Annotated in this window: 60 protein-coding genes and 1 other RNA gene (2 of these 61 cut by a window edge); 52 read left to right on the top strand and 9 right to left on the bottom strand. The window is 42.8% G+C overall.

Translation table 11 applies throughout. The features are described from left to right. The 15 genes from epsE to AC20OE_RS01465 all read left to right on the top strand — a co-directional run. Positions 1-830: the 3' portion of a glycosyltransferase EpsE gene (gene epsE / locus AC20OE_RS01535; RefSeq protein ID WP_099663673.1), read on the top strand. The gene continues 10 nt to the left of window position 1, outside the view; the window shows 830 of its 840 coding nt (coding positions 11-840); its start codon lies beyond the left edge, outside the window; the stop codon is at positions 828-830. Beyond that, a complete protein-coding gene (locus AC20OE_RS01530) occupies positions 823-1953 on the top strand; it encodes a glycosyltransferase family 1 protein (RefSeq protein ID WP_487268139.1) in 1131 nt (376 codons plus the stop codon). Before epsE ends, AC20OE_RS01530 begins: the two co-directional genes overlap by 8 nt. Before the next feature lie 14 nt (positions 1954-1967). Continuing rightward, positions 1968-3071 (top strand): EpsG family protein, encoded by a 1104-nt coding sequence (locus AC20OE_RS01525; protein WP_487268137.1) that lies wholly within the window; start codon positions 1968-1970, stop codon positions 3069-3071. A gap of 27 nt (positions 3072-3098) precedes the next feature. Beyond that, positions 3099-4121 (top strand): glycosyltransferase family 2 protein, encoded by a 1023-nt coding sequence (locus AC20OE_RS01520; RefSeq protein WP_404527558.1) that lies wholly within the window; start codon positions 3099-3101, stop codon positions 4119-4121. Positions 4122-4132: 11 nt separating this feature from the next. After that, the gene (locus AC20OE_RS01515; RefSeq protein ID WP_404527796.1) at positions 4133-5155 is read left to right on the top strand and encodes a polysaccharide pyruvyl transferase family protein; all 1023 of its coding nucleotides are present in this window, start codon (positions 4133-4135) and stop codon (positions 5153-5155) included. A 28-nt stretch (positions 5156-5183) separates the two neighbouring features. Next, positions 5184-6698: an MATE family efflux transporter gene (locus AC20OE_RS01510; protein WP_404527556.1), complete on the top strand. Its 1515-nt coding sequence runs from the start codon at positions 5184-5186 to the stop codon at positions 6696-6698. Positions 6699-6718: 20 nt separating this feature from the next. Next, a complete protein-coding gene (locus AC20OE_RS01505; protein ID WP_039181552.1) occupies positions 6719-7312 on the top strand; it encodes a sugar transferase in 594 nt (197 codons plus the stop codon). Beyond that, entirely contained in the window at positions 7275-7964 is a 690-nt protein-coding gene (locus AC20OE_RS01500) for an acetyltransferase (RefSeq protein WP_064498019.1), read from the top strand. The genes AC20OE_RS01505 and AC20OE_RS01500 overlap by 38 nt, the downstream gene beginning before the upstream one ends. Further along, positions 7961-9139, top strand: coding sequence for a DegT/DnrJ/EryC1/StrS family aminotransferase (locus AC20OE_RS01495; RefSeq protein WP_106025603.1), 1179 nt, complete (start codon positions 7961-7963; stop codon positions 9137-9139). Before AC20OE_RS01500 ends, AC20OE_RS01495 begins: the two co-directional genes overlap by 4 nt. Before the next feature lie 149 nt (positions 9140-9288). After that, entirely contained in the window at positions 9289-10911 is a 1623-nt protein-coding gene (gene nikA / locus AC20OE_RS01490) for a nickel ABC transporter substrate-binding protein (RefSeq protein ID WP_126682324.1), read from the top strand. A gap of 18 nt (positions 10912-10929) precedes the next feature. Beyond that, positions 10930-11874 carry a nickel ABC transporter permease subunit NikB gene (nikB, locus tag AC20OE_RS01485; protein ID WP_151284831.1) on the top strand — a complete coding sequence of 315 codons (945 nt, stop codon included), beginning with the start codon at positions 10930-10932 and terminating at the stop codon, positions 11872-11874. Then, positions 11871-12704, top strand: a complete 834-nt coding sequence (gene nikC, locus AC20OE_RS01480; RefSeq protein ID WP_039181542.1) for a nickel ABC transporter permease subunit NikC — start codon at positions 11871-11873, stop codon at positions 12702-12704. The genes nikB and nikC overlap by 4 nt, the downstream gene beginning before the upstream one ends. A 4-nt stretch (positions 12705-12708) precedes the next feature. Beyond that, positions 12709-13524, top strand: coding sequence for a nickel import ATP-binding protein NikD (gene nikD, locus AC20OE_RS01475; protein ID WP_487268132.1), 816 nt, complete (start codon positions 12709-12711; stop codon positions 13522-13524). Positions 13525-13537: 13 nt separating this feature from the next. Further along, positions 13538-14353 (top strand): nickel import ATP-binding protein NikE, encoded by an 816-nt coding sequence (nikE, locus tag AC20OE_RS01470; protein ID WP_487268130.1) that lies wholly within the window; start codon positions 13538-13540, stop codon positions 14351-14353. A gap of 60 nt (positions 14354-14413) precedes the next feature. Then, the gene (locus AC20OE_RS01465) at positions 14414-15739 is read left to right on the top strand and encodes an MATE family efflux transporter (protein WP_487268128.1); all 1326 of its coding nucleotides are present in this window, start codon (positions 14414-14416) and stop codon (positions 15737-15739) included. Positions 15740-15760: 21 nt separating this feature from the next. On the opposite strand, the gene yvfG is transcribed toward AC20OE_RS01465, so the two are convergent. Further along, positions 15761-15976, bottom strand: a complete 216-nt coding sequence (gene yvfG / locus AC20OE_RS01460; RefSeq protein ID WP_024423509.1) for a protein YvfG — start codon at positions 15974-15976, stop codon at positions 15761-15763. Positions 15977-16046: 70 nt separating this feature from the next. Between yvfG and rpoN the strand changes: the two genes are divergently transcribed. Next, the gene (gene rpoN, locus AC20OE_RS01455; protein WP_487268125.1) at positions 16047-17345 is read left to right on the top strand and encodes an RNA polymerase factor sigma-54; all 1299 of its coding nucleotides are present in this window, start codon (positions 16047-16049) and stop codon (positions 17343-17345) included. Positions 17346-17517: 172 nt separating this feature from the next. Beyond that, positions 17518-18255: a FadR/GntR family transcriptional regulator gene (locus tag AC20OE_RS01450; RefSeq protein ID WP_058837601.1), complete on the top strand. Its 738-nt coding sequence runs from the start codon at positions 17518-17520 to the stop codon at positions 18253-18255. Positions 18256-18282: 27 nt separating this feature from the next. Here AC20OE_RS01450 and AC20OE_RS01445 read toward each other — a convergent pair whose 3' ends face one another. Next, positions 18283-19725, bottom strand: a complete 1443-nt coding sequence (locus AC20OE_RS01445; protein ID WP_487268123.1) for a sigma-54 interaction domain-containing protein — start codon at positions 19723-19725, stop codon at positions 18283-18285. 209 nt (positions 19726-19934) lie between these two features. On the opposite strand from AC20OE_RS01445, the gene AC20OE_RS01440 reads away from it, so the two are divergent. The 13 genes from AC20OE_RS01440 (at position 19935) to AC20OE_RS01380 (ending at position 33417) form a co-directional block, all read left to right on the top strand. Continuing rightward, positions 19935-21128, top strand: a complete 1194-nt coding sequence (locus AC20OE_RS01440; protein WP_039181526.1) for an ornithine--oxo-acid transaminase — start codon at positions 19935-19937, stop codon at positions 21126-21128. A gap of 138 nt (positions 21129-21266) precedes the next feature. Continuing rightward, positions 21267-22640 (top strand): amino acid permease, encoded by a 1374-nt coding sequence (locus tag AC20OE_RS01435; protein WP_487268559.1) that lies wholly within the window; start codon positions 21267-21269, stop codon positions 22638-22640. A 309-nt stretch (positions 22641-22949) separates the two neighbouring features. Next, on the top strand, positions 22950-23987 hold the full coding sequence (locus tag AC20OE_RS01430) for a sugar-binding transcriptional regulator (RefSeq protein WP_039181517.1): 1038 nt from the start codon (positions 22950-22952) through the stop codon (positions 23985-23987). A 31-nt stretch (positions 23988-24018) separates the two neighbouring features. After that, the gene (gap, locus tag AC20OE_RS01425; RefSeq protein ID WP_007500174.1) at positions 24019-25026 is read left to right on the top strand and encodes a type I glyceraldehyde-3-phosphate dehydrogenase; all 1008 of its coding nucleotides are present in this window, start codon (positions 24019-24021) and stop codon (positions 25024-25026) included. 213 nt (positions 25027-25239) lie between these two features. Next, complete coding sequence (locus tag AC20OE_RS01420; protein ID WP_024426073.1) at positions 25240-26424, top strand: phosphoglycerate kinase; 1185 nt, start codon at positions 25240-25242, stop codon at positions 26422-26424. Positions 26425-26454: 30 nt separating this feature from the next. Beyond that, positions 26455-27216, top strand: coding sequence for a triose-phosphate isomerase (tpiA, locus tag AC20OE_RS01415; RefSeq protein ID WP_017359213.1), 762 nt, complete (start codon positions 26455-26457; stop codon positions 27214-27216). Continuing rightward, entirely contained in the window at positions 27209-28744 is a 1536-nt protein-coding gene (gpmI, locus tag AC20OE_RS01410) for a 2,3-bisphosphoglycerate-independent phosphoglycerate mutase (protein WP_059377572.1), read from the top strand. The genes tpiA and gpmI overlap by 8 nt, the downstream gene beginning before the upstream one ends. A 30-nt stretch (positions 28745-28774) precedes the next feature. Beyond that, positions 28775-30067, top strand: coding sequence for a phosphopyruvate hydratase (gene eno / locus AC20OE_RS01405; protein ID WP_003212752.1), 1293 nt, complete (start codon positions 28775-28777; stop codon positions 30065-30067). Between the two features lie 242 nt (positions 30068-30309). Continuing rightward, entirely contained in the window at positions 30310-30579 is a 270-nt protein-coding gene (locus AC20OE_RS01400) for a hypothetical protein (RefSeq protein ID WP_058837604.1), read from the top strand. A 58-nt stretch (positions 30580-30637) separates the two neighbouring features. Next, entirely contained in the window at positions 30638-31405 is a 768-nt protein-coding gene (locus tag AC20OE_RS01395; RefSeq protein ID WP_047202985.1) for an ATP-binding cassette domain-containing protein, read from the top strand. Beyond that, positions 31377-32774, top strand: a complete 1398-nt coding sequence (locus AC20OE_RS01390; protein WP_487268117.1) for a hypothetical protein — start codon at positions 31377-31379, stop codon at positions 32772-32774. Before AC20OE_RS01395 ends, AC20OE_RS01390 begins: the two co-directional genes overlap by 29 nt. Further along, a complete protein-coding gene (locus tag AC20OE_RS01385) occupies positions 32771-33139 on the top strand; it encodes a hypothetical protein (RefSeq protein WP_058837606.1) in 369 nt (122 codons plus the stop codon). The genes AC20OE_RS01390 and AC20OE_RS01385 overlap by 4 nt, the downstream gene beginning before the upstream one ends. Next, positions 33136-33417: a hypothetical protein gene (locus AC20OE_RS01380; protein ID WP_039181498.1), complete on the top strand. Its 282-nt coding sequence runs from the start codon at positions 33136-33138 to the stop codon at positions 33415-33417. Before AC20OE_RS01385 ends, AC20OE_RS01380 begins: the two co-directional genes overlap by 4 nt. Positions 33418-33439: 22 nt before the next feature. Here AC20OE_RS01380 and AC20OE_RS01375 read toward each other — a convergent pair whose 3' ends face one another. Next, the gene (locus AC20OE_RS01375) at positions 33440-33904 is read right to left on the bottom strand and encodes a GNAT family N-acetyltransferase (protein ID WP_058837607.1); all 465 of its coding nucleotides are present in this window, start codon (positions 33902-33904) and stop codon (positions 33440-33442) included. A gap of 14 nt (positions 33905-33918) precedes the next feature. Then, complete coding sequence (locus AC20OE_RS01370) at positions 33919-34383, bottom strand: hypothetical protein (RefSeq protein ID WP_487268114.1); 465 nt, start codon at positions 34381-34383, stop codon at positions 33919-33921. Positions 34384-34501: 118 nt separating this feature from the next. Here AC20OE_RS01370 and AC20OE_RS01365 point away from each other — a divergent pair, with 118 nt between their 5' ends. Continuing rightward, positions 34502-35134 carry a MarC family protein gene (locus AC20OE_RS01365; protein WP_058837609.1) on the top strand — a complete coding sequence of 211 codons (633 nt, stop codon included), beginning with the start codon at positions 34502-34504 and terminating at the stop codon, positions 35132-35134. Between the two features lie 55 nt (positions 35135-35189). Here AC20OE_RS01365 and AC20OE_RS01360 read toward each other — a convergent pair whose 3' ends face one another. Further along, on the bottom strand, positions 35190-35726 hold the full coding sequence (locus AC20OE_RS01360) for a GbsR/MarR family transcriptional regulator (protein ID WP_034280936.1): 537 nt from the start codon (positions 35724-35726) through the stop codon (positions 35190-35192). 268 nt (positions 35727-35994) lie between these two features. Between AC20OE_RS01360 and AC20OE_RS01355 the strand changes: the two genes are divergently transcribed. Genes AC20OE_RS01355 through AC20OE_RS01340 form a run of 4 tightly spaced genes read left to right on the top strand, consistent with a single transcriptional unit; the run spans position 35995 to position 39452 of the window. After that, on the top strand, positions 35995-37143 hold the full coding sequence (locus AC20OE_RS01355) for a betaine/proline/choline family ABC transporter ATP-binding protein (RefSeq protein WP_039181485.1): 1149 nt from the start codon (positions 35995-35997) through the stop codon (positions 37141-37143). Positions 37144-37156: 13 nt separating this feature from the next. Beyond that, on the top strand, positions 37157-37810 hold the full coding sequence (locus tag AC20OE_RS01350) for an ABC transporter permease (RefSeq protein WP_034280933.1): 654 nt from the start codon (positions 37157-37159) through the stop codon (positions 37808-37810). Between the two features lie 13 nt (positions 37811-37823). Beyond that, positions 37824-38741 carry an osmoprotectant ABC transporter substrate-binding protein gene (locus AC20OE_RS01345; protein WP_047202978.1) on the top strand — a complete coding sequence of 306 codons (918 nt, stop codon included), beginning with the start codon at positions 37824-37826 and terminating at the stop codon, positions 38739-38741. A gap of 21 nt (positions 38742-38762) precedes the next feature. Then, positions 38763-39452 carry an ABC transporter permease gene (locus AC20OE_RS01340; protein ID WP_487268110.1) on the top strand — a complete coding sequence of 230 codons (690 nt, stop codon included), beginning with the start codon at positions 38763-38765 and terminating at the stop codon, positions 39450-39452. Between the two features lie 80 nt (positions 39453-39532). Here AC20OE_RS01340 and catR read toward each other — a convergent pair whose 3' ends face one another. The 3 genes from catR to AC20OE_RS01325 all read right to left on the bottom strand — a co-directional run bounded on the left by catR (position 39533) and on the right by AC20OE_RS01325 (position 40871). Next, a complete protein-coding gene (catR, locus tag AC20OE_RS01335) occupies positions 39533-39853 on the bottom strand; it encodes a catDE operon transcriptional regulator CatR (RefSeq protein ID WP_024423485.1) in 321 nt (106 codons plus the stop codon). A gap of 81 nt (positions 39854-39934) precedes the next feature. Then, positions 39935-40336 carry a helix-turn-helix domain-containing protein gene (locus AC20OE_RS01330; RefSeq protein ID WP_039181476.1) on the bottom strand — a complete coding sequence of 134 codons (402 nt, stop codon included), beginning with the start codon at positions 40334-40336 and terminating at the stop codon, positions 39935-39937. Between the two features lie 130 nt (positions 40337-40466). Continuing rightward, positions 40467-40871 (bottom strand): helix-turn-helix domain-containing protein, encoded by a 405-nt coding sequence (locus AC20OE_RS01325; protein WP_034660010.1) that lies wholly within the window; start codon positions 40869-40871, stop codon positions 40467-40469. A 154-nt stretch (positions 40872-41025) separates the two neighbouring features. On the opposite strand from AC20OE_RS01325, the gene AC20OE_RS01320 reads away from it, so the two are divergent. From AC20OE_RS01320 to ssrA, 7 genes are all read left to right on the top strand, one after another. Next, the gene (locus AC20OE_RS01320; protein ID WP_111291378.1) at positions 41026-41259 is read left to right on the top strand and encodes a helix-turn-helix domain-containing protein; all 234 of its coding nucleotides are present in this window, start codon (positions 41026-41028) and stop codon (positions 41257-41259) included. Positions 41260-41288: 29 nt separating this feature from the next. Next, positions 41289-41579 carry an AbrB/MazE/SpoVT family DNA-binding domain-containing protein gene (locus tag AC20OE_RS01315; protein ID WP_039181465.1) on the top strand — a complete coding sequence of 97 codons (291 nt, stop codon included), beginning with the start codon at positions 41289-41291 and terminating at the stop codon, positions 41577-41579. Positions 41580-41765: 186 nt separating this feature from the next. After that, on the top strand, positions 41766-41999 hold the full coding sequence (gene secG, locus AC20OE_RS01310) for a preprotein translocase subunit SecG (RefSeq protein ID WP_003212746.1): 234 nt from the start codon (positions 41766-41768) through the stop codon (positions 41997-41999). A gap of 124 nt (positions 42000-42123) precedes the next feature. Beyond that, positions 42124-42870, top strand: coding sequence for an alpha/beta hydrolase (locus tag AC20OE_RS01305; protein WP_039181462.1), 747 nt, complete (start codon positions 42124-42126; stop codon positions 42868-42870). Positions 42871-42889: 19 nt separating this feature from the next. Beyond that, complete coding sequence (gene rnr, locus AC20OE_RS01300) at positions 42890-45232, top strand: ribonuclease R (RefSeq protein ID WP_487268104.1); 2343 nt, start codon at positions 42890-42892, stop codon at positions 45230-45232. Positions 45233-45371: 139 nt separating this feature from the next. Next, entirely contained in the window at positions 45372-45842 is a 471-nt protein-coding gene (gene smpB / locus AC20OE_RS01295; protein WP_012011279.1) for an SsrA-binding protein SmpB, read from the top strand. A 173-nt stretch (positions 45843-46015) separates the two neighbouring features. Further along, positions 46016-46378: a transfer-messenger RNA gene (gene ssrA / locus AC20OE_RS01290) on the top strand. A 303-nt stretch (positions 46379-46681) separates the two neighbouring features. Here the strand turns inward: ssrA and AC20OE_RS01285 are convergent. After that, positions 46682-46927, bottom strand: coding sequence for a hypothetical protein (locus AC20OE_RS01285; RefSeq protein WP_487268101.1), 246 nt, complete (start codon positions 46925-46927; stop codon positions 46682-46684). Positions 46928-47160: 233 nt separating this feature from the next. Between AC20OE_RS01285 and AC20OE_RS01280 the strand changes: the two genes are divergently transcribed. From AC20OE_RS01280 to AC20OE_RS01235, 10 genes are all read left to right on the top strand, one after another. Beyond that, complete coding sequence (locus tag AC20OE_RS01280) at positions 47161-48762, top strand: histidine kinase N-terminal 7TM domain-containing diguanylate cyclase (protein WP_039181438.1); 1602 nt, start codon at positions 47161-47163, stop codon at positions 48760-48762. Between the two features lie 260 nt (positions 48763-49022). Further along, positions 49023-49478: a DUF6376 family protein gene (locus AC20OE_RS01275; RefSeq protein ID WP_487268098.1), complete on the top strand. Its 456-nt coding sequence runs from the start codon at positions 49023-49025 to the stop codon at positions 49476-49478. Between the two features lie 101 nt (positions 49479-49579). Next, positions 49580-49885 carry a metal-sensing transcriptional repressor gene (locus AC20OE_RS01270; protein WP_012011272.1) on the top strand — a complete coding sequence of 102 codons (306 nt, stop codon included), beginning with the start codon at positions 49580-49582 and terminating at the stop codon, positions 49883-49885. 72 nt (positions 49886-49957) lie between these two features. Beyond that, positions 49958-50164 carry a copper chaperone CopZ gene (gene copZ / locus AC20OE_RS01265; RefSeq protein WP_024423475.1) on the top strand — a complete coding sequence of 69 codons (207 nt, stop codon included), beginning with the start codon at positions 49958-49960 and terminating at the stop codon, positions 50162-50164. An 80-nt stretch (positions 50165-50244) separates the two neighbouring features. Beyond that, positions 50245-52680: a heavy metal translocating P-type ATPase gene (locus tag AC20OE_RS01260; RefSeq protein ID WP_330545544.1), complete on the top strand. Its 2436-nt coding sequence runs from the start codon at positions 50245-50247 to the stop codon at positions 52678-52680. After that, a complete protein-coding gene (locus tag AC20OE_RS01255) occupies positions 52677-52811 on the top strand; it encodes a hypothetical protein (protein ID WP_257218418.1) in 135 nt (44 codons plus the stop codon). Before AC20OE_RS01260 ends, AC20OE_RS01255 begins: the two co-directional genes overlap by 4 nt. A gap of 175 nt (positions 52812-52986) precedes the next feature. Next, a complete protein-coding gene (locus tag AC20OE_RS01250; protein WP_039181428.1) occupies positions 52987-54264 on the top strand; it encodes a cation:dicarboxylate symporter family transporter in 1278 nt (425 codons plus the stop codon). An 18-nt stretch (positions 54265-54282) separates the two neighbouring features. Continuing rightward, positions 54283-55728, top strand: coding sequence for an aspartate ammonia-lyase (aspA, locus tag AC20OE_RS01245; RefSeq protein WP_039181426.1), 1446 nt, complete (start codon positions 54283-54285; stop codon positions 55726-55728). Positions 55729-55844: 116 nt separating this feature from the next. Further along, positions 55845-57161, top strand: a complete 1317-nt coding sequence (locus tag AC20OE_RS01240; protein ID WP_039181423.1) for an ATP-binding protein — start codon at positions 55845-55847, stop codon at positions 57159-57161. Continuing rightward, positions 57158-57671, top strand: partial view of a response regulator gene (locus AC20OE_RS01235; protein ID WP_268473790.1) — the 5' portion only. 419 nt of this gene lie beyond the right edge of the window; 514 of the gene's 933 nt are visible here — the first part of the coding sequence; it begins with the start codon at positions 57158-57160; the stop codon falls past the right edge of the window. The genes AC20OE_RS01240 and AC20OE_RS01235 overlap by 4 nt, the downstream gene beginning before the upstream one ends.

The raw sequence follows: 57671 nt of genomic DNA, 5'->3' as shown, positions 1-57671 counted from the left end.
CAAAGGTGTCTATTATCATGGGTGTCTACAATTGCCAAGAGACAGTAGAAGAAAGTATTGAATCCATTCTTCATCAAACATATGAAAACTGGGAGCTCATCATATGTGATGACGCATCAACAGATGGCACTTATGAGAAGGTGCTGTCTTATACAAAACGAGATCCTGAAAGAATTCGCCTGATCCGTAATCAAGAAAATCAAAGGCTCGCTGCCAGTCTCAATCGCTGTCTGGCTGAAGCGAGGGGAGAGTTGATTGCAAGGCAGGATGGCGATGATCTATCGGTGCCTATTCGTTTAGAAAAACAGGTTCATTTCCTCGATACATATCCTGAATACGATGTGGTCGGTACGGCGATGACGGTTTTTGATGAAACGGGAACAAGGGGTGTGCGGGCACTTGTTTCAGAGCCTGATCGGAAGGTGATGGCAAGAGGAACTCCTTTTTGTCATGGGACCATTATGATGAGGGCTTCTGCTTACAAAGCTTTAAATGGATATCGCTCTGTGAAAACAACAAGGCGGATGGAAGATATCGATCTTTGGATCCGCTTTTTTGCTGCTGGGAGGAAAGGCTTTAATTTACAAGAGCCGTTATATCTTGTGAGAGAGGATGAAGCAGCCTTTCAGCGGCGAAAGTTTCGATATTCGATGGATAATGCCTGGCTCGTTTTGAAAGCATGCTGGCTATTAAAGCTATCGCCGCTTGACTATTTATTTGCTCTAAAACCGGTGGTCCGTGCCTGCTTGTCACCGAAGGTCATGAAGCTTTATCATCGCCGGAAGCTGGCGTCGTCTATGCTGAAGAGGAGGGCTGTTCGGGATGAGTGAGCCAAAGCGCGTGCTTCATATTGTGGGCGGGATGAACCGCGGCGGAGCTGAAACGATGATTATGAACATCTATCGTGCACTCGACAGGAATGTCCTTCAATTTGATTTCATTACCCACCGGCAGGACGTCTGTGATTATGATGAGGAAATTCGCGAGCTTGGGGGACGCATCTTTTATGTCCCGAGTATTGGGGCGTCCTCTCCGGTTGCTTTTGTGAAAACATTGACAAAGACAATTAGGCAAACAGGACCCTATCAGGCCGTGCATGCACATACGGATTTTCAGACAGGCTTCTCCGCACTTGCTGCAAAACTAGCGGGTGTGAAGGTGCGCATTTGCCATTCGCATAATACAGCGTGGAAGCAGTCGCCAAACTGGCTGGATCATATGATGCTCAAAGGGTTTCGCCAGCTGATCTTTGCATTCTCTACACAGCTTGTTGCATGCGGCGAGGATGCCGGAGTCTTTTTATTTGGACAGAAAAAAATGCAGAACGGGCAAGTTGAGGTGCTGCCAAATGGGATTGATTTATCCCTTTTTTTTCAGCCTGATCCAGACGAAAAGGCGGAGATCAAAAAGCAGCTCTATCTTCGCGAAAAAAACATGATCATCGGTCATATTGGGCGGTTCCATGAGCAAAAAAATCATGTTTTTTTTATGGAGCTGGCCCAGACCTTAAAGAAGCAAGGCGTTTCATTTCAGCTTGTCCTCGTAGGAGATGGACCGCTGAAGCAAGTAGTCGAATCATATGCGGAGAAGGCAGGCTTGATGGAGGACATTGTCTTTACAGGCGTCGTATCAGACGTTCCACAGTATATGAAAGCATTTGATGTTTTTGTGATGCCTTCCTTGTTTGAAGGTCTTCCGCTTGTATTAGTGGAAGCACAAGCATCTGGGCTGCCTTGTGTGATTTCAGATCATATTACAGAGGAAGTAGATTTAGGCTGCGGCCTTGTGAAAAGGATGTCGCTGCGAGATTCCGCGCATGAATGGATGAAGGCGGTGCTTGAAGTATATCATGCAGAACCTCCTCTTCAAGAGACCATTACCTCACAGCTTGAACAAAGAGGATTTGATGTGAAACAGAATATTACACGTGTGATGAATCTATATGGACTGTAAGGAAGGAATGGCAGATGGCGGTTTATTTGGTGAACATGATCATGGTCTATTTATGGTCGAGCTTTGCCGCATTTTACGGCAGACGTGATGATACCATTCAAAGCGGATGGCGGCCTAACAAGCTTCTTGTGTTCTTTCCGTTTTTGTTTCTTTGTATCGTGTCTGGTATTCGGTATAAAGTAGGAACCGATTTTGTCACATATGGACAGATGTATGAGTTCTCCATTAACTATGAAAAGCCTTGGCATATATTTGGATTCGGTGTGGATAAAGCCGCAACGGATCCAGGGTTTACGTTTATTTTATGGATGCTTAATCAACTGACTCATGATCCGCAAATCATGTATATCTCAGTCGGAGCCATTACTTATTTTTTTATTATCAAGACGCTTATTCAATATGGCCGTCCATTTGAGCTCAGTATGCTGCTTTTTCTTGGGACCTTTCATTATTATGCGTCATTTAATGGCATGCGTCAGTATATGGTGGCAGCGATTCTTTTTTATGCCATCCGGTTGGTGATCAATGGTCAGTGGAAATTGTATTTTTCGCTCGTCCTTGTATGTTCATTGTTTCATTCATCGGCTCTCATCATGATTCCTGTGTATTTTATTGTGAGGACAAAGGCTTGGTCTTGGATGATGCTGTTCTTATGCCTGATTTTCTTAGGCTTAACCGCGCTTTATGACCGTTTTGTCTCAGTGTTTGTCGTGATGCTGCAAGGAAGTTCATATGGTCATTACGAGGAATGGCTCACAACGAATACGAATGGAATGAATGTGACAAAAATCGGTGTCTTGATTTTGCCGCTTCTGCTCGCTTTCTTTTATCGAAAACGACTTCGTGAGCTGACACCTGAGAGTGATTACATTGTGAATTTTTGTTTGCTTGGTTTCTTGTTTGGCATCCTTGCAACGAAGGATGTCATTTATGCAAGATTTCATATTTATTTTGGCTTGTATCAGCTCATTTTACTGCCATATTTCACACGTATTTTTGATCAGCGGTCTAATGTGTTTATGTATGTAGGGATTGCTGTTTGCTATATTCTGTACAGCATCATGCTGATGCCGTTCGATTCTTCGGTTTTGCCGTATAGAACGATATTTACAAAGTAGATTTGAAGAAAGGTGGGGCATGCTGTAATGCCAGCTATCAGTCTATTGGTCGCAGTTTACAATACAAGTCAATATGTGGAGCAATGTCTTCAATCAATTGCAGATCAAAGCTTTTCCGATATAGAAGTCATTCTTATCAATGATGGATCGACCGACCGCAGCGGTGAATGGCTTGAAGCGTTTGCTAAGCGTGATGAGCGTTTCCGGGTGATTCATCAATCCAATCAAGGGTTAGGCGCTGTGAGAAACAGGGGCATCGAGGAAGCGAAAGGGACGTACCTCGCCTTTGTGGATTCAGATGATATTCTCGCTCCTCATTACTGTGAAGCCATGTACGAAAAAGCCGAAATGACCGGGGCAGATCTTGTTGTGAGTGAGTATTGGATTCAATTTGAACAGTCAAAGCGAACGATACCAACGACGCTGTTAGACAAGCGCTCAGCTGAAAAAACGGATTTAATCAAAGCGTTATTACACGGAGACTTGACTGGATTCTCATGGAATAAGCTGTATCGGCGTGCCTTTATGGAAGAACATCACATTCGATTTCCGCTGCGGGGGGAGCTTGAGAACATTGAAGATCAATATGTGACGCTGCGCTGTTTTTCTTTATCACGCAGCATCGCTTTTGTTCATGAGCCCCTTTATTACTACAGGGTTCATTTGTCATCTATTGTGCAGCGATATCAGAAGCAGTATTTTCATCATGGACTGACCTATTATCATGCACAGCGCTCGTTTTTAAAAGAGCATGATGACATCTCTCTGTATGAGAAAGCATTAGACTTTTTTATCGTCAATCATACGCTTCATTGTATGCTAAACGAATGGAAGAGCCAAAATGACCTCTCCATTCGGGAAAAGCTTGATCACATGCGGGAAATGGTGACACACGATGTTTTCCAGCATGCCGTCAAACAAGTGGAACCATCGAAGCTCACAGTTCGAAAGCGTATGATTTTATTTCTTGCTAAGTGCCGATTGATTTATCCGCTTTCTGCTGCGGCTTCTAGCTATCAAAAATGGATCGAATATCAGACAAGGAAATAGGGGTGATGGGATTGACATTGCAGCAATTGAAGGCAAACGCCGCAGAGTGGCTGCTCTTAAAGGTCAAATATCCGCTTGAGTATAGACTGAGCCGCAAAAGACTGACAGAGCTGAGTCATCAGAAGAAAATCATTCTCACGCTGCTGCCGGGACATGATAATTTAGGGGATCATGCGATTGCCTATGCGAGTTATTGTTTTTTAAAGAAACACTTTCCAGCCTATGACATCATAGAAGTGGACATGAAAGAGATCTATCGCCTCGCTCGTCCGCTAAAGCGCAGCCGGCACCCAGAAGACATCGTTTGTATGATCGGTGGGGGCAATATGGGTGATTTATACCGATACGAAGAATGGACGAGACAATTTATCATCAAGACCTTCAAGTCCTATCCTATGATCCAGCTGCCTGCTACTGTTCATTTTACAGAAACAAAGAAAGGGAAACGGGAGGAGCGACGCGCCATACACACATATAAGCAGCACCCAAGACTGCTCCTCATGGCAAGAGATCAAACAACCTATGAATGGATGAAGCAGCATTTTCCTGATCAAGATGTGTGGAAACAGCCTGATATGGTGCTGTCATTAGACGAATCATCAAAGGATGAAACACGTGAAGGGGTTTTGCTTTGTCTGCGTGAGGATCAAGAAGCATATCTCACAAAGGAGGAGCGCCAACAGCTACAGCAGTATATTCAAGAGACATATGATCAAGTCGGTTTAATCACAACGACAATTGGCAGACGGGTCGATCGAACAACTCGCTTAGATGAATTAACGGCTTTATGGACGGAGTTAAAACAAGCACAGGTCGTCGTGACAGATCGTCTGCATGGCATGATCTTTTGTGCGATCACTCATACACCGTGTGTTGTCCTGAGATCGTTTGATCATAAGGTAATGGAAGGATTTGAATGGGTGGCTCACCTTCCGTTTATGACCCTTTTAAAAGAACCAGATGAGACCGCTGTGAAAGAGGCCATTCATCAGCTGATGAAAACAAGTGGTCAAAAGGGAGAGGAAGCTGGATGAGGGCTCTTAAACGCTGCGTGAAAGCACAATGAATCGAGCGTTTCTTTATAATGCCAGTGCGAACTTAATCACATTTGTCCTGATGATGCTCATGTCTGTCTGTTTAACACCTTATATTGTTCATACACTTGGAGTGGAAGCATTCGGCTTAATCCATCTGACGCAAAATATGATCAACTATTTATCGGTCATTACCGCTTCGTTAAGTGCGGTTGTTGTGCGTTTTTTTTCTGTGGCGGCTCATAAAGGAGAGATGGAGAGGGCGCAGCGCTATCTCGCTTCCTATTTCGTCAGTTCGTTTTTACTATCTATTAGTCTCTTTTTGCTTTGTCTTTTCATATCTCATCAGCTGGTTGAGTGGCTTCATGTGCCCGATCATCTCGCAAAAGACACACAGACCGCCTTTATTTTAGGGGGTCTTTTATTTATGCTCAATTTCGTCATGTCTGGCATTGGGGCTGCACCGTTTTATGCGAATAAGCTCTATGTATCAAGTGTTGGACAGGCAATTCAAATGTTTCTGAGAGCACTGATGATTGTCATCCTGTTTACATGGACGACACCAGCCATTTGGCATATTCCACTTGCGGCCGTCATTGGAAGCTTAGCGGCTATGGGAATCGGTATCTATTATTTTAAAAAACTCATCCCTTGGTTTTCGTTTAAGTGGCGGCATGTCTCATTATCGTCTAGTCTCACTCTTGTTCGATCAGGGGTCTGGCATTCATTTGAGCAAATGGGGATTTTGTTGTTTTTACAAATTGATTTATTGATGACCAACTTGCTCATTGGAGCTGAAGCGACAGGCAAATATGCGGCGATTTTACAGTTTCCATTATTATTACGCACACTGGCAGGGACACTGGCCGTTGTGTTTGCACCAACAATCACGAAATTTTATTCGAATCACGACAAAGAGGGGCTCATTCAATATGCTGCAAACGCTATTAAGTGGAGCGGCTTATTTGTTGCGTTCCCAGCCGCGCTTTTAGGAGGTCTCGCTGGTCCGCTCATGCTTCTATGGCTTGGCCCTGCTTTTGAGGAGCTGAAATGGCTTCTCATGATTCATGCGGCTTATTTATGTTTGACCTTGATGTTTTTACCGCTCACATATGTGCCAACCGTGTTTAATCGTTTTAAAGTTCCTGCGGTTGTCACCCTTATATTAGGTGTGTCTAATGTGCTTTTTGCCTATGGATTGACTCATTTGCTGCAGCTCGGTTTATATGGCATTGCATCAGCGGGGGCAATGGTTTTATTGATCAAAAATATTGTGTTTCTGCCATTTTATACGGCTAGCATCACGAATCAGAAACGCACCATCTTTTACAAGCATACGCTGGTTCCGCTTGCAGGAGCGCTATTTATTTGGGGCGTCTGCGCAGGAATTCAAGCGGTATATAACGTGACTTCATGGTGGGAGCTGTTTTGTATTGGCGGGCTTTGTTTCATTCTCTATATAGGCTACTTGTATGTGTTTGCAGGAACGAAACGAGAGCGGATGCAGCTGATGCGTAAGGTAAAACATGCGGTCTCCCGCTAATATGAAAAGGAGATGCAATGATGAAAAGAATGATCGATGTGATGGTGGCATTGACGCTGCTCATCGCAGGCAGTCTTCTTTTTCTTCTCATCTATGGACTGATTAGATGGAAAATTGGAACGCCTGTGGTGTTTCGGCAGAAGCGGCCTGGTCTGTATGGCAGGCCTTTTATGCTCTATAAATTTCGGACAATGACCGATGAACGCGACGAACATGGGGAGCTGCTGCCAGATCATCTGCGTTTAACAAAAACCGGCGCCTTGATTCGAAAGCTTAGTCTTGATGAATTGCCGCAGCTTGTCAATGTACTCAAAGGAGAGCTCAGTCTCGTCGGGCCAAGACCGCTTTTGATGGAGTATTTGCCTATGTATACAGAGGAACAAGCAAGGCGTCATCTTGTGAAGCCCGGCATAACAGGATGGGCACAGGTGAACGGCCGAAACACGCTTTCTTGGGAGGAGAAATTCACCTATGACCTTTGGTATGTCGAGCATCAATCGTTTTGGCTCGATATGAAAATTCTATGGATGACCTTGCTGAAAGTCATGAAAACAGAGGGGGTGCAGCAGCCGGATCATGCCACAGCTGAAAAATTCAAAGGAACCGATATGTAAAAAGCAAACCATTGGTTTAATTGGGGCTGGAGGACATAGCAAAGTCATCCAAGATCTCATTTTTGCACATTCCGATTACTCATTATGTGCGGTGTTAGATGATCAATTTGAAGAGGTGGTCACTCAAAGCGGGATTTTGTATGGACCGATCTCCATGAGTGAGCAGCTGAGAAAGACCATGCCACATATGAAATGGCTGATTGCAATCGGGCAAAATGAGATCAGACTGCTCATGAAGGAACGCCTCTCATTTGAAAATACAGCGTACGCCACACTCATTCATCCAGAGGCGGTCATAAGTCCGTCAGCTGTCATTGGAAGGGGGACTGTCGTGATGGCAAGGGCAGTGGTACAAGCAGATGCAGCCATCGGTGAGCATGCGATTATGAATACAGGATCTATCGTGGAGCATGACTGCATACTCGAATCGTTTGTGCACCTGTCACCAGGCGCGGTTCTGACTGGCGGTGTTTCCGTGCGGGAGGGTGCACATATTGGGGCAGGTGCCGTCGTGACACCGGGTACAACGATTGGAAGCTGGACGGTCATTGGGGCTGGAGCGGCAGTGACAAGAGATATACATGATCAGAAGGTCGCGGTAGGAATTCCTGCAATGGAAATCAAAGATCGGAAAGAAGGTGGGAAGTCATGAAAGAAAGGAAGCGAATTTACTTATCTCCTCCGCATATGAGCGGAAAAGAGGATCTCAAAATAGAGGAAGCCTTCAAGAGCAACTGGATTGCGCCGCTTGGACCGCTTGTGAATGAATTTGAGCAGACAGTAGCGGACTATGCAGGAGTGAAGTCAGGAGCGGCTTTATCCTCAGGAACAGCGGCGATTCACCTTGCTTTAAAGCTGATAGGTGTACAAAAAGGAGACATTGTCTTTTGTTCCACCCTCACGTTTGTTGCAACGGCAAATCCGATTTTATATGAACAAGCGTCGCCCGTTTTTATTGATTCTGAAAGGGAGACGTGGAATATGTGCCCGCTCGCTTTAGAGAAAGCCTTTGTTGAATCAAAACGTCTTGGTAAAAAACCTCGCGCGGTCATTGTCGTCCATTTATATGGGCAAAGTGCAAAAATGGACGAGATCATGGCTCTGTGTGAAGCATATGATGTACCCGTCATTGAGGATGCGGCTGAATCGTTAGGTGCGCTGTATAAAGGAAGAAAAAGCGGCTCAATGGGCAGGTTCGGTATCTATTCTTTTAATGGAAATAAAATCATTACAACATCAGGGGGCGGAATGCTTGTGAGTGATGATGAAGCTGCGATTGAACGATGCCGCTTTCTTGCGTCACAGGCCAGAGAACAAGCCATGCACTATGAGCATCAAGAGATGGGCTACAACTATCGCATGAGCAACCTCTTAGCAGGGGTCGGGATTGCTCAAATGGAAGTGCTGGACGAGCGTGTTGATCAAAAGCGCCGCATTTTCCAGCGTTATCAGGACGCTTTATCAGAAGCGGAGGGTCTTCATTTGATGCCAGAATATCAAGAAACGAAATCCAACCGCTGGCTGACGGCATTGACCATTGATCGTGATACAAAATTGTCTCCAGCAGATATCATTCTTGCTTTAGAAAAAGAACAAATCGAAGCAAGGCATGTATGGAAGCCGCTGCACCAGCAGCCGCTCTTTCGCCATTGCCCTTTTTATACTGCGGAAAAAGGGACGCCTGTATCCGAGCTGTTATTTGAGAGGGGGCTTTGTCTCCCGTCTGGAACGAGCATGACAGATGCAGATCAGGAGCGTATCATCCATATACTTCATGACATGCTGCGAGAAAAAACATTTACCTCTTCACAGGCTGCTCATTCGTAAGCAGCCTGCCTCTCTTTCTATCAAATTCCTCAATTTGTGGAATAATTAGGAATAAGTATTGTCATGTCGTTTCAAATATGATATTGACAAGGGCTCCCTTCCTCCTTAAAATGAAAATGATTATCAGCATCAATTAGGAGGAGCAACTTATGACTATTTGGAATAATTTTCCGAAAATTAAAATAAATACTGTGTTACCCTTCCTGCTTATTCTCTTTTTATTAGTAGGATGCTCTCAAACAAACAATGGAGCGGATGGAAACAAGGATCACCCTGACATGATCACTATGGCGTGGCCAAGAGATATTGGTGAAATGAATCCACACGTATACAACCCATCACAATTGTTTGCACAATCAATGATTTATGAGCCGTTGGTGAGCTATCAAAAGAATGGAAAGCTGAAACCAGAATTAGCGAAATCATGGGATGTTTCAAAGGATGGCAAGGTGTATACGTTCCATTTAAGAGACGGAGTAACATTCTCAGATGGCTCTGAATTTAATGCGGATATTGTTAAAAAGAACTTTGATACGATTTTAAAAAATAAAGATTTACATAGCTGGTTAGGTGTCATTAAGAAAATCAAAAAGACAGAAGCCGTTGATAAAAAGACATTTAAACTCACATTAACAGCACCATATTATCCAACTGTGCAAGAATTAGCCGTTGTTCGTCCAGTTCGTTTCTTAGGTGAAGCAGGCTTCCCTAAAAACGGAGATACGTCAAAAGGAATTGAAAAACCAGTGGGGACAGGCCCTTGGATTTTAAAAACATATAAGAAAGATGATTATGCTATTTTCGAACGAAACGATCATTATTGGGGAGAAAAACCAAAGGTAAAAGAAATCAAGGTAAAGGTTATCCCAGATGCGGAAACGAGAGTCATGGCATTTGAAAAAGGTGATGTGGATCTACTTTACGGAGAAGGAACCATTAGCCTTGATTCCTACAAACAGCTAGAGGCAAGCGGCAAGTATGAAACGAAAATGTCAGAGCCTGTTGCAACGAGACAGCTTGTCATGAACACAAAAGTGGATCAGCTGTCAGATGAGAAAGTGCGTCATGCCCTTCAATATGCCTTCAATAAAAAATCAATGGTAGAAGGGGTCACTTCTGGTTTAGAGGATGAAGCAGATCACATCTTGCCGACAAACATGCCGTATACGTCAAACATTCAGGTGAAGTCTTTCAAATATGATGTGGATAAAGCCAAAGCATTGCTGGATGAAGCGGGCTGGACACTTCCAAAAGGAAAATCCGTTCGTGAAAAAGATGGGAAAAAGCTTGAGTTCAGCATGATGTATGACTCGGCAGAATCGATTCAAAAAGCGATGGCAGAAACGCTGCAAGCCGAATGGGCAGCCGTTGGTGTCGGCGTCAAGCTTGAGGGTGTGGATTTGGCCACACAGGTTCAGCGCTTTAAAGCCAATAAGTTTGATATGAACTTCTTTAGCAACTACGGAGCGCCGTATGATCCGCATACGTTTATGAACGTTCTCTCATCAGATGGATTTGGATTCAAAGAAGCCATTTCAGCCTACCCAAATAAGGAAAAGCTGATCAAAGAAATGACGGAAATTCCATCAACAACAAATGAAAAGAAACGTAAAGCACTGTATTCGTCTGTCTTATCCTCTTTACAGGATCAAGGGGCAATTGTGCCAATCTCTTATTTTAAAAAGACAGCCGTTTATCAAAAAGCTGTGAAAGACTTTGAATTCCCTGCGAATCGTGATGAACAACCTTTCACAGGCATTAAGCTGAAGTAACAGAAGGAAGGTAAGGAAATGGGCCGCTATATCTTCAAACGATTGCTATCAATTATTCCTGTATTTTTATTAGCCACACTGCTCACAACTGGTATGATTCACCTTTCGCCAGTTGACCCGGCTGAGGCATATTTAGCAGCGGCTCATATCCAACCTACGGATGAAATATTAGCGCAAAAACGAAGTGAATTCGGCTTAGATGAGCCATTTTATATGCAGTATCTTCATACCATTGAAAAAGTCATTCATCTTGATTTCGGCCGGTCGTATATGTCCAATCAGCCTGTCGTTGATGAGGTGATGTATCGAATACCGGCAACGATTCAATTGGCACTGACCAGTCTGCTGATCGCTATTTGTGTCAGCATTCCGCTCGGCTTTTTCAGCGGCATGAGGAAAAATGGTGCCGTTGATCATGTGAGCCGGCTGATTTCTTTCTTAGGAGCATCTATCCCAACGTTTGTTTTGGGGTATTTGCTCATCTTCTTTTTTTCAGTGAAGCTAGACCTTTTACCAGTTGAAGGGGTCGGAACATGGGCGCATCTCATCCTGCCGTCGATCACACTGGCAGTCCCTTTAATTGCTACGTATACAAGGCTGTTACGTTCAAGTGTGAGTGAGGCGCTTCAAGAACCTTTCGTTCAATATGCGAGAATGAGAGGATTGAAGGAACAATCGATCATGTTCAAGCATGTGTTCAGAATTGCGATATCGCCGATGTTGACCGGACTTGGGGTGAACCTCGGCAAGCTGTTAACTGGAACCATTATTGTAGAGGCTGTTTTCTCATGGCCAGGGTTTGGCCGCTTTTTTATTGAAGCGATCTTTAACCGGGATCTGCCAGTCATTCAATTTTATGTCCTCATGTCAGCCTGTATTTTTATCTTGAGCAGCTTGATGGTTGACTTGATTCAGCTGATCATTGACCCTCGTATTTCTAGAAAGGAAGGCCGCCAGCAATGATGACAAAAGTAAAACATCTCTTCTCTCATCAAAAGATGATCTCGATCTGCGCCCTGCTGCTCGGTCTCCTGCTGATTGTCACAATATGTGCGCCATGGATCGCTCCACATGATCCGGCAGCTGTCAATCTAGCGATGAAGCTAAAGGGATCTTCATGGGAGTATCCGCTTGGAACAGATCAATTAGGGCGGTGCAATTTATCTCGTATTTTATATGGTGCGCGTGTTTCGCTCGGCTGTGCGTTATTAATCTTTCTTTCTTCGTTATTCATTGGTTTAATTGTCGGCCTGTTTTCAGGATACAAAGGCGGCTGGATTGATCATGTTTTGATGAGAATCTGTGACGGTGTCATGGCATTTCCAAACCTGGTGCTGATCCTTGGATTAGTCGGTATCTTCGGTCCGGGACTTTCTCAAGTCGTACTAGCCTTGATGCTTGTGCAATGGGTGTATTATGCCCGCGTCTTCCGTGGAATGGTGCTCAGTTTAAAAGAACAGAACTTTATTGCAGCTGCAAAAATCAGTGGGACCTCGCACTGGAATATCATGAGAAAGCACATGATCCCCAATGTCCTGCCGCCTTTAGCAGTCATTGGAACACTCGAAATGGGCTGGGCAATTATGGACATTTCTGCGATGTCTTTCCTCGGATTAGGGGTTCAGCCTCCTATGCCTGAATGGGGAGCAATGATTCATGAAGGGAAGTCGTATATTCAAACGAATCCTCAGTTGATGCTGTACCCAGGTCTTGTGATCATGACTGTGGTGATTCTGTTTAATTTACTAGGAGAAGCCCTTTCAGAGAAATATGGTATCAAACGCCGTGTGTAAAGGAATGATCAATGTGCAAGAGCCCATTTTACAAATAGAGAACCTGCATGTGCATACGAAAACACCTCAAGGGACAACCCCTCTTATTCAAGAAGTATCGTTTGAAGTAGAGCGCGGTCAAATCCTTGGATTAATTGGTGAGAGCGGCTGCGGGAAAACAGTGACAAGTATGTCGATCTTACGTATGCTTGATCGAAAAACAACTGAAGTCACTGGCAGTATCACATTACAGGGACGAGAATTGATCGGTATAAGTGAAAAGAATATGCGGTCCATTCGAGGCAAAGACATCTCATATATTATGCAAAATCCAATGAACAGTTTTACGCCGGTATGGACAATCGGCCATCAGCTGGTTGAAACCATCCGCCGGCATTCTGCTGTTAGTAAAAAGAAGGCACGAGCACAGGCAATGGATGCTTTAGCGCAAATGAATCTGCCGCAGCCAGACGAACTGTTCAACAAATACCCCTTTGAATTAAGCGGAGGGATGCTGCAGCGTGTCATGATCGCCATGGCTGCCTGTATGCACCCGCCCCTCATCATTGCAGATGAGCCGACAACTGCTTTAGATGTACACAATCAGAAACGGGTTCTTCAGCATCTGAACCAAGTTCGTCATGACTATGGAACGGCCATTTTACTCATTACCCACGATCTTGGTGTCATTGCTGAAATGGCAGATCAAGTTGTCGTCATGAAACAAGGAGAAATTGTGGAAAAGGCAGGAGTTCTTGAACTTTTTGAACAACCAAAGCATGATTATACAAAAAAACTATTAGCAGCTCGTCCATCCATCCCAGCTGTTTGCCCGATTTGAGGTGAGAAGGCCCTTGCATTTATTAGAAGTAAAAGCAGTCAGTCATGCATACAACAGCCGGTCGTTTCTAATGAGAAATAAAGGCGCAGCCCCTGTCTTGAAAAGCGTCGATTTGAACATTGAAGAAGGCACATGCCTTGGGCTGCTGGGACAAAGCGGCGCAGGGAAAAGTACACTTGGCCGCATCATACTTGGTTTAGAGAAACCAAGAGCTGGACAGGTTCTTTTTGAAGGTCAGGATGTCTATCGTGCAGATCAGCAAACACGTAAGCATTTTCGCAGGCATGTGCAAGCGGTATTTCAGGATTCCTATTCGGCGGTAAATCCAAGATGGACAGTTGAACAAATTTTATCTGAACCGCTTGAAAACTATGAAACCATGAGCCGAAAGGAACGTAAAAACGTGCTGATTCACTGGCTTGAAAGAGTCGGGCTCGGTGAAAAGGATTTGTCTAAATATCCGCACCAATTCAGCGGCGGCCAGCTGCAAAGGATCAACATTGCTAGAGCTTTATTGCTCCAGCCAAAGCTCATTGTACTTGATGAATCTGTCAGCAGCTTAGACATGGTCACACAGGCTGTCATTTTAGATTTATTAGTAGAATTAAAAAAGGAGCTGGGTGTGGCTTACTTATTTATTACACATGATATGACAGCAGCCTATCACTTAAGTGATCAATTGGCGATTCTTGATCAAGGCGAGCTTGTGGCCCAATTTCAATCAAAGGATGAATTCTTTTCATCAGAAGAGGAAGCGGTGCGGAAAATGAGAGATGCAATGCTTGCAGACCATCCTTTGTCAAGAACGATTGGCAGACCGGTTCGGTAAAGCTTTATTATCAACGCCTCTTTTAGAAGAGGCTATTTTTCATGAAAGGCAGGTGGCGTCGTGAACCATCGAGCGTATTTAGCTTTGGCCATTCCTTTAACGATTTCAACGATGACCACTCCTTTACTTGGAGCTGTTGATACAGCGGTTGTCGGTCAGCTCGCAAATCCTGCTTATATTGGAGGCGTTGCGGTCGGCAGTCTCATTTTCAGTACATTATATTGGCTGTTTGGTTTTTTGCGGGTAAGTACATCTGCTTTTGCTGCTCAGGCAAACGGGGCGCAGAATGAGGAGCAGGGTGTTCTTGCTTTTCTAAGACCTTTTTTCGTCGCCATCATCGTCGGACTTTGTTTTATTGCCCTGCAATGGCCAATTATTCAATCTGCTTTTCTAGTGATCTCTCCTGATGCTGATGTCCGTCAATTTGCCGCAGACTATTTTCATATTCGCATTTGGGGAGCGCCTTTTACTTTAATGAATTATGTCATATTGGGCTGGCTGATGGGGATGGCAAAAATGAAAGAAGCCCTTTCTTTACAAATCTTGATCAATGTCATGAATATGGCGCTTGCATTTCTGCTTGTTCATGTGTTTTCGTTTGCGGTCAAAGGAGTTGCGGCTGCGACATTGATGTCTGAATTAACCGCTTTTGTGTTAGGGGCATGGATCATCATGAAGCATTCGTCAAACGGATTCCAGATGCCTTCCATTAAGAAAATCATGGATACACAGGCAGTGCAGAAAATGTTTCATGTGAATAAAGATTTGTTTATTCGCACGATCTGTCTGCTAGTGGTCATCAACATGTTTACAGCAAAAGGCGCTTCTTTTGGTACAGAGCTGCTGGCAGCGAACGCTATCTTATTTCAAATTCACTACATCATGGCTTATTTGTTTGATGGTTTTGCCAATGCGTCCAGCATCCTTGTTGGGCGGTCAGTTGGTGCAAATGACCGTTCTCTTTATGAAAAAACTTTAACCCTTTCAAGGCAGTGGGCACTTGTTATGGCATGTGTCATTGCGGCGGTTTATTTTCTATTAAAAGAGCCGATATTGAGCCTGTTTACAAATCTCCCTCAGCTGCTTGACGTGACATTACGCTATGCGGACTGGCTTGTACTTTATCCGTTTGCGGCTTGTTTCGGTTTGGTCATTTACGGCGTATTTACAGGTGCGACAGAAATTGCCCCTGTTAGAAATTCGATGCTGTTTGCAATGATTTTGTTTATCGTAGTTCAAACCGTGGTCACGCCCATTTGGCACAATCATGGCCTATGGTTTGCCTTTATCATCTATACTGTAGGGCGGTCTGGCTTTTTAATGATGTATAAATCGAGGCTGGATCAGAAGCTTTTTGCATATGATAAACACCCTTTGTCATCTTGACAAAAGGGTGTTCTTTTTCGTTCATTCGCTTTCTTTTTTCACCTTTTGATAGGCTTCATCAAGATGCTGAATTCGCTTCAATACAACCGCATTTTTGGTCAGCTGGTCTTGAACAAGCGTTGACACCACTGAGCGGTAATAGGCATTCATCGCATGAACTTTGTCTTCATTTTGGTTCATGGCGATGTGCTGTTTCAAGTTGTCGACAAAGTATGGAACGGAAAAAAGTTCAGACATAGAAATCACTCCTATTTCGTATATACGGTCCGTCAATCTTCATGTAAAATGATGAGAGGGAGGGGAGACAATGAGCCTTAAACTGCAACAAGAACAGGTATTAAAGCAGGTGCTCACACAAGAACTCAGGCAGGCCATTACGCTGCTGCAACTGAATTGCGCAGAGCTCGGCGAGTATCTTGACCAGTTAGCGCTTGAGAACCCTCTGATTGAGCGGAAAGACACGGACAGCTATCAACCAGTTTATCATAAAAAATCACAAGAACGAATGACAGAGCCGTATCGAACGCATCAAAAAGAAAGCCTGCAAATGTTTTTAAAAAGACAGGCGATTGATTTGAATTTAAGTGAAAAGAATCAAAGAATCTTTCATTTTATGATTGAATCCATTGATTCCAATGGCTATCTAAATGAACCGATCGACGCAATGGCAGCTGTCTTAAAGGTGCCAGTTGAAGAAGTAGAAGCCGTCCTTCATCAGCTGCAATCACTAGAGCCTGCCGGGATTGGCGCAAGATCATTGCAGGAATGCATCCTCCTGCAGCTGAGAAGAAAAAAGGAGCGCTGGTATGAAGCTGAGCTGATCATCGAAGAGCATTTCTTTCTTTTTGCCAGAAAAGCTTGGAAGGAAATTGCGGCGAAAACAGGTGTTTCAATGAAAACACTCCAAGCGGTACAAGATGAAGTGTCTCAGCTTGAACCAAGACCAGGTCTTCATTTCTCATCTGATGAAGAGCATGTGTATATCGAGCCTGATGTGACGATTACTGTGGTGCAGGATCACATCACATTTGAGCTAAATCAGCGCGCTTTTCCAGACGTTGAAATGAATGAAGGTTACTTCGCCATGATTCAAGACCAAAAGCGGCACGAAGCATACACGTATTTAAAGGAAAAAGAGCAGCAGTACAATTGGCTTGTCCAAGCGCTGAGGCAAAGAAAGCAAACGATGACTCATGTCGTTCGTGAGATTATCTCACATCAGACTGATTTTTTCCTTACAGGGAAACATAAAATGAAACCGCTTACGATGAAGCGGATCGCAGATATACTGCAAGTCCATGAGTCAACAGTCAGCCGTACTGTAAAAGGGAAAATGGTGCAAACCCCTTATGGTCTCATGGAAATGAAACAATTTTTCCAAGCAAAATTAGAAGGGCATTCGCTCGAAGAGGCGTCCAGCTACACAGTCAAAACGCATATTGCAGAGCTCATTCAAACGGAAAATAAGAAAAAGCCGTATTCAGATCAGCAAATCATGACGCTGCTTCAGCAAACCTTTGGCATCCGCGTGTCGCGCAGAACCATTGCAAAATATCGCGAACAAATGAATCTTCCAGCCTCAACGCTGAGGAAACGCTACGATTAAAAAGAAGTACTTGCCAGAACATGGCACGTGCTTCTTTTTTTGTTGAAAGCAAGGCAGCTCGAAGATTTCTTGAAAATTAAAGAGGGGAGACGTGTGATCTGAAATTTTGGGGTAAAGTATAAGATAGGGCATGAGCCGATAGGGATAGACAACAGTGATGAGGTGAGACCAATTGAAATATAAACAAATCAAAACGAAAAAAATATATGAAGAAATTGCGGATGCATTAATTGAATCCATTCGTACAGGTGAGCTTCTTCCGGGGGAAAAATTAGATTCGGTTCAAGCGCTTTCAGAAAGCTTTCAAGTCAGCCGTTCCGCTGTAAGAGAGGCACTGTCTGCTCTTAAAGCGATCGGATTAATAGAGATGAAGCAAGGGGAAGGCACGTATGTGAAGCAGTTCGATCCTGAGCAGCTCACATTTAGTCTGTCTCCTGCATTTTTGATGAAGCAGCATGATATCACGCAGCTCCTTGAATTAAGAACCATTATTGAGACGGGTGCTGTCAAAAAGGCAGCGCTTTTGCGAACGGACGATGACCTTCATCAGCTGCGTGAGGCACTCGAACAAATGAAACTCGCAGAAGCACATAAAGAAATTGGTGAAGAGGCAGACCTCTCCTTCCATCTTGCTTTAGCCAAAGCCTCAAAGAATGATTTGTTAAAGGCGTTAATGAATCAGGTCTCCACCTTGCTGGTAGAAACAATGCGGGAAACGAGAAAAGTCGTCTTGTTTTCAAGGAAAGCCTCCATTCGGCAGCTTTACAAAGAACATGAACACATTTACAAAGCTGTTATGGCAAGACAGCCAGAAGAAGCAGAAAGGGCGATGCTCACGCATCTAAAAAATGTAGAAAAACTGCTGAGTGATGTGAGTCAAGAACCGGCAGGACAGTCAGAACCACAGTAAGCTGTGCCGAATGAGGGCACAGCTCTATTATGAACGAGAAATATGCAGTTTCTTCATGCGATACTGCAGACTTTGCCTGCTCATGCCCAATATCTTTGCAGTCTGTGAAATATTATCGTCCATTTTTTCTAAGTAATGGACGATGTATTGTTTTTCGAATCGTTCCATTTGGGTTTGAAAATCAGTCGTATGTTCTGCGCTTGTATAAATAAACGTGTCAGCTGCTGCGGTATGCTGCAAAGGATTCGTCTGTAATTGCGCTGCAGGACGGCCTTCCCTATGTTTAAATCTAAAATGATATGGAAGATGATGCATGCTTAAGTAATCCTCATCCATCATCATATTCATCCCCGCTTCAATCACATGCTCGAGTTCCCGTACATTCCCCGGCCAATCATACGCTTGAAAAAGGGCTAGTACCTCTTCGTCTGCTGCCTTCACCTCCATTTGAAACAGCTCATTATATTTTTGAATAAAATGACTGACAAACGTAGGAATATCTTCTTTTCGCTCAGAAAGCGGCGGAATAAATAAGGTGACAATACCTAGCCGATAAAATAAATCCTTGCGCATGCGTCCGCCTGCGATCGCATCCACAGGGTCCTCATTCATATTGGCAATGACTCTTACATCAACAGCGATTTCTTTTGTGCTGCCTAACCTTCTCACCCGCTTCTCCTGTAATACGCGCAGCAGTTTTGCTTGAAGACCAGGATTTAATGAGTTGATCTCATCAAGCAGAAGTGTACCACCCTGCGCCTGTTCAAATAAACCGGGCTGATCAGTTGCGCCGGTAAAAGCCCCTTTTTGTGTACCAAAGAGCAGACTTTCAATGAGATTATCAGGCAGTGCCGCGCAATTCTGGGTAATAAATGGTCCAGATGACCGGCTGCTGCCGTTATGAATGCTTTGAGCAAATAGTTCTTTTCCTGTCCCTGTTTCTCCCACAATGAGGACGTAGGAAGAGGTGCGTGTTGCTCGTTTTGCATGCTCAATCACCTCTAAAAACGCAGGGCTTTGTCCAATAATGGAATCAAAGGTAAAGCGTGTGCTTCCTTTTTTCTTCATATTGTGGTGAATCAGCCGTTCCAGCTTGGTCACATCATTCGAAATTTCAACCGCTCCTTGGATGAGACCATCTCGAACGAGCGGGTATGTATGATTAATCGTTGTAATTTCTTTTCCGTTGTAATTATGATACGTCTGCTTTGCATGAACGGTTTGTTTCCCAGTTCGCAGTGCTTGGACGAGCGTACTGTGCATTTCGTCTTGGAAGACGAAGAGGTCTAATACATTTTTATGGAGAACATCAGAGCGTTTCAAAGACTCAATCTCCATCATTTTTTTATTATAAACAACAGTATTGCCATTCTCGTCAATTGCATGAACCCCGACATCTATTAAATCGAGCATTTGCTTATACAGATCAATCTCATTTGCCAGCTTTGCAGTATACGAATCTTCTTTCATTGCGGCACCTCCAGACGTTACCTCTATTTTACATGAAAAATTTTGCGGTTTCCTCTAAAAAAATTTGCAGGTGCAAATATATTTTGCATGAATAGCCTTTACAATCAGCGCCATGATGCAGGCAGAAAGTTGGCACAATCCTTGCATATCATATGTGTGTAGATGAACCTAATTTGAAAAAGGCTAGCTTATAGAAGGAGGAATAGACGATGACACAGACAAATGAATTGATTCAACAAACGGAACAATACGGTGCGGCAAACTATCATCCGCTGCCAATTGTGATTTCAGAGGCTGAAGGAGTTTGGGTGACAGACCCTGAAGGCAATCGATATATGGATATGCTGAGTGCGTATTCCGCAGTGAACCAAGGCCATCGCCATCCCCGCATTATTGAGGCGCTCAAAAAACAGGCAGACCGTGTGACACTGACTTCAAGAGCTTTTCACAATGATCAGCTTGGACCATGGTATGAGAAAATTTGTCAACTGACGAATAAAGAGATGGCACTCCCTATGAATACTGGAGCTGAGGCTGTAGAAACAGCTGTAAAAGCAGCACGACGCTGGGGCTATGACGTCAAGGGAATCGAAGACAATCGCGCAGAAATCATTGCGTGCGTCGGAAATTTCCATGGCAGAACGATGACGGCTGTTTCCCTTTCTTCTGAAGCAGAATATCAAAGAGGTTTCGGTCCAATGCTTCCAGGCATCAAACTGATTCCTTACGGAGATATTGAAGCGTTACGTGAAGCCATCACACCACAAACAGCGGCTTTTCTGATTGAGCCTATTCAAGGGGAAGCGGGAATTGTCATGCCGCCAGAGGGCTTCTTGAAGGAAGCGAAGGCGCTTTGTGAACAGGAACATGTGCTGTTCATTGCAGATGAAATTCAGGTCGGATTAGCGCGAACAGGCAAGATGTTTGCATGCGACTGGGAAGACATTGAGCCAGATATGCTGATTCTTGGGAAAGCTTTAGGCGGCGGTGTATTCCCAATCTCGTGTGTAGTAGCAAACCGCGATATATTAGGCGTGTTTAACCCTGGGTCTCACGGCTCTACCTTTGGCGGCAATCCTCTTGCGTGTGCGGTGTCGCTGGCTGCACTAGATGTCTTAATCGACGAAAACCTTGCAGCGCGTTCTATGGAGCTTGGCGAATACTTAAAAGACAAACTGTCTCGCATTCAAAGTCCTGTTATCAAGGAAGTGCGCGGCCGCGGATTATTTATCGGCATGGAGCTGACAGAGGCTGCGAGACCTTATTGTGAGAAGCTGAAACAAGCAGGACTGTTATGTAAGGAAACCCATGAGACCGTCATCCGCTTTGCACCGCCTCTCACTATTTCTAAAGAAGATTTAGACTGGGCGATTGGTCATATTGAAGCATTATTTCAAGCATAAATGTCAAAGGGGGAGAACCATCACTTTCTCCCTTTCTCTTTCCACGAACAGCGAATTTTGTCAAAGGATGATGAATAGAAGAGTGAAAGTGGGGAAGCGGATTTGAAGCAAGAACAGCATAATGAACTAGAACGTTCCATGAAAAGCAGGCATCTCTTTATGATTGCCTTAGGCGGCGTCATTGGTACTGGTCTTTTCCTTGGATCAGGACTCATTATCCATCAGGCTGGACCTGGGGGAGCCATTCTCTCCTTTATCATTGGCGGATTGTTAATGTATTTGGTGATGCTCTGTCTTGGAGAATTAGCAGTGGCGATGCCGACAGCGGGTTCCTTTCAAGAGTATGCAACCAAATATATAGGCCCGTCCACAGGCTTTATGATCGGCTGGCTTTATTGGTTTAGCTGGGCATGTACAATTGGACTGGAGTTTACGTCAGCAGGCATTTTGCTCCAAAGGTGGTTCCCGGATATCCCTGTTTGGCTGTGGTGTCTTGCATTTAGTGTGATTTTATTTGCCGTGAATGCCATCTCAGCTCGCAGCTTCGCTGAAACCGAGTTTTGGTTTTCAGCCATTAAGGTCGCTGCCATCCTATTATTTATTATCATTGGAATTGGCGCAATTTTCGGAATGATTCATCTGAAAGATGGAGAACCAGCCCCTCTATTTCGTCATTTGACGGATCATGGCGGACTATTTCCTAACGGTGTTTTTGCTATTTTATTAACCATGGTCACGGTCAATTTCTCCTTTCAAGGAACAGAACTTGTAGGGATTGCAGCAGGAGAGAGTGAAAGCCCTGAAAAAACATTGCCGCGATCTATACGAAATATTATTTGGAGAACGATGGTCTTCTTCGTTTTATCCATTGCGGTTCTGGCCGCTCTTCTTCCGTGGCAGACAGCAGGCACCGTTGACAGTCCGTTTGTCGTCGTGCTGGACAAGGTCGGCATACCATATGCTGCAGATATCATGAATTTTATCATCATCACAGCCGTCTTATCTGTAGCAAACTCTGGGTTATATGCATCATCGCGTATGCTCTGGGCGCTTTCGAAAGACGGAAAAGGACCCGACTTTACGAAAAAACTGTCCAAGCGTAAAATTCCGATCAATGCATTATTGGTGACAATGGGTGTATCTGCACTATCTCTTCTTACAAGTGTTGTAGCACCAAAAACGGTGTATGTATGGCTCATTTCTATTTCTGGTATGGTCCTTGTTGTGGTGTGGATGTCCATTTGCTTGTCTCAGTATTTCTTTAGAAAACAATTCATAAAGGAGGGCGGAGATGTAAAGGATCTCGTCTTCCGAACACCGCTCTATCCATTTGTTCCATTAGCAGGCTTTATCGCATTTGGCATCGTCCTCATCAGCTTATTTTTTATCGAGGATCAGCGGATCGGCCTTTATTGCGGAATCCCGTTCATGGCCGCCTGCTACATCATTTATTATATTAAAATCAAACCGAAGGAAGAGGCAAAACAGCTTGGAACCATCACAAAAACATAAGCAGGTCCTGAAAAAAATGTGCATGCTGATATCACCAGCATGCACATTTTCAATCGTCTATTCATTCTATATAAAGGGAAATAAATATTTTGAAAAGAAATATCATCGCAAGAACCTTGATGACAAGCAGGCTTTCGGTGAAAATGTGTCTATTTTTTGTCTAAATGTGTTTCTAAGAGTTGAAAATGCAAGATTATCCTGTTAAAATAATTAAAGAAAGCAGGGATTGATTTTTTTTGGCTGTGGCGGGACGTTTTTTGTCACAGTGGGACGTTTTTAGTCCAACGTGAAAAGAAAGGGTCGTTAGCCATGAATCGTTTATTGGAAGCTCAAAAAAAATTATTGCCAGATCTTCTCATTGTTATGCAAAAACGCTACGACATTTTGCAGTACATCAGATTAGCTGAACCAATTGGCCGCAGAAGTCTTGCGACGAGTCTTGGTCTCAGTGAGCGTATCTTACGCGCTGAAGTTCAGTTTTTAAAAGAACAAAATCTGCTGGATGTCAAAACGAGCGGCATGATGCTGACGAGTGAGGGTCACGCTTTGCTTGAAATGCTTGAAGGAATGATGAAGGACGTTTTAGGTTTAACCTTTTTGGAAAATACATTAAAGAGAAAGTTAGGCCTGGAAGAAGTCATTATCGTTTCTGGTGACAGTGACGAATCCCCGTGGGTGAAGCAAGAAATGGGAAGAGCTGCTGTCCAATGTATGAAAAAAAGGTTTACTGGAAATAATATCGTCGCCGTCACTGGCGGAACGACGATGGAAGCCGTTGCCGAAATGATGACCCCTGATGCCAAAAACCGCGATATGATGTTTGTCCCTGCGAGAGGCGGTCTTGGGGAGAATGTAAAAAATCAGGCAAACACCATTTGTGCGCACATGGCTGAAAAAGCTTCTGGTACTTACAAACTGCTGTTTGTTCCAGGACAGCTGTCAGAAGGTGCATACTCTTCCATTATTGAAGAGCCGTCCGTCAAAGAAGTGCTTCAAACGATTAAATCGTCCACGATGCTCATTCATGGTATTGGTGAAGCAAAAACAATGGCGATGAGACGAAATACACCAGCTGAAGATTTAAAAAAGATTGATGAGCATGACGCAGTGACAGAGGCCTTTGGCTATTACTTTAATCGTGATGGTGAGGTCGTACACAAAGTACACTCCGTCGGCATGCAGCTAGATGATCTAGAAAGCATTCCACACATCATTGCTGTTGCAGGTGGATCATCAAAGGCGGGGGCGATTGAAGCTTATTTCAAAAAACCACGCCGAACGGTTCTCGTCACAGACGAAGGAGCCGCAAAAGAGTTATTAAGGGAGTCAATTGATCCCTCAATATAAAACATTGTGACCTATAAAAGGAGGAAACATCATGGCAGTAAAAGTCGGTATTAACGGATTTGGACGTATTGGACGTAACGTATTTCGTGCAGCATTAAATAATCCTGAAGTTGAGGTAGTAGCGGTTAACGATCTAACAGATGCTAACATGCTTGCACACCTTTTACAATATGACTCTGTTCACGGAAAACTAGATGCAGAGGTTTCTGTAGACGGTACAAACTTAGTAGTGAACGGTAAAACAATCGAAGTATCAGCTGAGCGTGACCCTGCGAAATTAAGCTGGGGTAAACAAGGCGTAGAAATCGTTGTTGAATCTACTGGATTCTTCACTAAACGTGCAGACGCTGCGAAACACTTAGAAGCTGGCGCTAAAAAAGTCATCATTTCTGCTCCTGCTAACGAAGAAGATATCACAATCGTTATGGGTGTAAACGAAGACAAATACGATGCAGCTAGCCACGATGTCATCTCTAATGCATCTTGTACTACAAACTGCTTAGCTCCATTTGCAAAAGTACTTAACGATAAATTTGGTATCAAACGCGGTATGATGACAACTGTTCACTCATACACAAATGACCAGCAAATTCTTGACCTTCCGCACAAAGACTACCGTCGTGCTCGTGCAGCTGCGGAAAACATCATCCCAACTTCTACAGGTGCTGCGAAAGCTGTTTCACTTGTATTGCCTGAACTTAAAGGTAAATTAAACGGTGGCGCTATGCGTGTTCCAACACCTAACGTTTCTTTAGTTGACCTTGTTGCTGAATTAAACCAAGATGTAACAGCTGAAGACGTAAATGCAGCACTTAAAGAAGCAGCTGAAGGAGAACTTAAAGGAATCCTTGGCTACAGCGAAGAGCCATTAGTATCTGGTGACTACAATGGTAATGCAAACTCTTCAACAATCGATGCTCTTTCTACAATGGTGATGGAAGGCAGCATGGTGAAAGTGATCTCTTGGTACGATAACGAGAGTGGATATTCTCACCGCGTTGTTGACCTTGCAGCTTACATTGCAAAACAAGGTCTTTAATTTCTCACACTGAAGGAACTCACTTGGTTCTTTCCTAGAGACACGATATAATGAAGACGGACAAGGGAAGGGGAAGCATCCCTTTCCCTTTTTCTCTGTTTTTATCCGTTCTGCACGATTTCTCGTTTTGATGAGGGCAAAATGGGAAAAGGATAAAGAGAGTCTTGTCCAATGCGTAAGGAAACCAGAATAAAGGAGGATCTCCTGACGAGCATGAATAAGAAATCAGTAAAAGACATTGACGTAAAAGGTAAAGTTGTGTTCTGCCGCGTAGATTTTAACGTTCCAATGAAGGACGGAGAAGTGACGGATGATACTCGTATCCGCGCAGCATTACCAACGATTGAGTATTTAACAGGACAAGGCGCAAAGGTACTGCTAGCTAGTCATTTGGGTCGTCCGAAGGGTCAAGTTACTGAAGAACTGCGTCTGACACCTGTGGCAAAACGTCTGCAAGAGCTTCTTGGAAAAGAAGTGAAAAAAGCAGATGAAGCTTACGGCGACAACGTGAAAAAGCAAATCTCTGACTTAAAAGAAGGAGATGTGCTAGTGCTTGAAAACGTTCGTTTCTATCCTGGTGAAGAAAAGAACGATCCTGAATTATCAAAAGCATTTGCTGATTTAGCCGATGTGTATGTCAATGATGCGTTCGGTGCTGCACACCGTGCACATGCATCGACAGCAGGAATTGCAGCTTATCTTCCGGCTGTTTCAGGCTTCCTCATGCAAAAAGAGCTTGAGGTGTTAGGAAAAGCCATTTCAAATCCTGATCGCCCATTTACAGCGATTATCGGCGGCGCAAAAGTAAAGGATAAAATCGGTGTGATTGAAAGTCTTCTTGATAAAGTAGACAACCTCATCATCGGCGGCGGACTTGCTTACACATTTGTGAAAGCACTTGGCCACGAGGTAGGGAAATCTCTATTAGAAGAAGACAAAGTCGATTTAGCGAAATCCTTTATGGACCGTGCAAAAGAAAAAGGCGTGAACTTCCTGATTCCAACAGATGTTCTGGTAGCCGACGATTTTTCAAATGATGCGAATACAAGCATTGTGCCAATCTCTGAAATTCCAAGTGATCTAGAAGCACTTGATATTGGAACAGAGACAAGAGAAAAGTATGCTGACGTTATTAAAAACAGCAAACTTGTTGTCTGGAACGGACCAATGGGTGTATTTGAAATCGATGCATTCGCTAAAGGAACAAAAGCAATCGCAGAAGCACTGGCAGAAGCAAAAGATACATATTCTGTCATTGGCGGTGGAGATTCAGCAGCAGCTGTTGAGAAATTTGGTCTTGCCGATCAGATGAGCCATATTTCTACAGGCGGCGGCGCTTCACTTGAATTTATGGAAGGCAAAGAACTTCCTGGTGTTACTGCATTAAACGATAAATAAGACCAAAACTGCTATAAGGAAGTGTCAATCATGAGAAAACCAATTATAGCTGGGAACTGGAAAATGAACAAAACACTTGGCGAAGCAGTCAGCTTTGTTGAAGAAGTTAAGTCATCTATTCCATCTCCTGACAAAGTGGAATCCATTGTCTGTGCGCCAGCTCTTTTCCTTGAAAAGCTAAACAGCCTTTCAAACGGAACAGACCTTAAAATTGGTGCACAAAACATGCACTTTGAAGAAAATGGTGCATTCACTGGTGAAATCAGCCCTGCTGCTCTAAAAGATCTAGGCATTGGCTATTCAGTGATTGGGCATTCAGAGCGCCGTGAATTCTTTGCAGAAACAGATGAAACAGTGAACAAAAAAGCACATGCTGCATTCAAGCATGGCATCGTTCCAATTATTTGTGTAGGTGAAACGCTTGAAGAGCGTGAAGCTGGCAAAACAAATGAACTTGTCGCTGATCAAGTGAAGAAAGCACTAGCTGGTTTAACGAAGCAGCAAGTGGCTGAATCTGTGATTGCCTATGAGCCAATCTGGGCTATCGGTACAGGAAAATCTTCTACAGCGAAAGATGCAAACGATGTTTGCGCACACATCCGCCAAACCGTTGCAAGCGAATTTGGTCAAGAAGCGGCAGACAGCCTTCGCATTCAATATGGCGGAAGCGTGAAGCCGGCAAATATTAAAGAATATATGGCAGAATCCGATATTGACGGTGCTTTGGTAGGCGGCGCAAGCTTAGAACCTCAGTCTTTCGTTCAATTATTGGAGGAAGGTCAATATGAGTAAGAAACCAGCAGCATTAATCATCTTAGACGGGTTCGGTTTAAGAGGCGAAACAGTCGGTAACGCTGTCGCACAAGCAAAAAAACCGAACTTTGACCGCTACTGGAACGAATTTCCGCATCAAACCTTAACAGCTTCAGGTGAGGCAGTAGGTCTCCCGGAAGGTCAAATGGGGAACTCTGAAGTGGGACATTTGAACATCGGTGCAGGACGCATTGTGTATCAAAGCTTAACAAGAGTGAATGTTGCCATTCGTGATGGGGAATTTGAGAAAAACGAAACGTTCCTAGATGCAATGACTTATGCAAAAGAGAATGACAAGGCGCTTCATTTATTTGGTCTCTTGTCAGACGGCGGTGTGCACAGTCACATCCAGCATCTTTTTGCCCTGCTGAAGCTGGCGAAAAAAGAAGGCTTAACAAAAGTATACATTCATGGCTTCTTGGACGGACGTGACGTTGGTCAGAAGACAGCCAAAGTGTACTTAAAACAGCTGGAAGAACAAATCAAAGAAATCGGTGTCGGTGAAGTGGCAACACTTTCTGGACGCTATTACTCAATGGACCGTGACAAACGCTGGGATCGTGTGGAGAAAGCGTACCGCGCGATGGCGTATGGTGAAGGCCCAAGTTATCAAAACATCTATGATGTCGTTGATGACTCCTATGAAAATGGAATCTACGATGAATTCGTTATTCCATCTGTCATTACGAGAGAAAATGGTGAGCCGGTTGCCAAAGTAAACGACGGCGACTCTGTGATTTTCTATAACTTCCGTCCAGACCGTGCCATCCAAATCTCGAACACTTTCACTAATGCAGATTTCCGCTCGTTTGACCGCGGAGAAGCTCATCCGAGGAATTTACACTTCGTCTGCTTCACACACTTCAGTGAAACGGTTGACGGCTATGTTGCCTTCAAACCAGTGAATTTGGATAACACAGTAGGAGAAGTGCTTGCTCAAAACGGATTGAAACAGCTGCGGATTGCTGAAACAGAGAAATATCCTCACGTGACGTTCTTTATGAGCGGTGGCCGTGAAGAAGAATTTCCTGGTGAAGACCGCATCTTAATCAATTCACCAGATGTGGCAACCTATGACCTCAAGCCGGAAATGAGCGCTTATGAGGTAAAGGATGCACTTGTTGCAGACATCAATGCTGACAAGCATGATGCGATCATTCTGAACTTTGCTAACCCGGATATGGTTGGTCATTCAGGTATGCTTGAGCCAACAATCAAAGCCATTGAAGCAGTAGATGAGTGCTTAGGAGCTGTAGTCGACGCAATCCTGGCAAAAGGCGGACATGCCATCATCACGGCAGACCACGGTAACGCAGACGTGCTAATTACCGAAGAAGGAAAGCCGCATACTGCACATACAACGAATCCTGTGCCAGTCATCGTGACGAAAAAAGGTGCGACGCTTAGAGAAGGCGGCATTTTAGCCGATCTATCTCCAACGCTTTTAGACTTACTTGGTCTTGAAAAACCAAAAGAGATGACAGGAACATCATTGATTCAAAAATAACAAATTGATTCAAAAGGAGAGAAATTAAAAATGCCATACATTGTTGATGTATATGCACGCGAAGTATTAGACTCTCGCGGTAACCCAACAGTTGAAGTAGAAGTTTACACAGAATCTGGCGGCTTTGGCCGTGCGCTTGTTCCAAGTGGTGCTTCTACTGGTGAATATGAAGCAGTAGAACTACGTGACGGAGACAAAGACCGTTACCTTGGAAAAGGTGTTCTGACAGCTGTAAACAACGTAAACGAAATCATTGCACCAGAGCTTTTAGGCTTTGATGTAACAGAACAAGTAGCGATCGACAAAATGTTAATCGAACTTGACGGAACAGAAAACAAAGGGAAATTAGGCGCAAACGCAATCCTTGGCGTATCTATCGCTGTAGCACGTGCGGCTGCTGATTTCTTACAAATTCCACTTTATCAATACCTTGGTGGATTCAACTCCAAAACGCTTCCAGTACCGATGATGAACATCGTCAACGGTGGAGAGCATGCGGATAACAACGTAGACATTCAAGAATTCATGATTATGCCTGTAGGTGCTCCAAACTTCCGTGAAGCACTTCGCATGGGCGCTCAAATCTTCCATAGCCTGAAATCTGTATTAAGTGCAAAAGGCTTAAACACAGCTGTAGGTGACGAAGGTGGATTCGCTCCAAACCTTGGTTCTAACGAAGAAGCACTTCAAACAATCGTTGAAGCGATCGAAAAAGCTGGCTTCAAACCAGGTGAAGAAGTGAAACTTGCAATGGATGCTGCATCTTCTGAGTTCTACAACAAAGAAGACGGTAAATATCATTTATCAGGCGAAGGTGTTGTGAAAACATCTGCTGAAATGGTTGATTGGTATGAAGATATGGTATCGAAATACCCAATCATCTCTATCGAAGACGGCCTTGATGAAAACGACTGGGAAGGTCACAAACTATTAACTGAACGCCTTGGCAGCAAGGTTCAGTTAGTAGGAGACGACTTGTTCGTTACAAATACGAAGAAGCTTTCTGAAGGAATCAAAAACGGCGTTGGTAACTCAATCCTGATCAAAGTAAACCAAATCGGTACATTAACTGAAACATTTGATGCAATCGAAATGGCAAAACGCGCAGGATACACAGCTGTTATTTCTCACCGTTCTGGTGAAACTGAAGACAGCACAATTGCAGACATCGCTGTTGCAACAAACGCTGGACAAATCAAAACAGGTGCTCCGTCTCGTACGGACCGTGTGGCGAAATACAACCAATTACTTCGCATCGAAGATCAATTGGCTGAAACAGCACAATATCACGGCATTGCAACATTCTATAACTTGAATAAATAATGTCAGCTATGCGCTGCGTTCCACTCTTTTATGAGAGCGGGACGCAGCGTTTTTTTTGTTGGCTAATTCATTTGACTTATCCTATTTCTGTAAAACCTCCTCCTTCAGTTAGAGAAGAAGTCAACATCCCCTCCATTTATAAGCACTAAATCATGAAAATTCGTCTAAAAATATGATCTGAAATGAACTTATGCTTTCTGTAAGGGGGTGGTATCATTTTACATATATTAGGGGGTGATGAGATGCTGAATCCTTTTGGCCTTCGTTTTCCAGTAGGTGTGTATATGTATGTTCTTCACCTATTGGCGGCATATGATGAAAGGAAGCAACGAATTCTAACTTCTAAGAATGTACAGAAAAACGCATTTTGGATTTATGTCCTTGCCGCTATATTGGGCATTATTTCACTTGGAGCATTGATTTGGGCATGCAAGACATTTGGACAGGGCTCGAAATTTTTAGGAGAGTTCAAATTATTAGGCATGTACGTTAAAATCCAGTGTGGTTATTAACAGGGATGAGAACAGATGCAAGGTCATCTGTTCTATCTGAATCAAACGGAGGGATATGATGCTGACATTACAATTAAAAGAAAAAACATATAGCCGCACCTTCTCTCTCCGCAATATTCAAATAAGTGTCGAGAAAGGGCAGATGCTACTGCTTTTGGGGCATAATGGTGCGGGAAAGACAACGATGATCCAATCCATGTTTGGGCTGACGCCATTTATAGGATGCGTCACTTTACATGGTAAACAGCTGAACCTTCAATCCTCAGAACATATCTCCTTATTGAAAAAACATGTTTCCTATATTCCTGATGACCATTCGTTGTTCGATTATTTATCGCCGAGGGAATACTTTCAATTACTTCAGCTGCCAAATGAGCAAGATGTCACACGGGAAGAGACGTTTATTGATCTGTTTGAGCTGGGGTCGTATATGGATCAGCCTATCGCTCAGCTGTCTCATGGCAATCAAAAGAAAACGCAGATCATTTCCCAGCTCCTCAGGCCATGTGATTATTATGTGTTTGATGAGCCAACGAACGGACTTGATCCAGATATGATGATCATCTTAAAAAAGGTGCTCATGAAGCTGAGAGAGCAAGGCGCTGGCATTCTCATTTCAACCCATCATTTGAGTTTTGGTGATACGCTTTATGACCATCTCATGATCTTGAGAAATGGTGACGTCAAGCTGGATATGTCCCGCCAAGAAACGAATCAGACATTTCCTCATCAGGCACTTGAAGAGATTTATAAAGAAGTGAATCGAGATTACTATATGCAGGTGGAGAGGTTACTCAATGATCTGGACACGACACGTTCTTCATAAAATAGAATGGGGGATGCTGACAGCAAAAGGAAAACAGCTCGCAAAAAAGTACCCTATACAGCTTCTCGCAGCCGTGGCTTTTTTCTTGCTCATGTATGCGATATACGTCGTTATCAGCCTGCGCTTTTTCATGCAGGCAGGAGAAAGCGAGCCTGCTGCTCTATACCTCCAATTGATGAAAATGACGCTTTTACTTTTAAGCGTAGGCATTGTGTTATCCCGCAATAAATTAAAGCGCCAGGAATATCAATTCTACTTTTTGAATAGTGCGATACAAAGTGTGCCATTTGTCCTTTGTGTATATTTCTTTCCGATGCTCTTTTGTTTCCTCGTGGTTGGACTGCTTTTTTTACCGATTGTATTAGGCCTTTTGATCAGCGGTGTTACGCCATCTCTGTATTGGATAACGGTTGTGTGCATGACTTGCTGTGTACTGGCGCTGCTTGCGCTTGCTTCTTGGGTGTTAATGCGGATTGCTGTGAGCCATTTCATATCAAAAACAAAAGAGCATTTGCTGCTGCAAATGCTTGGCTTTGCGGTGCTGAATCTATTGGTGTTTCTCCTTTTGCAAAAAGCAATGGAGATGATCCGCGTATGGCCACCAGTCTATCTCATATTTCTAATGATCCTTTTAAGCGCAGGCTGGCTATGGCTGAAGGGGGTAGCGGCTTCTTATGTCCATTGGATGTTTTTGCAGCTGAAAACAGAGGTGAAGTCGTTTTCTTATAAGAAAATCAGAACGAAATCTTCCTTTCTGACGCACCTGCGGCAGGAATTGGTCTATTTCAGCCGTTCATCTGTTTTTAAAGAACAGGGCATTTTGTTTTTATTTCTCGTTTGTTTGACGGCGGGGCTGCCTTTTGTTTTTACACCGGTAGAAATCGGCTGGCTGTATGCCTTTATCGTGCAGTATGCGTTAAAGGAAATATTGATCATGCTTCCGCTGATGATTGGCAGAGAATATCATATGAATCAAAGGGCCATCTTTATGTTAAATACATCAAAGGGCGCTTATTTGTTGTCGAGAATTTTATTTTATTACGCTATTAATTTGTTGATATATTTTGTGTTTATTGGGTTTGCATCTATAGTGATAGGCATTGAAAGTGAAGGCCACGTCCTTGCAAGTTTGTCCATTTTGTTGATCACTGCCATGGCGGCCTGTACCGGATTTATCGTGAAGATCAGTGAGTTTAATAAACTGTTTGTCATCGTAATGATGATTGCTGTATTCAGCTTCATCGATATGCTTTTATTGAAGTGGCTTTCAACAGATGTGTATCTTCTCGCCACCGTCTATCTGTTAGGTTCACTTGCATTTTTTAGCTGTATATATGCGGTCATGTTAAAGAGGCCTGTCTTGCGATGATAGAGCTTGTGTGTAGTTTCCTAGCGGTTGTGCTGATACATGAACTTGGTCATATGATGATGGTGTTGGTGTGTAACAAAATTGAAAAAAGACCGCTCTTTGATTTTGTGATAACGATTGATTGGAAGCATGTGGCGGTCGTCCATGAGAAATTTGTCCGGCCGAGCTTCAATATGATGGTGGCACTTGCAGGCCCGCTCTTTCCGGTGCTTTGTTCGATTGTGCTTTTTATGATATGGAAACATCCGGTAAGTCATCAACTGCTGTTTTTTTCTTTACTAAATACGGTGATGCTGCATCCAGCTTGCCCAGACGGGAAAAATATCACAGCCAGTTTAAAAGAGATGAAGGAGAGAAAGAGATGATTAAAGTATTTCATTCGTTTTCCAGCGGTTTAACACTTGCGATGCTGTATGTGTTTGCTGTGTTTATGACCCCTGTTTTTTTACTGCTGCTAGAGGTCAATCATGTTGAATCAAGTCCATCAATGTTTGGCATGCCATTTTATATCATGAAAATTGAAGAGTATCAATTCAGTTCAGAGGCGACGCTCTTTGGATGTGTGGTCTGCTTTTTAGCTGGCGCCGTGCTCTATTTTTTCATTCAATATGTGAAGCATGTGGTGAAAAAGCGTAGAACATAAAAAAAGCAGACGGAACAAAACATCAGTCTGCTTGCAAAGTGAGTGAGAGCCGTACCATATCCATACACTGAATGCCATTTTCAAAAATCGGTTCATCATAATGCTTAAGAAAGAAATCGTGGTCAATAGATGTCATGCGGAAGCCGCATTTCTGATAAAGTGCTAGCTGCTGGATACTCGAGTTACCTGTGCCGATTTCAATCGTGTGAAAGCCGGAGGCTTTCGCTTCAGCAATGGCATGGCGGATCAGCTGCTTTCCAATTCCTTTTCCTTGCCATGATTCCTTCACGGCGACGTTGATAATTTCGACTGTCTGCTGAGACAGAGATAAAAGCACATAGATACCAATCACGTCCTGTTCATGATAAGCGGCATAACAAGAACCGGATTGCACATATTCAAGTACCTTTTCCTTTGAAGGATCAGCTAAGAGTAAAAGATCCATAGGGACAGAATGATCACCTGACAATGGCCGAATTTGTATCATGTTTTTCATCCTTTCTATTCTTTAATATATCCTTGTTTCACACCCCAATCATATTGATCCTGTACCCATTGTGAGGGCGGATTGTGGGTGACATTTGGGTCTTTTTTGACAGTTGTTTTCCTTGGAGTCTGTGAATTCTGCTTATTCGCTTGAGCAGTGGCTTTCGCTGCTGTCAGCTCTTTTTGAAGCTGGTCGATTTTTGCCTCAAGCGCTTTACGCTGTTGGACTTCTTTTTGATAGGCTTTCTTTTCTTTTTTGAGCTTTTTCGTGATGGTAGACAGTTTCTTTTTTTGATCTTCGTTTTTATGCTTCAAATCTGCTTGATTTGATTTTAACTTCGAAAGCTGCTCAGTGTTCGTTTTGCTTTCTTGCTGATGTTTTTCCTCTGCTGCTTGGATGGACTGCTGCTGCCAAACAATCCAGCCGGCTGCTCCTAAAACCACAGCACATAAAAGGATGATGGTGATCGTTTTCTTCATGTGTCATTCCCCTTTCTTTAAACCTTTATTATCATCGGTTAAATATATACAGGTTTTAACATCCTAAGGGAATATTCACATCAGATTGGCAGACACTATGAAAAAAGGAGGGTGTCTGTTGATTTCCTTTATGATTCATGTCGTGGTCTCATTATTTGCTGTATCAAACCCTATTGGAAACGTGCCTCTTTTTATCACCTTAACTGAAGGATATACAGAGAAAGAACGCTCCCAAACAGCCAAAAAAGCCATTGTGGTCTCTTTCATTATTTTGGTTGCCTTTCTATTGGCAGGGAGGCTCATTTTCAAATTGTTTGGGATCGATATTCATGCACTCCGCATCGCCGGAGGTATTTTCATCTTTGGTATCGCTTACAATTTGCTGAATGCAAAGGAGTCACATGTCCAAAACCCTCATTCTGAGGAAAAGGCAGAAAGCAAAGAAAAGGCTGATGTATCTGTTACGCCGCTTGCGATCCCGATCATCGCTGGTCCCGGTACAATCGCTACAGTGATGAGCTTAACCCCGGGAAGTCAAGTGATGCTTCACATGTTTGCGATTTTAATCGGCATTGTCATCGTACTGGCGATGACCTTTTATGCTTTTCATTATTCAAGTTTCATTATGCGAAAAATGGGGAAAACAGAGATGAATGTCGTGACGCGCTTAATGGGATTAATTCTTGCTGTAGTGGCAGTTGAAATGATTGGTGCGGGCTTAAAAGGGATGTTTCCGATGTTTATGTCATAAGTGTATATAAAAAAGCTGTTTTTTTCTACAATGATGTAAAATAAAACAGCTTTTTTTAAGGTTTCGGCACATGCTTAAACACTTCTTCACTTTCAAAGAATTCAATTAAGCGGCTAATCCAATCATAGTAATCAAGACTTTCCTTGATTTCTGAAAGAAGCAGATTGATTTTATCCTCTGTCTCTTCTGGCAGGTCGTCCTGTTCAAGCAATTCCAGCAATTCCTTGCACGTTTTCTTATGTGCTTTGCGGTTTTTGCTGACAACTCGGGACCAATTGGCTGCAAACAAGGAAATAAACGTTTGGTATTGATCTTGCTCAACGTCATATAGATCTTTACGTATTCCTTTTTCATAAACCTTTTCCGCAATATTCAAATCGAGCATTTCTCGAACGACTTGACTCATTCTCGTTTTGCTCATGCCTGTCGCCTCTGATAGCTCTCCAAGCGTCATTGGTTTACGGTTCATGTGAATGATACCAAGCACTCTACCTACTGTAGAAGAAAGACCAAAGGCATTCATGTTCTCGGCAGCTTTTTCAATATAATGATCCTGTGCTTTTTGAATGGCGCCTAACGCTAGCTTGTCCACTCCCCGCTTCATCCCTTCACGACTGACAATTTGTAACACAATATATCATATACCTGTTTGTTGATGAAAACAATAAATATTGAGTATTTGCTCGTAATTTGGAGGAAAAAGGAGAGATCTCTATCTAGCAGGCCGTTAACTGAAAATTTTAAATAAATGTTATGCAATACAAACACATCGTAAACTTTTTATTTTATAAAGTTTGCACTATAATAAATAAGGTGTAAATTTTCTGAAAATATTAATCCGACTAATGGAGGTGTCTCATTTGCTGAAACTAGAGAATGTATCTAAGACGTATAAAGGCGGAAAAAAGGCTGTCAAAAATATTGATTTAGAAATAGCAAAAGGAGAATTTATTTGTTTTATTGGACCGAGTGGCTGTGGTAAGACAACAACCATGAAGATGATCAACCGACTCATCGAACCTTCCTCAGGAAACATCTTCATCGAGGGAGAAAATATTATGAAAAAAGATCCAGTTCAATTAAGAAGAGAAATTGGCTATGTGATTCAGCAAATTGGACTGTTCCCCCATATGACCATCGCACAAAACATTTCACTTGTTCCAAAGCTGTTAAAATGGCCGGAAGAAAAACGAAAAGAACGGGCACGTGAACTGCTGAAGCTTGTCGACATGGGACCAGAATATTTAGAGCGCTACCCTCATGAACTCAGCGGAGGACAGCAGCAGCGCATCGGTGTTCTTCGCGCACTAGCAGCGGAACCCCCTCTGATCCTCATGGATGAACCGTTTGGCGCACTTGATCCAATCACACGAGATTCATTGCAGGAAGAATTTAAGAAACTGCAAAAAACGTTAAATAAAACCATCGTATTCGTCACACATGACATGGACGAAGCCATTAAACTAGCTGATCGAATTGTGATTTTAAAAGATGGAGAGATTGTCCAAGTAGGTACGCCTGACGATATTCTGCGGAACCCTGCTAATGAATTCGTAGAAGAGTTCATCGGCAAAGAACGACTGCTTCAATCGAACCCGAACATGGAACGTGTAGAACAAATGATGAACACGTCACCAGTCACCATTACAGTTGAAAAAACATTAACAGATGCCATCTACATCATGAGAGAAAAGCGGGTCGATTCCTTGCTTGTAGTAGATGAACATCATGTGTTAAAAGGCTATATCGATATTGAAACAATCGATGCGAACCGCAGAAAAGCAGCTTTTGTTGGTGATATTTTAAATACAGAGTTCTATACCGTACAAGAAGGAGCACTTCTAAGAGACACTGTCCGGAAAATCTTAATACGCGGCATTAAATATGTACCGGTTGTGGATGCAGAAGGGCACTTAAAAGGCATTGTGACACGTGCAAGTCTTGTAGATGTTGTGTACGACTCCATTTGGGGAGACGATACGCCGGCGGCTGTCACTGAAATGAATTAAGGGAGGTGTACACATGGATCAAATCATCGACTTTCTAGAGAAAAATGGTGGGGAACTCCTTACGAAAATGTGGGAGCATTTATATATTTCCTTAATTGCTGTTGTGCTTGGTATTCTTGTTGCCGTTCCTTTAGGTGTGGTTCTCACACGAATGAAACGAGGCGCAGGCTTTATCATCGGTATCGTGAATATCTTTCAAACACTCCCTAGTTTAGCGATTCTTGCCTTTTTTATTCCTATTTTGGGGGTTGGGAAAATACCTGCAATCGTTGCTCTCTTTTTCTATTCGGTTTTACCTATTTTAAGAAATACGTATGCCGGGGTCCAAGGTGTGAACAAAAACTTGCTTGAATCCGGTAAAGGAATCGGGATGACAACATGGGAACAAATTCGTCTTGTTGAACTCCCGCTTGCTGTACCGGTCATTATGGCAGGTGTCAGAACGTCAACGATTTATTTGATTGGCTGGACAACACTAGCAGCCTTTATCGGTGGGGGCGGTCTAGGTGACTACATTTTGATTGGACTTCAGCTGTATCAGCCGGAATTCATTATTGCGGGTGCGATCCCAGTCACGATTTTAGCAGTCATCATCGACCTATCATTAATGAAGCTGGAGAAAAAAGTTACACCAGAAGGCTTAAAAGGATTGAAGGAAGTTTCATAAGGAGTTGGCTTATGTGAAGAATCGAAAAACAAAATGGATCAGTGCACTGCTTGCCGGATGCTTGCTATTGATAAGCGGCTGTTCACTTCCTGGACTAGCCGGCTCCTCAGGGGGCACGCTGCGAATCGGAGCACAAAACTTTACCGAATCAGAAATTATGGCCTATATGGTTGGCGATATGATCGAACATTACACAGATAAAAAGACAACCATTGTGAAAAACCTAGGTTCCAACACTGTGCAGCAGAAAGCAATGGAAAACGGAGACGTGGACATCTCTGCCACAAGATATTCAGGCACGGATTTAACAAGTACGCTTGGAATGGATGCAGAAAAAGACCCGGAGCGTGCGATGGAGATCGTCCAAAAAGAATTTAAGAAACGATATGATTACAAATGGTTTGATTCTTATGGATTTGATAATACGTATGCCTTTGCCGTGACGCAGAAGATGGCGAAGGAAAACAAGTTAGAAACGGTTTCTGATTTGAAAAAGAATGCGAACAATTACCGTTTTGGTGTCGATAACGTGTGGCTCAAAAAGAAAGGCGACGGCTATGAAGGGTTTGTGAAAACATACGGAATTAAATTTGGCAGCACATTTCCGATGCAAATTGGTTTAGTCTATGATGCATTAAAAAATGAAAAAATGGATATTGTGCTTGCCTATTCAACAGATGGACGAATCAAGGCCTATAACCTCAAAATCTTAAAAGATGATAAACGGTTCTTCCCGCCATATGATGCATCGCCAGTAGTCCCGGAGAAAGTCTTAAAAGAAAATCCAGGACTTAATAAGGTGATCAACAGGCTGATCGGAAAAATCGATACAGAACAAATGCAAGAGCTGAACTACCAAGTCGACGGCGAGCTTCAAGAACCAGCAACCGTTGCAAAGAATTTCCTGAAAAAACACAATTACTTTGAGTAAGATGGGGAGGTGTCACGGCTGATGGACACACTGCAGCAATTATGGACGTATTATCAGCAGAACGGTTCATATGTGTTAGAAGAATTTTATCGGCATTTTCTCATGTCGGCGTACGGGGTGTTGTTTGCGGCGATTGTCGGGATTCCAGTAGGCATCTTTGTGGCGCATTACCGCAAGCTGAGTAATTGGATCTTCGCCATTACCAACGTCATTCAAACGATACCGGCATTAGCGATGCTTTCTGTGTTGATGCTTGTATTAGGTCTTGGCGCAAATACAGTCATCCTATCACTCTTTTTATATTCGCTTCTGCCGATCATCCGAAACACATACACAGGCATTGTCAGCATTGAACATGCCTATTTAGAATCAGGTAAAGCGATGGGCATGACGAAATGGCAAGTGCTGAGAATGGTTGAATTACCGCTTGCTTTATCAGTCATTATGGCAGGTTTAAGAACCGCACTGGTCATCGCTATCGGTATTACAGCGATTGGAACATTTGTGGGCGCGGGAGGTCTTGGTGATATCATCATCAGAGGATCAAACGCCACAAACGGAACAGCCATCATTTTAGCAGGTGCGATCCCAACGGCACTCATGGCTATCGTTGCTGACCTTGTCATGGGCTGGCTCGAACGTTATTTAAGCCCGACAAACAAGAAAAAAGAAAGAAAAGCGTTAGCTGAAAAAAACATCACATCTGCTTAAGCGGTTGAAAAGGCAAAACCTCCCTTACATCTGTAAGGGAGGTTGTTTTATGATGATCAGGCAGTTCACATGCATGTATTTTATGATTCAAGCGTGATCCATTCAGAGGACCACTTCGCAATTTCTTCAAAAACGGGTGCAAGTGAACGCCCCATATCTGTTAAAGAATACTCTATGCGCACGGGTGTTTCAGCAAAAACCTCCCGTTTTACAATACCTGCTGCCTCCAGCTCTTTTAATCTCTCAGATAATACTCTTCCGCTTAAATTTGTCAGAGCCGCCTCAATTTCACTAAAGCGCTGCTGACCTGAGAGAAGCTGAAAAACAATCAGTGCCACCCAGCGTTTGCTCAATAACTCAACTGCTTTTTCAAACCGCGGGCACATGTCAGATTGATTCATCTTCCTTCACTCCAATCTGAACCCATTATACCGTACATCTGTCATAAATCGGCGCAAAAAGCTTGTCAATGATGAAAACATTTATGAGGATGATCGGCTGTTTAACATAAATAACAAATAGCGGTTGAGGTCCTCTATTTCTTTTTTCGAAAGGGTCGACCATATGTCACCATCAAATATTTCGAGATCATCAAGTTCATATTTCGCTGCGGCTTCCTTTATTTTGGATAAAGCCAGATCCTCTTCCTTGATCTGATGGACAGGAGAGACTTCCTCAATATAGCCCGCAGCCTGCATCATGTCTTCATAAGGTACCTTTAACGCACCAGCTAGCTTTTTAATCGTAGGAGGTTTCGGAATGCCGCGTTTCCCGTTCTCAATACGAGAAATACCGGCAGCGCTGACCTCAGAATACATCGCTAATTGGTTTACTGACAGCTTCTTTTCTTCACGTAATGCTCTTAAATATGCACCAAAGTTCATCAACGCAAAACCTCACATGGTTATAGATTCGATATGTCTATTTTACTTGATATGTTGACTATTGGCAATAAGTATACCATGAAAATATTGACATTAGTTAATGGTGGATGTACATTAGGTTTATGCCCCGCTATTTGTTCGCCTTTTTTTGGTTGATGAGCGTGAGAAAGTATTCATTCAGCTGGCTGATGTCTTGTGCGGAGAGCCTTTCCCATTTGTCCCCGTCAAAAATGGGAAGATGTTCTACATCCTTTTGAAGCGCCGTTTGATAGATTTTTAACATGGACTCATATTTCGGTTTCATTTCATGAACTTGTTCCTGTTCAATATGACCGGCAAGCAGCATTAAATCCTCATAAGGCACCTTCAAGGCGTGTGCTAATTTTTTTATGGTTAAAGGTTTTGGCACACCGCGCTTTCCATTCTCAATACGAGAAATACCAGCAGCGCTTACACCTGAATACATGGCAAGTTGATTGACCGACATTTTTCTATTTTCTCTTAAAATGCGTAATTGTTCACCAAAGTGATTCATGACATCGAACCTCACATTTCAGTATATGACTTATTTTAGTATGATCATTGACCAAAGGAAATAGCAGAGGGGTAAAAGTGTTGACATAAGTTAATGAATCTGCTTGATGTGAGAGCCTTACATGTTGTACATATTGATTCCATAGGAGGTTGTAATGATGGTCGAAAAGATTCAGATCAGGCGGGCTTTTGTCATGCAGTATATGATCGAGAACGATATGTCTTTAAATCAGCTCGCTGATGAAATTGGCATCTCTCCTGCTACACTTAGCAGGGTATTAAATGGTCACCGGAAACCAGGACAGCTTGTCATTGGCAAAATGATTCATTACTTTGATAAAAAATTTGAAGATCTATTTTACTATGAAAATATTGACAAAAGTCAATGATTCATATCATCATCAAGGAGGAAATGTCTTTGAAAAGGACTGGGATGGTCAGACACATTGATTCTCTCGGCAGAATTGTTCTGCCCTCAGAAATGCGCAAGGTACTCAATATTAAAGAAGAGCAGCTGTTAGAAATTTTCATTGAAGATCAAACCATTATGCTGAAAAAATATGATGCAGATAAGAGCTGCCTGCTAACGGGACAAGTGACGAAGTACAACAAAAGCTATGGAAATGGAAGCGTGATGCTGAGTCCTGAAGGAGCTGAACGTTTGTTAGAAGAATTAAAACAGCTATTGAAGGAAGAAGCAACTCATTAAAAATGAGTTTTTAACCGAAAAATTGCATAAAAAAATGCTGCAACCAGCACTTTGGAACGAAATTGTATCAAAATAACGAATCAAGTCGACAATATATAGGAAATCTTTATTTTGATGTTTCGTGACATGCACCTTGTTTTCATGTAAAATAAAGTTATGTGTACCAGTTTGTCTGGAGGTGTTTTCATGCACGCATTTGTTATCACATTACTCGTAATTGTCAGTATCGCACTTATCATCGTTGTATTACTACAATCAAGTAAAAGTGCTGGACTGTCAGGCGCTATTTCAGGTGGAGCCGAGCAGCTTTTCGGTAAACAAAAAGCGAGAGGCCTTGACTTGATTCTTCACCGATTAACGGTTATTTTGTCAGTGCTTTTCTTCATCTTAACACTTGCATTGGCATATTTAGGCGTGTAAAGCGCGAGTAACAGAAGGTCTGATCTTTTTTCAGACCTTTTTTTATTATCAGCACTCTTTTGTGTTTGTTTCATACATACAAGTGGAAAATATAAACCATATCAGAAGGAAAGGAAGTCACATCATGAAAGTTGTTACACCAAAACCATTTACGTTTAAAGGTGGAGAAAAGGCGGTGCTTCTTCTTCACGGTTTTACTGGGAATACAGCCGATGTTCGAATGCTTGGTCGTTATTTGAACGAAAGAGGATATACATGCCATGCACCTCAATATAAAGGACACGGTGTGCCGCCAGAAGAGCTTGTCCATACAGGCCCGGCTGACTGGTGGAAAGATGTAGAAGAAGGCTATCAATTCTTAAAAGATGAGGGCTATGAGGAGATTGCGGTTTGCGGACTATCCCTCGGAGGAGTTTTTTCATTGAAATTAGGTTACACTGTACCTGTAAAGGGAATTGTACCTATGTGTGCACCTATGTACATAAAAAGTGAAGAAGTCATGTACCAGGGTGTACTAGATTATGCCCGTAACTATAAGAAATTTGAGGGTAAGTCAGAGGACCAAATTGAACAAGAAATGGAAGCGTTCAAGAAGACACCAATGGATACTCTCAAGAGTTTGCAAGAACTGATTGCAGATGTCAGAAACAATGTAGACATGATCTATTCACCTACTTTTGTTGTGCAGGCACGTCACGATCATATGATTAATACAGATAGTGCGAATATCATTTATAACGAAGTAGAGACAGATGATAAGCATCTGAAATGGTATGAAGAATCAGGCCATGTCATCACGCTTGATAAAGAGCGGGAGAAGGTTCATCAGGATGTCTATGCATTCTTAGAATCACTTGATTGGTCAATTTAAATATATAGGGGGTTAGAGTGTGCAAAAAGAAGAATTTATGGATGAATTACTCGCTTTTATGAAAGAAGAAGCGTATAAACCGTTAACCGTTCAAGAGCTGGAAGTCATGATGGAGATTACCAATCCTGATGATTATAAAGAGCTCGTCAAAGCACTTGTGACGCTGGAAGATCAAGGACTCATCGTTCGCACGCGCAGCGACCGTTACGGTGTACCAGAAAAAATGAATTTATTAAAAGGAAAGCTGTCTGCTCATGCAAAAGGATTTGCATTTGTGACGCCTGAAGAGTTTGGACAGGATGATATTTTCATTCCCCCAAATGAGTTAGGCACAGCGATGAATGGCGATACTGTCATGGTTCGTGTCAGCCACAAATCAAACGGCACGAAAAAAGAAGGAACTGTCATCCGCATTCTGGAGCGTAATACTCAGACGGTTGTCGGTACCTATACTGAAACGAAAAGCTTTGGCTTTGTCATTCCTGATGATAAAAAAATCACAAACGATATCTTCATTCCGAAATCCGCTAAAAACGGAGCGGTTGAAGGTCATAAAGTCGTTGTGACGCTGACAAGCTACCCTGAAGGAAGAATGAGTGCAGAGGGTGAAGTGACTGAAATCCTTGGTCATAAAAATGACCCTGGCATTGATATTTTGTCGATCATTCATAAACACGGTCTGCCAGGTGAATTCCCAGAAGAAGCACTTCAGCAGGCAGCGGACACACCGGAAACGATTGATGAAAAGGACCTTGAAGGCAGACGTGATCTGCGCAATGAAACGATCGTGACGATTGACGGTGCAGATGCGAAGGACTTAGATGATGCCGTAACCGTGCAAAAGCTGGATGATGGCAAATATAAGCTCGGCGTGCACATTGCAGACGTTTCTCATTATGTCACAGAGAATTCACCGATTGATCAGGAAGCATATGAACGTGGAACGAGTGTGTATCTCGTCGACCGCGTCATTCCGATGATTCCGCATCGTTTATCAAACGGTATTTGTTCATTAAATCCAAAGGTCGATCGTCTCACCCTGTCTTGTGAAATGGTCATTGATCGTAACGGGAAAGTCGTCAAACACGAGATTTTCCAAAGTGTGATCAAAACGACGGAGAGAATGACCTATTCCGATGTGAATAAGATTTTAGTCGACCAAGACGAAGAGCTTCTAAACAAATATGAGCCGCTTGTTCCGATGTTCCAAGAGATGGAGAAGCTTGCAGAGATTCTTCGTGAAAAACGAATGGAGCGCGGAGCTGTAGACTTTGATTTCAAGGAAGCAAAAGTGCTTGTAGATGATGAAGGCGCAGCGAAAGACGTTGTCATTCGTGAGCGTTCCGTTGCAGAGAAATTAATTGAAGAATTCATGCTTGTTGCAAACGAAACGGTTGCAGAGCATTTCCACTGGATGAATGTTCCGTTCATTTACCGAATTCACGAAGAACCAAATCCTGAGAAACTTCAGCGCTTTTTAGAGTTCGTGACGACGTTTGGTTACATTGTAAAAGGAACGTCAACGAATATTCACCCGCGCGCACTTCAAAGTGTCCTCGATGCTGTCAGGGATCAACCAGAAGAAGTCGTCATTCAAACTGTGATGCTTCGCTCTATGAAACAGGCGAAGTATGATCCAGAAAGCATTGGCCATTTTGGATTATCAACGGAATTCTATACACACTTCACATCACCGATCCGACGTTACCCGGATTTAATCGTGCATAGACTGATTAGAACCTATTTGATTCAGAAAAAGACAGATGAAGCGACATTAGAAAAGTGGGGCCAGCTGCTGCCTGAAATCGCAGATCATGCGTCGACAATGGAGCGCCGCTCAGTCGATGCAGAGCGTGAAACAGATGATCTTAAGAAGGCAGAGTTTATGTTAGATAAAATCGGTGAAGAGTTTGATGGCATGATTAGTTCCGTGACGAACTTCGGACTATTCGTTGAACTGCCAAATACGATAGAAGGTCTTGTCCATGTCAGCTACATGACTGACGACTATTATCGCTTTGATGAGCAGCACTTTGCCATGATCGGTGAACGTACAGGAAATGTCTACCGTATCGGTGATGAAATCACTGTCAAAGTCGTGAATGTCAATAAAGATGAGCACTCGATTGATTTTGAAATCGTCGGTATGAAGGGCACTCGCCGTAAATCACCAAAAGATTTCAAGTTCAAAAAACGGACAGATCCACCAGCGAAAAAAGGGCGTGGAGGTCAAAAAGCCTCTGGGGAAAAAGGCAAAGAGGATAAAAGCGGAAGTGACTGGTTCACAAGCCGTAAGAAGAAGAAAAAGAAAAAACGTGTATTTGAAAACGCACCGAAACAAAAACGCAAAAAGAAAAAGTAACGTGCCAAAAAGCAAATAGGGCATCACGCTCTATTTGCTTTTTGACCACATGGCGTTAGCATTGTCGAAAGGTGGATTGTTTGATAAAATAATCCGTACGATTTGGACCGTGTCTGTGTCAAAAGGAGGGTGTACGCCAATGCCAAAGGGAGAGGGAAAGGTTGTTTCCCAAAACAAAAAAGCAAATCATGATTACTTTATAGAAGAAACTTACGAAGCCGGCCTTGTATTACAAGGAACTGAAATCAAATCGATTCGTGCTGGAAAAGTGAATTTAAAAGATTCCTTTGCCAAAATCGAGCGAGGAGAAGTGTTTCTTCACAACATGCACGTGAGCCCATACGAACAGGGGAACCGTTATAACCATGATCCGCTGAGAACGAGAAAGCTGCTACTTCATCGCAAGCAAATCAGCAAATTGATTGGTGCGACAAAGGAAGAAGGCTACTCACTTGTGCCTCTGAAACTATATTTGAAAAATGGCTTTGCCAAAGTGCTGATTGGAATTGGGAAAGGGAAGAAGAAATACGATAAACGTGAAGATCTGAAGAAAAAAGATGCAAAACGTGAAATCGAACGTGCCTTCCGCGATCGTCAAAAGCAATTCTAGCCTGATGCAGATGGCTTGCTGAGAGCGGAAGCATTATGCTACAATATGTTATGCAGAAAACAATCATCGCTTTTTTACAGAAACCACCAGTTGTTTCGAGCGATGAGATTGTTATAATAGTTATATACGGAAGCAGTGAAGCTGAACTTCCATCCCGTATATCCCTTTTACAAGGGGACGTTACGGATTCGACAGGGATGGTTCGAGCTTAGGCTGCGAGCCGAGAGGCGATCTCGTTAACACGCACTTAAATGTAACTGGCAAAACTAAAAGTTTTAACCAAAACTTAGCACTAGCTGCCTAATAAGCGCAGCGAGCTCTTCCTGACATCGCCTATGTGTCTGTGAGGAGCCCAATGAAGTAGGCTACGCTTACGTTTCCGTCTGAGGACGTATGAAGAGATCCATCAGACTAGCTCTCCAAGCGCCCGTCAGCAGGCATGAGGATGAGTGAATACAAAATATGTTGACTACGCTCGTAGACGCTTAAGTAATCGATGTCTCTGGACGTGGGTTCGACTCCCACCGTCTCCATAATTTAAATAAAAAGGCCTCTTTCTATAAAGGGGCTTTTTTTTTATCTAATTTAAAAAATATTGACTTTTTTAATTTATTTGTATTTGAGAATGTTAAGCTTGGAAATGCTACTTATATTATTAAAGGAGATTGGGAAGCCATTTCGAAAATGAGCAAGTCGACTATAGTTAAGAATAATCTACATGAATTACGTCTAATTCATAGGAGTGATTGGAAAAATAGGATAGAGGGAATTTTAGCTTAAAAACTCCGGTTATTTCTATTAGGAATAACCGGAGTTTCTTTAATTATTATTAACCTTATTTATGTACGGTTTGTCAAAGAAGACACCACCAACCGAACAAACAAAGGAAAAACGACAACCACCGCAATCATCATCAAAAATTCATCTGACACAAGTTCCACAAATGTTGTCTGAATCACATAAATCGCAATCAGCAGCAAGTAACTGATCAAAAATAATAATCCAGAACTTCTCTTTTCAAACGGTTTTTCCAAAAGAATCAGCAGAAACAGCCCCATCATGATGATCCAAAAAGTTATATTCATTTCGAGTCTCCTCTCCATTGATCCCCACATTGTACATATATTTTTCTGGGCGCAACATACTTCTCCCTCAAATTAAGCAAAAAGTAGTGAAAATATAAGGGGGCACGAACAGGTAACGCCTGAAAATTTACAAAAAACCTCCAACCAATTCAAAATCACATCTTCCCATTTTAGACTTCCTCATATATAGTAAGATTAGACTAGTTCTAAATGACTGAAATTGGGGCGTTTACATGGATTCGATTGTTTTACATTTTATTGTGATCATGAGTGTTTCTGGCATTCTGTCCGTGATATTATCAATCATTGCTCATGCAAACCGCCATCGGTATATTGGCTGTCAATTGTTTATGTACATGTCTGGAGCAACTGCGATTTATATCTTTGGGCATACGTTTGAATTATTGGCTCGTACCCCTGGAGAAATCATGTTCTGGGTTTGTTTTCAATACATAGGTCTTCCGTTTATCGCACCGCTCAGTCTGCTGATTGTGCTGCAATTTACGGGATTCCATCAATATTTCACAAAGCGCCGCGTGCTTCTCATCTTATTGATTCCAACTCTCACAACCATTTTGGTGTTCACCAACTCTTTACATTCGCTCTTTTATCGAGACATCACGATAAATCCAGTAGATGGTTTTTTATTGGCTGATTTTACGATTGGCTATTGGTATATCATCCATGGCGTTTATACGTTTGGCTGTTCGATGCTCGCTATTTTTATGCTGGTTTGGTTTTTACGTGTCACAAAAAAAGAATATTTAAAGCAGATTCTGATACTGTTAGTGGGAATGTTATTACCCATTATGACTTCTTTTATCTATTTATTAGGTGTCACTCCTTTTCATATTGATCCGGTCCCTGTGGTGATGTTTTTGACTAACGCACTCTATTTATGGGCGATTATGTCGTTTCAGCTCTTTAAAATCTCTCCCATTGCAATGGAGCGTGTGTTTGAGCATATGTCTGAAGGGGTTCTGATTTTAGATCGATATCGGACACTCATTGATTACAACCCCGCTGCAGCATCGATCATTCCGACACTTGCGAATAAAAAGGGAATTGGCTATAAAGTCGACGATATTTTCTCAGGAATCATCAAAGATTCAGCGTTCATTCAGTGGCTGCGCTCTCCGCAGGATCATTCGCAATATGATCTAATGTGGAAAAAGGAAAAAGACCAGTCCTGCTATTATCATCTGACCGCTTCGTCTCTATTTAATAAAAGAGGAGAGATCGAGGGCAGGCAAATAGTGATCAGTGATGTAACAGAGCAGCGTTTGCTGCAGGAAGAGCTGGAGCGTCGTGCGTATATCGATGGTTTGACGAATATTTTCAATCGTTCTTCTTTCATCGAACGAACGCAGCTGATTTTGGAAGAGGATGCGCAGGATACGGCGGTTATGCTGTTTGATATTGATTTCTTTAAACAAATTAATGACACACACGGACATCATATTGGAGATGAAGCACTGCGTCATGTTGTCTCTATTTGTCAGGAGCATTTACAAATGGATGATTTATTTGGACGATATGGAGGAGAAGAGTTTGCCATTTGTCTGCCGCATCAGTCATTTAAAGAGGCCTGTCATATCGCGGAACAAATAAGACATTCGTTTGAAGCGAGCTTCTTTACGAATGATGAGGAAAAAGTTCGAGTGACAGCGAGCTTTGGAATTGCTCATACAGCCAATGATCCTTGTGTATTAGAAACACTTCTATTTGAAGCGGATCAGGCCTTGTATATGTCAAAACGCCAAGGACGGAACCGGATTTATGCATCAACTGGAAAGGGTCATGTGCTGTATCATGAGCAGGACCTCCCGAATTGACTGTTGTCCCGACATTCGATATGATAAACATAACATTTGAACGGTTTCCTAAAGGGGAGTAGCTTTTACGGTCTGGTCGTCATTACAGAAACGTTCGTTGTTTCTCGGTCATTCCGGCATGAACAATGTTAGCCAGACCTTTGCCTATCACACATGAGGCAAAGGTCTGGCTATTTTTAAGGTCTTTTTGCATCTGTGTGATATAGAGGGAAGCGGAACAAATGATGCTTTTAATCCTACAGATGAAAGGATGATCGATCTTGAAAAAATATGTGATGGCTTTCCTATTTTACGGAACGCTTGTATTAAGCGGGTGCTCCGGCTTGCTTGATCAGGTCAACGATACAACGACATATGTCACTGAGGCAAATGACTATGTGACAGACATTCAGCAATTTACAGAGGACTTTCCAAAACTCGCTGAAGAAGCTGTGCAAAATGCCGCCAAAAAAGCAGAATTAACGCAGCAGCTTGAATCATTGAAGGCAGATATTCAAGATTTTAATGAAGTCACAGCGCCAAAAATGGCAGAAGACCTGCATGCACAAATCATTGAAAAAAATAAAGTGCTGTCAGAGGAAATCCAAACGTATTTACAGCAATTGAAAGCAGGCGATATCGATGTTGCCTCCATACTGGAGGATCAGCAGGGATTGATGAAACAGCTTCAACAATCCGTCAATCTTTTGCAGGATATCGAACAATTAACAAATTAGGACAAACATAGCTTTATATGCCGCATATCTTTGCCTTTTCCGGTGGAGATATGCTTTAATTTAAGTAATGACAAGTCATAATAGAAAAAAGGTGATCACACATGACAGAACATGAAGAACGACATATGGCTTCGCCAAGAGCCGAGAAGGAAAAAGATCAATTGATCAATCGTTTGAAACGAGTGGAAGGACAAGTTCGCGGGATTCAGCAAATGATTGAAAACGATCGTTACTGTATAGATGTTGTGAATCAAATTTCCGCAGTCAATGCGGCTTTGAAAAAAGTCAGTCTGCATTTGATGGAAAAGCATACACATCATTGCGTAGCAGATGCTATCAAGAGCGGCAATGGGGATGAAGCCATTGAAGAGTTAATGACGGTCTTTACGAAACTGACAAAATCGTAGCATTTATGTTTACATTGATACCCTACTAGGGTATAGTAAGTTGTAGAAAATGATTGATGGAGGCGATGAGAAGTGGAACAAGCAACACTTCAAGTGCAGGGCATGTCTTGTGGACATTGCGTGAAAGCAGTCGAAGGAAATGTAGGAGAATTAGCAGGTGTTGAATCTGTGAAAGTCCATTTAGACAAAGGACAGGTGGAGGTTTCATTTCACCCGGATCAAGTCACATTACACCGTATCTCTGATGTGATTGAAGAACAGGGATATGATGTCGTATAAATGAACATACGTGCTGCATGACAGCACGTCTTTTTTTCAAAATATAATACCCCCATGGAGTATGTGGAGAGGTGAGATCAATGAAAAAGGAAATTGACTTTCAAATTACGGGGATGACCTGTGCTGCCTGTGCAGGCCGCATCGAAAAGGGATTGAACAGGCTGGAAGGTGTGGAGGATGCCAGTGTGAATTTGGCGCTTGAAACTTCCCATATCATCTACGAATCAGAGCAGTTAACACCAGATGATTTGAAGCGAAAAGTCCAATCTCTTGGTTACGATGTGGTGATAGAGAAAGCAGAATTTGATATAGAGGGAATGACTTGTGCGGCTTGTGCAAACCGAATCGAGAAAAAAATTAACCGAATGGACGGTGTCGATCACGGGTCTGTAAACTTTGCGCTAGAGACACTTCAGGTCACATATCATCCGGGCCAAACGTCTACAAATGATATAAAAAATGCAGTGCAGTCTATAGGGTATTCCTTAATTGAACCAGACGTAGATCAAGCAGAGGGAGGAAAAAAAGATCACCGCCAAGCAGCAATAGAGAAGCAGACGGCACGCTTTTTATTCTCAATGATTTTGTCACTGCCGCTTCTTTGGGCAATGGTCAGCCATTTTTCTTTCACATCCTTTATTTGGCTGCCTGAAGCGTTCATGAATCCATGGGTTCAGCTGGCGTTAGCAGCGCCTGTGCAGTTTATTGTCGGCTGGCCATTTTATGTAGGTGCGTATAAGGCTTTAAGAAATAAAAGTGCCAATATGGATGTTCTTGTCGCACTTGGGACTTCTGCCGCGTTTTTCTATAGTTTATATGAAAGCATTCAGTCAGCGATTCGAGGCACACATGAGGCAGCCCTCTATTATGAAACAAGTGCTGTCCTCATTACGTTGATCGTGCTCGGAAAATTAATGGAAGCAAGAGCAAAAGGAAGATCATCAGAAGCGATTCAAAAACTGATGGGCTTACAAGCGAAAGAAGCGGTTATCGAACGAGATGGCAAACAGATGACTGTGCCTATTTCTGACGTGAAAGTGAATGATCTTGTGTTTGTCAAACCGGGTGAAAAAGTGCCGGTAGATGGAGAGATCACAGAGGGAACAACCGCAATAGATGAGTCCATGATTACAGGAGAAAGTCTGCCTGTTGATAAAACCGCAGGAGATATGGTCATCGGAGCAACGATCAATAAAAATGGATTTATGAAAATAAAAGCGACAAAAGTCGGAAAAGAGACGGCGCTTTCCCAGATTATCCGAGTCGTAGAACAAGCGCAGGGCTCAAAAGCACCGATTCAAAGAATGGCAGATCAAATATCAGGGATATTTGTGCCCATCGTTGTAGGAATTGCTGTGCTCACATTCCTCATATGGTTTTTCTTTGTCGACCCTGGGAATGTGACGTCAGCACTTGAAACCTTTATAGCCGTCATTGTTATCGCATGTCCATGTGCGCTCGGACTTGCTACACCTACCTCTATTATGGCTGGCAGCGGCCGTGCGGCTGAATCAGGCATTCTGTTTAAAGGCGGAGAGCATTTAGAAGTGACTCAATCACTCGACACGGTGGTGTTAGATAAAACAGGAACTGTGACAAAAGGGGAGCCGAGTCTGACAGATGTGTTGGCATACGCGAATTGGACAGAAGATGCGGTGCTGCAACTAGCAGGATCGGCAGAACAGCAGTCGGAACACCCGCTTGCCAGGGCGATCACAGACGGTATGAAGGAACAAGGTCTTGAAGCAGTCGGAGTTGAAGCCTTCCAAGCAGATCCAGGTCATGGAATTGAAGCAAATGCCGCAGGACACAAGCTTTTAATTGGAACGCGTAAGCTATTACAGAAACATCATATCCCATATGATCAAGTCGAATCATCCGTCACAACGCTGGAGGAGCAAGGAAAAACGGCTATGCTTGTCGCGATTGACGGCGAAGTCGCTGGCATTGTCGCGGTCGCAGATACGATCAAATCATCCTCTCATCAAGCCATCGCTCGTCTGAAAGAGCAGGGGATTCACGTTGTGATGATGACAGGTGATAATAAACTAACAGCAGAGACGATTGCGAAACAGGCAGGCATTGATCATGTCATTGCTGAAGTGCTGCCTGAAGAAAAAGCGGCTCATATTGCAGCGCTTCAGAAACAAGGAAAAAAAGTCGCCATGGTCGGAGACGGTATCAATGATGCCCCAGCTCTTGCAACAGCGAATATTGGGATGGCTGTGGGAACAGGGACAGACGTTGCCATGGAAGCAGCAGATATTACGCTCATGACAGGAGATCTCCATGCGATTGCAGATGCGCTGGAATTTAGTCAAAAAACAATGAGAAACATTAAGCAAAATTTATTTTGGGCGCTTGCCTATAACTGTATTGGGATACCGATCGCTGCATTTGGTTTCCTTGCGCCATGGCTTGCAGGAGCGGCAATGGCCTTTAGCTCCGTGTCCGTTGTGCTGAATGCGCTCAGATTGCAGCGATTGAAGCCAGTCAGAGAAGGAGTGGCAGAATGAAGATGAATGTCAAATGGGTTTGGACGATTAGTGCATTGTTCTACGTTGTTCTTGTCCTCATTGGATATGCGATGTACGATAGATTTTCTACACAACAAGATACACCAAGTGAACAAATGCAAAATCATTAAGACTTCGCCAAAAGCGAAGTCTTTTTTTAACAATATTGTGGAAAAACCCACCTTTTTAAAGATTTTTCATAAAAAATTCACTTCTTTTTGTTCCTTTTTGTCGTTTTTTGTAGGTTCGTCGTTAAGATGCGATTAAGCAACAAAGAAAGCGTTATCAAAAAAAGGGGGTTCACGTATGAAAAAGTTAGGGTTAGCTTCTCAAATACTCATTGCACTTGTTCTGGGTGTTGTCGTGGGAGCGCTGTTTTATCAAAATGAAACCGTTATTAATGTGTTAACGCCGATTGGCGATATATTCATCCATTTAATTAAAATGATCGTTCTTCCAATTGTTATTGCTGCATTGATTGTAGCAGTTGCAGGTGTAGGCGATATGAAAACGATCGGAAGACTCGGCGGAAAAACAATTCTTTACTTCGAGATTGTGACAACGATTGCATTAGCAGTTGGACTGCTTGCAGCAAACGTCTTCCATCCTGGTACAGGAATTGATATGAGCAACATGGAGAAAGGCGATATCTCTAAATATGAAGAGACATCTAAGGCTTCTTCTGAAAAAGCGACTTTCTCTGAAACGTTGGTTCATCTTGTACCAACAAACGTTTTCCAATCTATTGCAGAAGGTGATCTATTACCAACCATCTTCTTTACAGTCTTATTCGGATTAGGAATTGCCGCAGTAGGAGATAAAGGAAAACCAGTATTAGGATTCTTTGAGGGTATACTCGAAGCCATGTTCTGGGTGACCAATAAAGTGATGAAGTTTGCACCATTTGGTGTATTCGCGCTCATCAGTGTGACGGTGATCAAATTCGGGGTCGGAGCGCTTCTCCCGCTAGGTAAACTGGTACTTGTCGTTTACGGTACAATGGCATTCTTCGTCATTGTTGTACTTGGCATTATTGCTAAAATGGCTGGAACAAGCGTCTTTACACTATTTAGAGTATTAAAAGAAGAAATCATTCTTGCATTCTCAACAGCAAGTTCAGAAGCTGTACTGCCTAGATTAATGGACAAAATGGAGAAGTTCGGCTGCCCGAAAGCGATCACGTCGTTCGTTATTCCAACAGGCTATACCTTTAACCTAGATGGAAGTGCCATCTATCAATCCATTGCTGCGATATTTGTTGCACAAATGTACGGCATGCCGCTTTCCATCTATGAGCAAATTACGTTACTATTAATTTTAATGCTGACATCTAAAGGAATGGCTGGTGTACCAGGTGCATCGATCGTTGTTGTCATCACAACTCTTGGTGCTATGGGACTGCCGCTTGAAGGACTTGCCTTCATCGTTGGGATCGACCGACTTCTTGACATGGTTCGTACAACAGTGAACGTATTTGGTAACTCACTTGCAGCCATTGTCATGTCTAAGTGGGAAAAAGTATTTGATCAAGAGAAATCGAAGAAGTATATTGAGGAATTGAAACAACAAACAAAAGCAGCGTAAAAAAGGAGATCTTTTCAAATGACGAAGCTACAGGACAAGCAAGTTCGAATCGAACGAGACTTTCTAGGTGAAAAGGAAGTAGACACTCAAGCATATTATGGAATTCAAACATTACGTGCAGTGGAGAACTTTCCAATTACAGGCTACCGTATTCATGAGGAACTCATCAAAGCATTAGGGATTGTCAAAAAGGCAGCCGCACTTGCAAATATGGATACACAGCGACTATATTCTGGCCTTGGAGAAAAAATTGTTGAAGCGGCAGATGAGGTCATCGAAGGAAAATGGAACAATCAATTTATTGTCGATCCAATTCAAGGCGGGGCTGGCACTTCAATGAATATGAATGCCAATGAAGTCATTGCAAACAGAGCGCTTGAACTACTAGGAAAGGAAAAAGGCGCTTATACTGAGCTAAGTCCAAACACGCATGTGAATATGTCGCAGTCAACAAACGACGTTTTCCCAACAGCGATTCATATTTCAACATTGAATATGATTGAAAAACTACTTTATACGATGGAAAACATGCATCAAGTCATGACTGAAAAAGCGCAGGAATTCGATCATGTCATCAAAATGGGACGTACGCATCTTCAGGACGCTGTTCCAATCAGACTTGGACAAGAGTTTAGTGCGTATGCAAAAGTTCTTGCTCGTGATATTAAACGTATCAAGCAGTCTAGACAGCATTTATATGAAGTCAATATGGGTGCAACAGCAGTCGGAACTGGATTGAATGCAGATCCTAAATATATTCGCCAAGTGGTTGGCTATCTATCTGACATTAGCGGATTACCGTTAGTTGGTGCTGAAGATTTAGTCGATGCAACGCAAAATACAGATGCTTATACAGAAGTATCTGCTGCGCTTAAAGTATGTATGATGAACATGTCCAAAATGGCGAACGATATTCGTCTGATGGCTTCTGGTCCAAGAGCAGGCTTTGGTGAGCTGCACTTGCCGCCGAGACAGCCAGGTTCATCTATCATGCCAGGGAAAGTCAATCCAGTTATGCCTGAGGTCATGAACCAAGTGGCTTTCCAAGTCATTGGGAACGATCACACAATCTGTCTTGCATCAGAGGCTGGCCAGCTTGAACTGAACGTTATGGAACCAGTGTTGGTGTTCAACCTGCTTCAATCTCTCAGCATGATGAAAAATGTATTCGAGTCCTTTGTGGACAACTGCTTGCGTGACCTAAAAGCAGATGAATCTAGATTAAAAGAATATGTAGAAAAGAGTGCCGGTGTCATGACGGCGGTGAACCCGCATATTGGTTATGAAGCGGCTGCACGAATTGCAAGAGAAGCCATTCTTACAGGCGCATCTGTACGTGAGCTTTGTCTGCAAAATGATGTGTTAACAGAGGAAGAGCTTGATGTCATCTTAAATCCTTTTGAAATGACAAAACCAGGTATTGCTGGCGCATCACTTTTAGAAAAAGATCGTTTAGAAGATTAAGCGGCATCATGAGAAGCGCACACCGGCAAAGTTCCGGTGTGCGCTTTTTCATGAAGGTTTGTTTTTCTTTAGCTCACATAGTATACTATCGTCAATTATTAGGGATGTGACTGCGTTTGAATCTACTAAAAAAATGGCTGAATACAGAGCCTTATTTAATTGTGCTGCTCATTGTACTGACGCCGATTGGCGGAGAGTTTAAATTTTATCCATTTGAGGACAGCTTTCGGGTCAGCTTTGGAACCGTTGTCTTTTTCTTTATCCTGCTTCAAATGAAAAGATTTCCTGCATGGGCAAGCGGCATCATCGCTGGGATATCTGTTTTTGCGTTTCGCGTGCTGCTTGATACAGCCGTGACAGGGCATCTTCCGCTGGAAGAGGCGGTTTCATTAAGATTTCCTTCCCTGCTTTATTATGTCGTCTATGGCACACTCTTTTATTTATTGAAGGTCAGACGTTTCCGTGATCAGCCTTGGCTGATTGGAGCAACAGGCATCATCATGGAGCTGTGCGCAAGCGTTGTTGAGATCATTGCACTTCGAGGCACCATGGATGAAATTTTAACGGGGCGGACGCTGTTTCAATTATTTGTTTTGGCGATTTTCAGAAGCTTTTTCGTGTTAGCTTGTTATACAATGATTCGCTTATATGAAGAGCAGGCGAGAGAGCGTCAGATGAAAAAGGAAAAGGAACATCTGCTGATGCTCCTGTCTAACCTTTACACGGAATCTACATATTTTCATAAAACACTCGCACATGCTGAGCACATTACGGCTACATCCTATCAATTGTATCAATCCCTTCACCACGCAAAGGATGCAGAATCATTGGATTTGAAAAAGCTCGGTAAAACCGCCTTGCAAATTGCAGGAGAGGTGCATGAAATCAAAAAAGATAACCAGCGGATTTTTTCTGCCTTATCAAAGCTGATTCATGAGGAAAATTTCCAGGCTTATGAGAGTCCTTCTCATATCGCTGGGCTTGTCATTCGCATTCATGAAAATTATGCTGAATCTCTTAAAAAAAACATCGTCTTTCATTATGATGAAGATGGGCAGCACCCCGCCTATCACGTGTATACCATTCTATCTTTGTTAAATAACATCGTATCCAACGCTGTTGAAGCCATTCCTGTAGATGGAGAAGTGTCACTTTCTATTTCACAGAAAGAGAACCAGGTGATTTTTCAAATCAGCGACAACGGGCCTGGCATAAAAGAACGTAATCATCATGTTATTTTTAAGCCAGGTTTCACTTTAAAATACGACCAGGTTGGGAATCCATCAAGCGGTATTGGGCTTGCGTATGTAAAGGATACAGCGGAGAAGCTTGGCGGAAGTGTTGAGATGAAGAGTATCCCAAATAAGCAAACGATTTTCACTTTAACGATACCAGTAGATCAAGTCAGTAGAAAAGAGGGGATTGGGAGATGAGATTTTTTATTGTTGATGATGATGAAGCCGTTCGTTCTTCACTGGCTCAGCTCATTGAAGATGAAGAGCTTGGTATTGTGGCCGGAGAAGCAGAGGATGGCGCAGAGTTAACAGCCAGCTACTTAAATGATTTGCACATTGATATTTTATGTATTGATCTATTGATGCCGGAAAGAGACGGGCTTGAAACGATTCGAGCAATCAAGGATGAGTTTCACGGGAAATATTTAATGCTGTCACAGGTTGAAACAAAGGAATTAATCGGACAGGCGTATACGCTTGGCGTTGAGTATTATGTGACAAAGCCGATCAATCGGGTAGAGGTCTTAAGCGTTCTCCATCTCATGATTGAACGTCTTCATTTAGAGCATTCTATTGAAAATATTCAGCACTCACTTAAATCGGTCATGCAATTTCAGCAGCGCGGTCAGACGAAAACGAAGCAGCGGGGGAAAAGTCTTGCAGAGGCAGGGCAGTTTTTGCTGGCGGAGCTCGGTATTGTTGGTGAGA

The organism is Bacillus sp. SRI_025 (genome assembly GCF_057592095.1).
The sequence above is the reverse complement of the archived record's forward strand: the minus strand, read 5'-3'. Positions and strand labels throughout refer to the sequence as shown.

Bases quoted from the DNA above. Each gene is read 5' to 3' on its own strand.
- AC20OE_RS01430 (WP_039181517.1), top strand. From the start codon at position 22,950: ATGAATCGTTTATTGGAAGCTCAAAAAAAATTATTGCCAGATCTTCTC.
- catR (WP_024423485.1), bottom strand. From the start codon at position 39,853: ATGAATCAATCTGACATGTGCCCGCGGTTTGAAAAAGCAGTTGAGTTA.
- tpiA (WP_017359213.1), top strand. From the start codon at position 26,455: ATGAGAAAACCAATTATAGCTGGGAACTGGAAAATGAACAAAACACTT.
- AC20OE_RS01530 (WP_487268139.1), top strand. From the start codon at position 823: ATGAGTGAGCCAAAGCGCGTGCTTCATATTGTGGGCGGGATGAACCGC.
- nikC (WP_039181542.1), top strand. From the start codon at position 11,871: ATGATGACAAAAGTAAAACATCTCTTCTCTCATCAAAAGATGATCTCG.
- aspA (WP_039181426.1), top strand. From the start codon at position 54,283: ATGACGAAGCTACAGGACAAGCAAGTTCGAATCGAACGAGACTTTCTA.
- AC20OE_RS01255 (WP_257218418.1), top strand. From the start codon at position 52,677: ATGAAGATGAATGTCAAATGGGTTTGGACGATTAGTGCATTGTTCTAC.
- AC20OE_RS01390 (WP_487268117.1), top strand. From the start codon at position 31,377: ATGATCTGGACACGACACGTTCTTCATAAAATAGAATGGGGGATGCTG.
- gpmI (WP_059377572.1), top strand. From the start codon at position 27,209: ATGAGTAAGAAACCAGCAGCATTAATCATCTTAGACGGGTTCGGTTTA.
- AC20OE_RS01305 (WP_039181462.1), top strand. From the start codon at position 42,124: ATGAAAGTTGTTACACCAAAACCATTTACGTTTAAAGGTGGAGAAAAG.
- AC20OE_RS01350 (WP_034280933.1), top strand. From the start codon at position 37,157: ATGGATCAAATCATCGACTTTCTAGAGAAAAATGGTGGGGAACTCCTT.
- AC20OE_RS01370 (WP_487268114.1), bottom strand. From the start codon at position 34,383: ATGAAGAAAACGATCACCATCATCCTTTTATGTGCTGTGGTTTTAGGA.
- AC20OE_RS01520 (WP_404527558.1), top strand. From the start codon at position 3,099: ATGCCAGCTATCAGTCTATTGGTCGCAGTTTACAATACAAGTCAATAT.
- AC20OE_RS01385 (WP_058837606.1), top strand. From the start codon at position 32,771: ATGATAGAGCTTGTGTGTAGTTTCCTAGCGGTTGTGCTGATACATGAA.
- smpB (WP_012011279.1), top strand. From the start codon at position 45,372: ATGCCAAAGGGAGAGGGAAAGGTTGTTTCCCAAAACAAAAAAGCAAAT.
- AC20OE_RS01435 (WP_487268559.1), top strand. From the start codon at position 21,267: ATGAAAAGCAGGCATCTCTTTATGATTGCCTTAGGCGGCGTCATTGGT.
- AC20OE_RS01320 (WP_111291378.1), top strand. From the start codon at position 41,026: ATGATGGTCGAAAAGATTCAGATCAGGCGGGCTTTTGTCATGCAGTAT.
- rpoN (WP_487268125.1), top strand. From the start codon at position 16,047: ATGAGCCTTAAACTGCAACAAGAACAGGTATTAAAGCAGGTGCTCACA.
- gap (WP_007500174.1), top strand. From the start codon at position 24,019: ATGGCAGTAAAAGTCGGTATTAACGGATTTGGACGTATTGGACGTAAC.
- secG (WP_003212746.1), top strand. From the start codon at position 41,766: ATGCACGCATTTGTTATCACATTACTCGTAATTGTCAGTATCGCACTT.
- nikD (WP_487268132.1), top strand. From the start codon at position 12,709: ATGATCAATGTGCAAGAGCCCATTTTACAAATAGAGAACCTGCATGTG.
- AC20OE_RS01285 (WP_487268101.1), bottom strand. From the start codon at position 46,927: ATGAATATAACTTTTTGGATCATCATGATGGGGCTGTTTCTGCTGATT.
- yvfG (WP_024423509.1), bottom strand. From the start codon at position 15,976: ATGTCTGAACTTTTTTCCGTTCCATACTTTGTCGACAACTTGAAACAG.
- AC20OE_RS01525 (WP_487268137.1), top strand. From the start codon at position 1,968: ATGGCGGTTTATTTGGTGAACATGATCATGGTCTATTTATGGTCGAGC.
- AC20OE_RS01270 (WP_012011272.1), top strand. From the start codon at position 49,580: ATGACAGAACATGAAGAACGACATATGGCTTCGCCAAGAGCCGAGAAG.
- AC20OE_RS01380 (WP_039181498.1), top strand. From the start codon at position 33,136: ATGATTAAAGTATTTCATTCGTTTTCCAGCGGTTTAACACTTGCGATG.
- nikB (WP_151284831.1), top strand. From the start codon at position 10,930: ATGGGCCGCTATATCTTCAAACGATTGCTATCAATTATTCCTGTATTT.
- eno (WP_003212752.1), top strand. From the start codon at position 28,775: ATGCCATACATTGTTGATGTATATGCACGCGAAGTATTAGACTCTCGC.
- nikA (WP_126682324.1), top strand. From the start codon at position 9,289: ATGACTATTTGGAATAATTTTCCGAAAATTAAAATAAATACTGTGTTA.
- AC20OE_RS01495 (WP_106025603.1), top strand. From the start codon at position 7,961: ATGAAAGAAAGGAAGCGAATTTACTTATCTCCTCCGCATATGAGCGGA.
- AC20OE_RS01340 (WP_487268110.1), top strand. From the start codon at position 38,763: ATGGACACACTGCAGCAATTATGGACGTATTATCAGCAGAACGGTTCA.
- AC20OE_RS01510 (WP_404527556.1), top strand. From the start codon at position 5,184: ATGAATCGAGCGTTTCTTTATAATGCCAGTGCGAACTTAATCACATTT.
- AC20OE_RS01395 (WP_047202985.1), top strand. From the start codon at position 30,638: ATGCTGACATTACAATTAAAAGAAAAAACATATAGCCGCACCTTCTCT.
- AC20OE_RS01280 (WP_039181438.1), top strand. From the start codon at position 47,161: ATGGATTCGATTGTTTTACATTTTATTGTGATCATGAGTGTTTCTGGC.
- AC20OE_RS01375 (WP_058837607.1), bottom strand. From the start codon at position 33,904: ATGATACAAATTCGGCCATTGTCAGGTGATCATTCTGTCCCTATGGAT.
- AC20OE_RS01260 (WP_330545544.1), top strand. From the start codon at position 50,245: ATGAAAAAGGAAATTGACTTTCAAATTACGGGGATGACCTGTGCTGCC.
- AC20OE_RS01440 (WP_039181526.1), top strand. From the start codon at position 19,935: ATGACACAGACAAATGAATTGATTCAACAAACGGAACAATACGGTGCG.
- AC20OE_RS01250 (WP_039181428.1), top strand. From the start codon at position 52,987: ATGAAAAAGTTAGGGTTAGCTTCTCAAATACTCATTGCACTTGTTCTG.
- AC20OE_RS01400 (WP_058837604.1), top strand. From the start codon at position 30,310: ATGCTGAATCCTTTTGGCCTTCGTTTTCCAGTAGGTGTGTATATGTAT.
- AC20OE_RS01420 (WP_024426073.1), top strand. From the start codon at position 25,240: ATGAATAAGAAATCAGTAAAAGACATTGACGTAAAAGGTAAAGTTGTG.
- AC20OE_RS01325 (WP_034660010.1), bottom strand. From the start codon at position 40,871: ATGAATCACTTTGGTGAACAATTACGCATTTTAAGAGAAAATAGAAAA.
- AC20OE_RS01330 (WP_039181476.1), bottom strand. From the start codon at position 40,336: ATGAACTTTGGTGCATATTTAAGAGCATTACGTGAAGAAAAGAAGCTG.
- AC20OE_RS01505 (WP_039181552.1), top strand. From the start codon at position 6,719: ATGAAAAGAATGATCGATGTGATGGTGGCATTGACGCTGCTCATCGCA.
- AC20OE_RS01500 (WP_064498019.1), top strand. From the start codon at position 7,275: ATGCCACAGCTGAAAAATTCAAAGGAACCGATATGTAAAAAGCAAACC.
- AC20OE_RS01445 (WP_487268123.1), bottom strand. From the start codon at position 19,725: ATGAAAGAAGATTCGTATACTGCAAAGCTGGCAAATGAGATTGATCTG.